The 45280-nt window shown below is 63.3% G+C and carries 45 protein-coding genes and 1 tRNA gene (1 of these 46 cut by a window edge); 25 read left to right on the plus strand and 21 right to left on the minus strand.

The window, feature by feature from the left end; all coding sequences use genetic code 11:
• Together hslU and NKJ64_RS23840 are read left to right on the plus strand one after the other, a co-directional pair.
• Window positions 1–182: the 3' portion of an ATP-dependent protease ATPase subunit HslU gene (gene hslU, locus NKJ64_RS23835; protein ID WP_023703756.1), read on the plus strand. Its footprint begins 1132 nt before the window's first position; the window shows 182 of its 1314 coding nt (coding positions 1133–1314); its start codon lies beyond the left edge, outside the window; the stop codon is at window positions 180–182.
• A 274-nt stretch (window positions 183–456) separates the two neighbouring features.
• On the plus strand, window positions 457–1413 hold the full coding sequence (locus NKJ64_RS23840; protein ID WP_352463452.1) for a DUF1402 family protein: 957 nt from the start codon (window positions 457–459) through the stop codon (window positions 1411–1413).
• Window positions 1414–1545: 132 nt separating this feature from the next.
• Here NKJ64_RS23840 and NKJ64_RS23845 read toward each other — a convergent pair whose 3' ends face one another.
• The 3 genes from NKJ64_RS23845 to NKJ64_RS23855 all read right to left on the minus strand — a co-directional run bounded on the left by NKJ64_RS23845 (window position 1546) and on the right by NKJ64_RS23855 (window position 4284).
• On the minus strand, window positions 1546–2763 hold the full coding sequence (locus tag NKJ64_RS23845; protein WP_352463453.1) for an NAD(P)/FAD-dependent oxidoreductase: 1218 nt from the start codon (window positions 2761–2763) through the stop codon (window positions 1546–1548).
• Window positions 2764–2779: 16 nt separating this feature from the next.
• The gene (locus tag NKJ64_RS23850; RefSeq protein ID WP_023732724.1) at window positions 2780–3094 is read right to left on the minus strand and encodes a MocE family 2Fe-2S type ferredoxin; all 315 of its coding nucleotides are present in this window, start codon (window positions 3092–3094) and stop codon (window positions 2780–2782) included.
• Window positions 3095–3180: 86 nt separating this feature from the next.
• Entirely contained in the window at window positions 3181–4284 is a 1104-nt protein-coding gene (locus NKJ64_RS23855) for a fatty acid desaturase family protein (protein ID WP_352463454.1), read from the minus strand.
• 174 nt (window positions 4285–4458) lie between these two features.
• On the opposite strand from NKJ64_RS23855, the gene NKJ64_RS23860 reads away from it, so the two are divergent.
• From NKJ64_RS23860 to NKJ64_RS23910, 11 genes are all read left to right on the plus strand, one after another.
• Window positions 4459–5490 (plus strand): LacI family DNA-binding transcriptional regulator, encoded by a 1032-nt coding sequence (locus tag NKJ64_RS23860; protein WP_023828813.1) that lies wholly within the window; start codon window positions 4459–4461, stop codon window positions 5488–5490.
• A gap of 372 nt (window positions 5491–5862) precedes the next feature.
• Window positions 5863–6804, plus strand: coding sequence for a sugar ABC transporter substrate-binding protein (locus tag NKJ64_RS23865; protein ID WP_023684065.1), 942 nt, complete (start codon window positions 5863–5865; stop codon window positions 6802–6804).
• Window positions 6805–6911: 107 nt separating this feature from the next.
• Window positions 6912–7988 carry an ABC transporter permease gene (locus NKJ64_RS23870; RefSeq protein WP_352459972.1) on the plus strand — a complete coding sequence of 359 codons (1077 nt, stop codon included), beginning with the start codon at window positions 6912–6914 and terminating at the stop codon, window positions 7986–7988.
• A 2-nt stretch (window positions 7989–7990) separates the two neighbouring features.
• The gene (locus NKJ64_RS23875; RefSeq protein ID WP_027049093.1) at window positions 7991–8773 is read left to right on the plus strand and encodes an ATP-binding cassette domain-containing protein; all 783 of its coding nucleotides are present in this window, start codon (window positions 7991–7993) and stop codon (window positions 8771–8773) included.
• Between the two features lie 113 nt (window positions 8774–8886).
• On the plus strand, window positions 8887–9882 hold the full coding sequence (iolG, locus tag NKJ64_RS23880) for an inositol 2-dehydrogenase (protein ID WP_023732721.1): 996 nt from the start codon (window positions 8887–8889) through the stop codon (window positions 9880–9882).
• A 30-nt stretch (window positions 9883–9912) separates the two neighbouring features.
• Window positions 9913–10707 carry an SDR family oxidoreductase gene (locus NKJ64_RS23885; RefSeq protein ID WP_023732720.1) on the plus strand — a complete coding sequence of 265 codons (795 nt, stop codon included), beginning with the start codon at window positions 9913–9915 and terminating at the stop codon, window positions 10705–10707.
• A gap of 71 nt (window positions 10708–10778) precedes the next feature.
• On the plus strand, window positions 10779–11042 hold the full coding sequence (locus NKJ64_RS23890; protein WP_023732719.1) for a type II toxin-antitoxin system Phd/YefM family antitoxin: 264 nt from the start codon (window positions 10779–10781) through the stop codon (window positions 11040–11042).
• On the plus strand, window positions 11039–11461 hold the full coding sequence (locus tag NKJ64_RS23895) for a type II toxin-antitoxin system VapC family toxin (protein ID WP_023732718.1): 423 nt from the start codon (window positions 11039–11041) through the stop codon (window positions 11459–11461). The genes NKJ64_RS23890 and NKJ64_RS23895 overlap by 4 nt, the downstream gene beginning before the upstream one ends.
• A 473-nt stretch (window positions 11462–11934) precedes the next feature.
• Window positions 11935–13026, plus strand: coding sequence for a 3-deoxy-7-phosphoheptulonate synthase (locus tag NKJ64_RS23900; protein WP_352463455.1), 1092 nt, complete (start codon window positions 11935–11937; stop codon window positions 13024–13026).
• A 75-nt stretch (window positions 13027–13101) separates the two neighbouring features.
• The gene (locus tag NKJ64_RS23905) at window positions 13102–13461 is read left to right on the plus strand and encodes an ArsR/SmtB family transcription factor (RefSeq protein WP_023672338.1); all 360 of its coding nucleotides are present in this window, start codon (window positions 13102–13104) and stop codon (window positions 13459–13461) included.
• Entirely contained in the window at window positions 13439–13954 is a 516-nt protein-coding gene (locus tag NKJ64_RS23910; protein ID WP_023755471.1) for an SRPBCC domain-containing protein, read from the plus strand. The genes NKJ64_RS23905 and NKJ64_RS23910 overlap by 23 nt, the downstream gene beginning before the upstream one ends.
• Window positions 13955–14069: 115 nt before the next feature.
• On the opposite strand, the gene NKJ64_RS23915 is transcribed toward NKJ64_RS23910, so the two are convergent.
• Window positions 14070–14705, minus strand: coding sequence for a LysE family translocator (locus NKJ64_RS23915; RefSeq protein WP_023672340.1), 636 nt, complete (start codon window positions 14703–14705; stop codon window positions 14070–14072).
• A 127-nt stretch (window positions 14706–14832) separates the two neighbouring features.
• Between NKJ64_RS23915 and NKJ64_RS23920 the strand changes: the two genes are divergently transcribed.
• On the plus strand, window positions 14833–15531 hold the full coding sequence (locus NKJ64_RS23920; protein ID WP_352463456.1) for a helix-turn-helix transcriptional regulator: 699 nt from the start codon (window positions 14833–14835) through the stop codon (window positions 15529–15531).
• An 8-nt stretch (window positions 15532–15539) separates the two neighbouring features.
• On the opposite strand, the gene NKJ64_RS23925 is transcribed toward NKJ64_RS23920, so the two are convergent.
• Complete coding sequence (locus NKJ64_RS23925) at window positions 15540–16649, minus strand: Gfo/Idh/MocA family protein (protein ID WP_352463457.1); 1110 nt, start codon at window positions 16647–16649, stop codon at window positions 15540–15542.
• A gap of 314 nt (window positions 16650–16963) precedes the next feature.
• On the opposite strand from NKJ64_RS23925, the gene NKJ64_RS23930 reads away from it, so the two are divergent.
• From NKJ64_RS23930 to phnN, 9 genes are all read left to right on the plus strand, one after another.
• Window positions 16964–17809 (plus strand): MurR/RpiR family transcriptional regulator, encoded by an 846-nt coding sequence (locus tag NKJ64_RS23930; protein ID WP_352463458.1) that lies wholly within the window; start codon window positions 16964–16966, stop codon window positions 17807–17809.
• 153 nt (window positions 17810–17962) lie between these two features.
• On the plus strand, window positions 17963–19897 hold the full coding sequence (locus NKJ64_RS23935) for a bifunctional 5-dehydro-2-deoxygluconokinase/5-dehydro-2-deoxyphosphogluconate aldolase (RefSeq protein ID WP_352463459.1): 1935 nt from the start codon (window positions 17963–17965) through the stop codon (window positions 19895–19897).
• 33 nt (window positions 19898–19930) lie between these two features.
• On the plus strand, window positions 19931–21781 hold the full coding sequence (gene iolD / locus NKJ64_RS23940; protein WP_286455401.1) for a 3D-(3,5/4)-trihydroxycyclohexane-1,2-dione acylhydrolase (decyclizing): 1851 nt from the start codon (window positions 19931–19933) through the stop codon (window positions 21779–21781).
• A 145-nt stretch (window positions 21782–21926) separates the two neighbouring features.
• Window positions 21927–22844: a myo-inosose-2 dehydratase gene (gene iolE, locus NKJ64_RS23945; protein ID WP_352463460.1), complete on the plus strand. Its 918-nt coding sequence runs from the start codon at window positions 21927–21929 to the stop codon at window positions 22842–22844.
• A 9-nt stretch (window positions 22845–22853) separates the two neighbouring features.
• Window positions 22854–23102: a hypothetical protein gene (locus tag NKJ64_RS23950; RefSeq protein WP_023672345.1), complete on the plus strand. Its 249-nt coding sequence runs from the start codon at window positions 22854–22856 to the stop codon at window positions 23100–23102.
• Between the two features lie 181 nt (window positions 23103–23283).
• Complete coding sequence (iolB, locus tag NKJ64_RS23955) at window positions 23284–24096, plus strand: 5-deoxy-glucuronate isomerase (RefSeq protein WP_352463461.1); 813 nt, start codon at window positions 23284–23286, stop codon at window positions 24094–24096.
• A 154-nt stretch (window positions 24097–24250) separates the two neighbouring features.
• Window positions 24251–24958, plus strand: coding sequence for a DUF1045 domain-containing protein (locus NKJ64_RS23960; RefSeq protein ID WP_023703742.1), 708 nt, complete (start codon window positions 24251–24253; stop codon window positions 24956–24958).
• Window positions 24959–24992: 34 nt separating this feature from the next.
• Entirely contained in the window at window positions 24993–26147 is a 1155-nt protein-coding gene (locus NKJ64_RS23965; RefSeq protein WP_023694645.1) for an alpha-D-ribose 1-methylphosphonate 5-triphosphate diphosphatase, read from the plus strand.
• Window positions 26144–26773: a phosphonate metabolism protein/1,5-bisphosphokinase (PRPP-forming) PhnN gene (phnN, locus tag NKJ64_RS23970; RefSeq protein WP_023744939.1), complete on the plus strand. Its 630-nt coding sequence runs from the start codon at window positions 26144–26146 to the stop codon at window positions 26771–26773. The genes NKJ64_RS23965 and phnN overlap by 4 nt, the downstream gene beginning before the upstream one ends.
• Before the next feature lie 2 nt (window positions 26774–26775).
• Here the strand turns inward: phnN and NKJ64_RS23975 are convergent, their stop codons facing one another.
• The 3 genes from NKJ64_RS23975 to NKJ64_RS23985 form a co-directional block, all read right to left on the minus strand.
• Complete coding sequence (locus NKJ64_RS23975; protein WP_023684050.1) at window positions 26776–27762, minus strand: ABC transporter permease; 987 nt, start codon at window positions 27760–27762, stop codon at window positions 26776–26778.
• A gap of 44 nt (window positions 27763–27806) precedes the next feature.
• Window positions 27807–29345 carry a sugar ABC transporter ATP-binding protein gene (locus NKJ64_RS23980; protein ID WP_023672351.1) on the minus strand — a complete coding sequence of 513 codons (1539 nt, stop codon included), beginning with the start codon at window positions 29343–29345 and terminating at the stop codon, window positions 27807–27809.
• 122 nt (window positions 29346–29467) lie between these two features.
• Window positions 29468–30430, minus strand: coding sequence for a sugar-binding protein (locus tag NKJ64_RS23985; protein WP_023672352.1), 963 nt, complete (start codon window positions 30428–30430; stop codon window positions 29468–29470).
• Between the two features lie 580 nt (window positions 30431–31010).
• On the opposite strand from NKJ64_RS23985, the gene NKJ64_RS23990 reads away from it, so the two are divergent.
• Both NKJ64_RS23990 and NKJ64_RS23995 read left to right on the plus strand, forming a co-directional pair.
• A complete protein-coding gene (locus tag NKJ64_RS23990) occupies window positions 31011–32114 on the plus strand; it encodes a LacI family DNA-binding transcriptional regulator (RefSeq protein ID WP_352463462.1) in 1104 nt (367 codons plus the stop codon).
• Between the two features lie 146 nt (window positions 32115–32260).
• The gene (locus NKJ64_RS23995) at window positions 32261–32515 is read left to right on the plus strand and encodes a hypothetical protein (RefSeq protein WP_198025848.1); all 255 of its coding nucleotides are present in this window, start codon (window positions 32261–32263) and stop codon (window positions 32513–32515) included.
• Between the two features lie 445 nt (window positions 32516–32960).
• On the opposite strand, the gene NKJ64_RS24000 is transcribed toward NKJ64_RS23995, so the two are convergent.
• The 13 genes from NKJ64_RS24000 to NKJ64_RS24060 all read right to left on the minus strand — a co-directional run.
• Window positions 32961–33548 carry a hypothetical protein gene (locus NKJ64_RS24000; RefSeq protein ID WP_352463463.1) on the minus strand — a complete coding sequence of 196 codons (588 nt, stop codon included), beginning with the start codon at window positions 33546–33548 and terminating at the stop codon, window positions 32961–32963.
• A 547-nt stretch (window positions 33549–34095) separates the two neighbouring features.
• The gene (locus NKJ64_RS24005; protein WP_023700481.1) at window positions 34096–35007 is read right to left on the minus strand and encodes an ABC transporter permease; all 912 of its coding nucleotides are present in this window, start codon (window positions 35005–35007) and stop codon (window positions 34096–34098) included.
• Window positions 35004–36104 carry an ABC transporter permease gene (locus tag NKJ64_RS24010; RefSeq protein ID WP_023695008.1) on the minus strand — a complete coding sequence of 367 codons (1101 nt, stop codon included), beginning with the start codon at window positions 36102–36104 and terminating at the stop codon, window positions 35004–35006. Before NKJ64_RS24010 ends, NKJ64_RS24005 begins: the two co-directional genes overlap by 4 nt.
• Entirely contained in the window at window positions 36101–37624 is a 1524-nt protein-coding gene (locus tag NKJ64_RS24015; RefSeq protein WP_023699370.1) for an ABC transporter ATP-binding protein, read from the minus strand. The genes NKJ64_RS24010 and NKJ64_RS24015 overlap by 4 nt, the downstream gene beginning before the upstream one ends.
• 3 nt (window positions 37625–37627) lie before the next feature.
• Window positions 37628–38725 carry a BMP family ABC transporter substrate-binding protein gene (locus NKJ64_RS24020; protein ID WP_352463464.1) on the minus strand — a complete coding sequence of 366 codons (1098 nt, stop codon included), beginning with the start codon at window positions 38723–38725 and terminating at the stop codon, window positions 37628–37630.
• Window positions 38726–38751: 26 nt separating this feature from the next.
• A complete protein-coding gene (locus tag NKJ64_RS24025) occupies window positions 38752–40131 on the minus strand; it encodes an amidohydrolase (protein WP_023689144.1) in 1380 nt (459 codons plus the stop codon).
• A gap of 1 nt (window position 40132) precedes the next feature.
• On the minus strand, window positions 40133–40792 hold the full coding sequence (locus NKJ64_RS24030) for a glutathione S-transferase family protein (RefSeq protein ID WP_023699368.1): 660 nt from the start codon (window positions 40790–40792) through the stop codon (window positions 40133–40135).
• On the minus strand, window positions 40789–41634 hold the full coding sequence (locus NKJ64_RS24035; RefSeq protein WP_023829329.1) for an aromatic ring-hydroxylating oxygenase subunit alpha: 846 nt from the start codon (window positions 41632–41634) through the stop codon (window positions 40789–40791). Before NKJ64_RS24035 ends, NKJ64_RS24030 begins: the two co-directional genes overlap by 4 nt.
• The gene (locus NKJ64_RS24040; RefSeq protein WP_023819712.1) at window positions 41631–42284 is read right to left on the minus strand and encodes a Rieske 2Fe-2S domain-containing protein; all 654 of its coding nucleotides are present in this window, start codon (window positions 42282–42284) and stop codon (window positions 41631–41633) included. Before NKJ64_RS24040 ends, NKJ64_RS24035 begins: the two co-directional genes overlap by 4 nt.
• A gap of 156 nt (window positions 42285–42440) precedes the next feature.
• Window positions 42441–42881, minus strand: coding sequence for an acylphosphatase (locus tag NKJ64_RS30545; protein ID WP_444849051.1), 441 nt, complete (start codon window positions 42879–42881; stop codon window positions 42441–42443).
• A 91-nt stretch (window positions 42882–42972) separates the two neighbouring features.
• Window positions 42973–43049 (minus strand) — tRNA-Arg (locus tag NKJ64_RS24050).
• A 163-nt stretch (window positions 43050–43212) separates the two neighbouring features.
• The gene (locus tag NKJ64_RS24055; RefSeq protein ID WP_023703727.1) at window positions 43213–44115 is read right to left on the minus strand and encodes a DUF1003 domain-containing protein; all 903 of its coding nucleotides are present in this window, start codon (window positions 44113–44115) and stop codon (window positions 43213–43215) included.
• A 458-nt stretch (window positions 44116–44573) separates the two neighbouring features.
• A partial coding sequence (locus NKJ64_RS24060) for a transposase (RefSeq protein WP_502902887.1) occupies window positions 44574–45280 on the minus strand: 707 nt, incomplete at its 5' end.

Raw genomic sequence — 45280 nt, forward strand, 5'->3', positions numbered from 1 at the left:
ACGCTAGCGTCGAAAACATCGGAGCGAGACGCCTGCAGACGGTGATGGAGCGCGTGCTGGACGAGATCTCCTACGACGCGCCCGACCGCAACGGCACCAGCGTCGCCATCGATGCCGCCTATGTGGAAAAGCATGTCGGCGACCTCTCGCGAAACACAGATTTGTCGCGATTCATCCTTTAAACGAGGGCGCCGGTTCATCCGGCGCCGGTATTAGAGCGCCGCGCGTCCTTTGGACGCGCAAAGGTCGCTCTAGCAGTATTGAATCGACGTATCGGACTTTCCAAAAATCGGTTTCGATCTTTGGGCCGATGCTTAGGCAACAATCCGGCTAACAGGTTGATGTGTGGCCGGATGGTATCATCGGACCACCTTTCGTCTTGCCGGCTGCAGGGGCGCTCTCGACTCGACCGGGAGCTTTACCTAGTTTGCGCGGCAATTCTCTAGGCGGCGGCGCATGAAAAAACTGATCCTGCTCATTCTCGGCTTGACGCTGGCGGCGACGCTGTTCGCGGCTGACGCGGCGACATTGGTGCCGGCGGGCAACCGCAATGCCGTGCAACCTGACATACCGGGCGCCTCGAGCCGCCGCACCCAGGCGACCAACACCACTTTCCAAGCCAAATACCGCAAGGTCTACGCCTTGCTTCAGAACGACGCCGAACTGCGCGCCAAGATCAGGAAGGCCGCCGCTGCCTACGGCATCAATCCTTTGCACATCGTCGGCGCCATCGTCGGCGAGCACACCTACAATGTCGACGCCTACGACCGGCTGCAGACCTACTACGTCAAGGCGATCTCCTACCTCTCCAGCAAGCTGTCCTTCGCCTATGACGGCGAGGACATCACCGATTTCGTGCAGCGGCCGGAATTCAAGAAATGCACGATGTCGGACAGCTACGACCTGTGGGAATGCCGCGAGCAGGTGTGGAACCGATCCTTCCGCGGCAAGACCGTCGACGGCACCAGCTTTCCCAACGACCGCTTCGGCGCCACCTTCTTCCAGCCCTATTATGCCGGCCAGACCTTTGGCCTCGGCCAGCTCAACCCGCTGACCGCGCTGCAGATGAGCGATCTGGTGCACAAGGTGTCGGGGCTGCCCGAACTCGATGTCGGCGATCCCAATGGGGTCTACAAGACCATCATGGATCCGGATCTGACATTGCCCTACGTCGCAGCGACGATCAGGAAGTCGATCGACGCCTACAAAAACATTGCCGGCTTCGACATCTCAGGCAATCCGGGGCTGACCGCCACGCTCTACAATGTCGGCAATCCCGAGCAGCGCGCCTATGCGCTGAAAGCAGAGAACGACAAGCGCCGCGCGGCGGGTGAGACGGTCAAACTGCCGGAAGAGAATTATTACGGCTGGCTGGTCAACGACAAGCTGGACGAGCTGAAGGCGCTGTTTTAGCGGGCTTAGCTCAGCCGTCTACCTCCCCCTTTGTGGGGAGGTCGGACCGCAGGTCGGGGTGGGGGCCGGTGCCGCACCCCACCCCGCTGCTTCGCAGCGACCCTCCCCACAAGGGGAGGGTAAGTCAGTCCTTCACGCTGCCAGCAACGACTTCAGCTTCACATCCGGCGACCCCAACGCCTCCGGCGCCGGCCTAGCCCGCTTGGCGATCAGCATCTCGGCCAGCCTGATGTCGCGCGCCACGGCATTGCCCGTACCGAGGCCGCTCGCCGCCACCAGCCTGCCATCCTCGGCCAGATGAAACAGAATAAAAGCACCGTCGCCGAGATCGCGGCGGACCGTGCTTTTGCCCTCGTCCGAAAGGCCGGCGATCTGCAGCGACAAACCATACTGATCCGACCAGAACCATGGCACCGCGGCATGCGCTTCGCGGGCGCCCAGCATGTTCTTCGCGGCCAGCGCACCCTGTTCCTGCGCATTGCGCCAGGCTTCCAGCCGCACCCGCCGGCCAGCATAGACAGCGAGCGGAAACGAGCAGCAATCGCCGGCGGCGAAGATGTCGGGATCGATTGTTTGGAGTTCGCCATTGACGGCGATGCCGTTATCGACGGTCAGGCCCGCTTCCGCGGCAAGCCCGGTCACCGGCACGGCGCCGATGCCGATGACGGCGAGATCGGCGACGATGTCCTGCCCATCGGCGAGCATGATGTGCACCTCAGCGCCGTCGTCGGCGATATCAGCGATGCCCTGACCGGTGAGCACGGTCACGCCTTCGGCCTCATGCGCCTGATGGATGATTTCAGCGATCTCCGCCGGCACCCCGCGCATGAGGATGCGCGGCTGCGCCTCAATGACCGTGACGCTGGCCCCGAGCTTGCGCGCCGAAGCGGCGAGCTCCAGGCCGATAAAGCCACCACCAATGATGGCGATGCGGTTTGCCGGGCTGAGGTGGGCGCGAATGGCCAGCGCGTCGGCAAAGGTGCGGAGGTAGACGCAGCGCGGCCCCAATCCCGGCATCGGCAGCTTGCGCGGTGTCGAGCCGGTCGCCAGCAACAGCTTGTCGTAGGGCAGGGCCGAACCGTCCGACAGCCGCACCGTATGCTCCGGCCGGTCGATCGCCACCGCTTGAACGGAATGGATATGCCGGATGGATTTCTCGGCCAGGATTTCGTCGCTGGCGATCGTCTTGATCTCGGGCGCGTCGCTCGTCATTGCGTCCTTGGACAGGGGCGGCCGCTCATAGGGCAGATGGGGTTCGTCACCCACCAGCGTCACCGGCCCGTCATAGCCCAGTTCGCGCAGAGCAAGGGCTGCCCGCCCGCCGCACTCGCCGGCGCCAATGATGACCATTCCCGCCTGCATGGTCCTACCCGATCTGGATCAGCACTTTGCCGGCCTCGACCTTTACCGGATGCGTGGCGAGATTGACGCAAACCGGCGCGCCGCGTGCCGCCCCCGTCTTGTAATTGAAGCGGCCATTGTGCTTGGGGCACTCGATAATGTCATCCATCACCAGCCCGTCGGCCAGATGCACCTTTTCGTGCGTGCACAGGCCATCGGTGGCGAAGTAGTCGTCATCGGGGCTGCGATAGATGGCGAAGGTGCGGCCGCCATGATCGAAGCGCATCACATCCTCTTCATCGATGTCGCCGGCAGCACAGGCCTCGACCCAGTCGCTCATTTTTTCTCTCCCAAAGCAATTCCAGGAAAAGTGCGTAGCGGTTTTCCGTCCGGAATTGCGTCAAAACAAACAGTCTAACAGGATCGTCATTCCGCCGCGGCGGCGACGGCGTCGTTGTGGAATTCCTCGCGATAGGGCCGCGCCGTCGGCGGCAGTTCGCGCTTGAGGAAATAGTCCTCGTTGCGCAGCTGGCGCAAAAAGGCCGGGATCATCTCGCGGTAGCCGGCCAGGATCGACGGCGTCGGCGCCGGCAGATCGTGCTTGATCAGCGCATGCAGTTTCGGCAGCGCATGATAGGGCACCATCGGGAACATGTGGTGTTCGACGTGATAGTTCATGTTCCAGTAGATGAAGCGGCTGACCGGGTTCATGTAGACGGTGCGGCTGTTCAGCCGGTGGTCGACGACATTTTCCGCCAGCCCGCCATGCTGCAGCAGGCCGACCATGACATGGTGCCAGGCGCCGTAGAGCCGGGGCAGCCCGACCAGCATCAGCGGCAGCCATGAACCGAAATACAGTGCGATCGCGATGGTGACGGCATAGATCGCCGTCCAGATTCGGGCGATGCGAATGGCTTTAGGCTGCTCCTGTTCGGGGATAAAAGTCTTTTCCGCCGCGCTGATATTGCCGGCGGCGTTGCGCAGCATGTCCGACATCGCCTTCCAGGCGTCGATCACGCCGACGAAAGCAAGCGCGACGCGCAACAGGTCCGGCGGCCGCATGACGGAGATTTCCGGGTCGCGGCCGACGATGATGGTGTCGGTGTGGTGGCGGGTGTGGCTCCAGCGCCAGGTCACCGGATTGCGCATGATCATGAAGCAGGCGATCTGGTAAACCGCATCGTTCATCCACTGGGTGCGGAAGGCGGTGCCGTGGCCGCATTCGTGCCAGCGTGAGTCGGTGGAGGAGCCGTAGAGCACGCCATAGACGAAGAAGAACGGCACGCACCACCAGCTGCCCCAGAACCAGGCGCCGCCGGCGGCACTCAGGATCAGCGCGGCCAGCCAGATCGCGGTGTCGCGGATCGCCGGCCCGTCGGAGCGCTGCATCAGCTCCTTCATCTGCTTGCGCGGAATATCGGTGTGATACCACTCGGCCGCCGCCAGCCCGGTCTCGACGGCGAGCTTGGAATCGCGGCCCATCAGGCTGTAGTCGCGCCGAAACGGTAGTGTGGATAGTGTCGCTTCCATAGGGGCTGCCTCCGTCGGCCACAGCATCCGTCAGGACGGATATGTCCATTACAGGCGCTTGTGTCCGAGCGCAAAATAGCGCCATGCGGTGATAGTCTCAATATCACAAAGATAGTTTCTATCATTTTCCATCAGAACGATGTAAGCAGTTGCAGGCACTCATGCGGGACAGTCATGGCAAAACGGCCAACCATCACCGATCTGGCGCGCATCTCCGGCGTTAGCGTCGCCACTGTCGACAGGGTGCTGAACAACCGGCTGCCGGTGCGCGAGGAAACCGCGCGCCGCGTCTATGAGGCGGCGACCGGCATCGGCTACCACGCCGCCGGGCTGATCAAGCGGCGCATGCGCCAGGAATTGCCGGAATACCGCCTCGGCTTTCTGCTGCTGCGGGGCAATGATGTTTTTTACGGCGATTTCGCGAGGGAGCTAGAAATGGCGGTCTCGCAATCGCAGCGCTTCCGCGGCGTCGCCACCATCGATTTCGCCAACTCGCTAGCCGCCGACGAGATCGCCGCCCAGATGCGCAAGCTGGCAGCGAAATCCAGAGCAATCGCCGTTGTCGGTCCGGACCATCCGACGCTGACGGCGGTCGTGGAGTCGCTGAAAGCGAGGGGGCAACCTGTCTTCTCGCTGCTGTCCGACTTTGCCGCTGGCATCCGTGAGGGATATGTCGGCCTCGACAATCGCAAGGTCGGTCGCACCGCGGCCTGGATGATCGCCAGGGCGGCAAAGAACCCCGGCAAGGTCGCCCTTTTCGTCGGCAGTCATCGCTTCCACGGTCATGAACTGCGCGAGATCGGATTTCGCTCCTTCTTCCGCGAACATGCGCCGGACTTCACGGTGATGGAAACGCTGGTCAATCTGGAAGCCAACCAGGTCACCCACGATGCGATGATCGATCTCCTGGTGCGGTATCCGGATCTTGCCGGCTGCTATGTCGCCGGCGGCGGCATGGAAGGCGCGGTCTCGGCGCTCCGCGCAGCGAAGCCCGCAAACATGCCGGTGGTCGTCTGCAACGAGATCAACGCCGAATCGCGCGCGGCACTCGCCGACAACATCCTGACCATGGTGATCTCGACGCCGCTCGCCGCCTTGTGCCGCGAGCTTGTCGACCTGATGGCGCATTCCATCGAGGCCGGCGCCGCCAACGCGCCGGGCCAGACCTTCCTGCCCTTCGACATCTATCTGCCGGAAAATATCTAACGCGTTGCCGCGCCGACCCATTCGGCGCGGGCTCTCCGGCGATGATAGAATCTATCAGATTCTGCCTTCAGACTCGGCCTGGGCCGCTGTCGGCCTTGATTCGACGTGAAATTGCGGCGCGGCGACCGAAAATCCGCTTTCCGACTTAGGAATCGCTCTTGACGTCTCGCGAAAAAATGGAATAAATATTTCATCAGATTGGTATTTTGGTTCTTTCGTTCCGGAACATCTGTTTCAAACTGGGAGCCTGGCGTTCCATCCCTTGGACAAAACGCCATACGGAACAGGAAGGCATCAGGGAGAGATTCCTCGGGCTATCGGGGATTCCGGGTAGATCGGTGCAGCCGGACACCAATGTGGAGGAGAAACACAATGAAGAAACTGATTTTGGGCGTCGCCTTTGCGGCGCTGATGAGTTCGTCCGCTTTTGCCGCCAAGGTCGGCGTGTCGATGGCCAAGTTCGACGACAACTTCCTCACCGTGCTGCGCAACGGCATGATCGAGCAGGCCAAGGGCATGAGCGGCGTGGAACTGCAGGTCGAGGACGCGCAGAACGACGTCGCCAAGCAGCTCGACCAGATCAAGAACTTCGCCGCCTCGGGCGTCGACGCCATTATCGTCAACCCGGTCGACACCTCGGCCACGCAGGCGATGTCGGACGCCGCCGCAGCCGCCAAGATCCCGTTGGTCTATGTCAACCGCCAGCCGGTCAATGTCGACACGCTGCCGGACAACCAGGCCTTCGTCGCGTCGAACGAGGCCGATTCCGGCACGCTCGAGACCAAGGAAGTCTGCCGCCTGTTCACCGAGGCCGGCAAGAAGGAAGCCAATGTCTATGTCATCATGGGCGAGCTTTCCAACCAGGCCGCCGTGCAGCGCACCAAGGACATCGAAGAGGTGATCGCCACGCCGGAGTGCAGCTTCATCAAGATCATCGACAAGCAGACTTCGAACTGGAACCGCGACGAAGCGCAGAACCTGATGACCAACTGGCTGTCGACCGGCAAGCCGTTCGACGGCGTCATCGCCAACAATGACGAAAGCGCCATCGGCGCCATCCAGGCGATGAAGGCCGCCAACATCGACATGAAGACGGTTGTCGTCGGTGGCGTCGACGCCACGCAGGACGCGCTTGCCGCCATGCAAGCGGGCGACCTCGATGCCACCGTGTTCCAGGACGCGGCCGGCCAGGGCGCTGGCGCGCTCGACGCGGCACTGAAGCTCGCCAAGGGCGAGAAGGTCGAGCACAAGGTCTACGTGCCCTTCCAGCTGGTTACGCCGGCCAACATCGACAAGTTCCTGAAGAAGAACTGAGCCGGCGACTCGTTCGACTAACGGAGCGGCGCATCAATCGCGCCGCTCCTGTTTCCCTCACCGCCCTTACGTGCGGGAGGGCAAATGCCGCCTCACGGAGGACAGACATGTCACAGACATCTCATGGCGTCGGCGGGGTCAGCTATGACGCGAAGAGGCGGACATGGCCGGCCGAATTCAACGTCTTCCTGGCGCTGGTCATTCTGGTCGTCATCTTCGAACTGATCGGCCGCATCTTTCTTGGCGACAGCTTCCTGTTCAACACGCGCGACAACGTCGCCGGGATCTTCAATGAGGCCCGCCTGCAGATCATCATCCTGCAGGTGTCGATCGTCGGCATCATCGCCATCGGCGTCACGCAGGTGATCATTTGCGGCGGCATCGACTTGTCCTCGGGCTCGATCGTCGGCGCCACCGCCATGATCGCCATGAGTTTTGCCCAGGTGGCGACGGTCAACGGCAATCCCAACCCCAAGGCGATGTTCCTGGCGCAGGGCTGGACCGACCTGCCGGTCATCGTGCCGGTGCTGGTCGCCATCGCCTGCGGTCTGTTCGCCGGCCTCGTCAACGGCTCCTTGATTGCATACACGCGCATTCCGCCGTTCATTGCCACACTCGGCATGATGGTGACCGCGCGCGGCATTGCCAAATGGTGGTCCAAGGGTCAGCCGATCTCGTTTCCGACCGAAAGTTTCGCTGGTATCGGCAAGGGGCTGATGCCGGTCATCATCTTCCTGTCGCTGGCGGTGCTGTTCCAGCTGATCATGACCTACACACGCTACGGCAAGCACTGCTACGCCATCGGCTCCAACGAGGATGCCGCGCGCATGTCCGGCATCAAGATCGCCAACCACAAGATCCTCGTCTATGTCATTGCCGGCATCCTCGCCGCGCTGGCCGCCGTCGTGCTCTCCTCCAAGAACCTGACAGCACAGTCCGGCATGGGCGTCATGTACGAGCTCGACGCCATCGCCATGGCGGTCATCGGCGGCGTCTCTTTGTCGGGCGGCCGCGGCTCGATCGTCGGCACCGTGATCGGCTCGCTGATCTTCGGCGTCATCATTTCCGGCTTCACCTTCCTGCGCCTCGACGCCTACTATCAGGAGATGGTCAAGGGCGTGATCATCGTCGGCGCGGTCGTTCTCGACCAATGGCGCCAGCGCATGCGGGCATTGAGGGCTTGACCATGCCAGATATCTCCACGACAGACATCGTCCTGAAGACCGAAAACCTGACCAAGCGTTATGGCGGCGTGCACGCGCTGGAAGGCGCGAATTTCGAGCTGCGCAAGGGCGAGCATGTCGCCATCATGGGCGACAATGGCGCCGGCAAATCGACCTTCGTGCGCCAGATCACCGCCGTCGAGCAACGCACCAGTGGCCAGATCTGGTTCGACGGCAGGGAAGTGAATTTTGCCGGGCCGATCGAAGCGCGCACGGCGGGCATCGAGACCGTGTTCCAGAACCTGGCGCTGGCCGACGATCTCGACGTGCCGTCGAACCTGTTCCTCGGCCGCGAAAAGGTGCTTTTCAATCTCGGGCCGTTCTCGATCCTCGACCGCAAATACATGCGCAAGGCGACCGAGGCGGCGCTGATCCGCACGGCAGTGAAAATCCCCAATTTGTCCAACACCATTCGCCACATGTCGGGCGGCCAGCGCCAGTGCGTTGCGATCGCCCGGACCGCGACCTTCGCCTCCAAGCTGATCATCATGGACGAGCCGACGGCAGCCCTTGGCGTGCAGGAGACGGCGCAGGTCGAGAACATCATCCGCACGCTGAAGGACAATGGCGAGCCGCTGATCCTGATCAGCCACAACATGCGCCAGGTGTTCGACCTGTGCGACCGCATCGTCGTCTTCCGGCGCGGCCGCATCGTCGCCAACCTGCGCAAGGAAAACACCGACGGCAACGACATCGTCTCCTACATCACCGGCGCCAAGACCGGGGAGGCGGAACTCGCGGCCTGAACAGGATGGTCATCCTGTTTTCTGGCGTGCTCGAAAAATTATCTTGCCACCTTTCTCAAAAGGAAGGTGGAGACACAACTCTCTCGAACCCATCCCCCTAGAGGAAATACCCCATGACTGTTCGTTTCGCCCTCCTCGGTGCCGGCCGCATCGGCAAGGTCCATGCCCGCGCCGTCGGCTCCAACCCGCAGGCCAGACTGGTGGCCGTTGCCGACGCTTTTGAAAAGGCGGCGACCGAGTTGGCAACCGCCTATGGCGCCGAAGTGCGCACCATCGACGCGATCGAGAAGGCCAAGGACATCGACGCCGTGGTCATCTGCACGCCGACCGACACCCATGCCGATCTGATCGAGCGTTTCGCCAAGGCCGGCAAGGCGATCTTCTGCGAGAAGCCGATCGACCTCGACGTCAAGCGCGTCGAGAAGTGCCTGGCCGTGGTCGACAAGGCCAAGGCGACGCTGATGGTCGGCTTCAACCGCCGCTTCGATCCGCACTTCGCCGCCGTGCGCAAGGCGATCGACGACGGCGCCATCGGTACTGTCGAGATGGTCACCATCACCTCGCGCGATCCGGGCGCGCCGCCGGTCGATTACATCAAGCGCTCGGGCGGCATTTTTCGCGACATGACCATCCACGATTTCGACATGGCGCGCTTCCTGCTCGGCGAAGAGGTGGCGGCGGTCAGCGCCCATGCCTCGGTTCTGGTCGACGAGAAGATCGGCGAAGCGGGCGATTTCGACTCTGTCAGCGTCATCCTCGAAACCGCGTCCGGCAAGCAGGCCGTCATCTCCAATTCGCGCCGCGCCACCTATGGCTACGACCAGCGCATCGAGGTGCATGGCTCCAAGGGCATGGTCGCCGCCGAGAACCAGCGGCCGGTGTCGATCGAGGTCGCCAATGAGAAGGGCTATACGCGCCCGCCGCTGCACGACTTCTTCATGACCCGCTATCTCGACGCCTACGCCATCGAGATTGCCGCTTTCATCACTGCTGCAACCTCGGGCAAGAAGGCATCGCCGAGCGGCGCCGACGGCCTCGTGGCGCTGAAGCTGGCCGATGCCGCGCTGAAGTCGGCGACATCAGGCAAGACCGTCCGTCTCGACAAGTAAGAACCGGAACCAAGGCACAGGAGCAGAGCGATGAGCACATCCGCCGATCGCAATTCGAAGACGCGCGCCATCGTCACCGGCGGCGCGCAAGGCATCGGCTTTGCCGTCGCCGAAGCGCTGGCCGACGAGGGCTGCAAAGCGCTGGCGCTCATCGGCCGCTCGCAGGAGAAGGGCGACAAGGCGGTCGCCCACTTCAAGAAGGCCGGCGTCGATGCGATCTTCATCAGCGCCGACGTCTCGAAAGTGGCGGACTGCAAGCGCGCGGTGGCAACCGCGATCTCGCATTTCGACACCATCAACGCGCTGGTCAACGCCGCAGCCACCTCCGCGCGCGGGTCGCTGGTCGAAACCTCCGAGGAGACCTTCGACCAGATTTTCCAGACCAACGTGCGCGGCCCGTTCTTCCTGATGCAGGGCGTGGTGGCCCATCTCCTGGACCAGAAGGCGCCGGGCTCGATCGTCAACGTGCTGTCTATGTCGGCGCATTGCGGCCAGTCCTTCCTGGCGCCCTATTCCTCGAGCAAGGGTGCGCTGGCGACGCTGACCAAGAACGTCGCCAACGCCTATCGTTTCAACCGCATCCGCTGCAACGCCGTGCTGCCGGGCTGGATGGACACCGAGGGCGAGGACATCGTGCAGAAGAAATGGCACGGTGCCTCCGACGACTGGCTGGCAAAGGCAGAGGCCGGCCAGCCCATGGGCCAACTGGTGAAGCCCGACCAACTGGCGCGGCTGATCAGCTACATGGCCAGCCCGCAATCCGGTGTCATGACCGGCTCGCTGGTTGACTACGACCAGAACGTCGCGGGGACCTCGCCGGAGTAGCCTCAAACCCTGTTGCAGCAACATCGCCATTCCCACATAGTCATGATAGTCAGGCTAGTCACGAGCATGCGATGCTAACGTCATCCAAAGACACCAACTGGACGGTTGCCGGGGCAAAAGCCCGGCTCTCCGAGGTCATCGAGCGCGCACAGTCCTCGCCGCAGACGATCACCAAGAACGGCAAACCAAGCGTGGTTGTCGTCTCGGCCGAGGAATGGCAGCGCAAGATCGCACGCAAGGGTACGCTTGCCGAGTTCCTGCTGGGCTCGCCGCTGCGCGGCGCCGATCTCGAGCTTGAACGTCAGCGCGACGAACCGCGTGACCTGCCGCTGTGAGACTGCTGCTCGACACGAATGTCCTGTCCGAGGTGACGAGGCCAGCGCCTGACGCAAGTGTCCTGGGCTGGCTGGACGAGCTTGATGAGGACCGCTCCTTCATCAGCGTAGTGTCGATCGCCGAGATCCGGCGCGGCGTCTCTCCGATGGATGAGGGCCGTAAACGCGAGGCGCTGGCCGAATGGCTCGCCCGGGACCTGCCCCAGCGCTTCGAACAGCGGGTTTTGCCGGTGGACGATGCAGTTGCCTTGGCCTGGGGCGACCTGATGGGTCTTGCCAAGCGCCGCGGTCGTGGTCTGTCGTCGATGGACGGCCTGATCGCAGCCACTGCGATTGCGCACGAGCTCACCTTGGCAACGTGCAATACGAAAGATTTCGAAGGCTTTGGGCTTGAACTCTTCGATCCCTGGACGGCATGAGCCGCTCCGCGTTATACGTGTTGGCGATTGGCGAAACCGCCGGCACTTCGTCATCCACGGGCGGAGCAAGGAGCGTAGCGACGCAGCGCAGACCCGAGGATCCATGCCGCGACTTCAGAGCGCTGCTACGGTCCAGAATTCTGCTCCGCCGCACTCCACGGCCCAGGTCACGGAATGGATCCCAGGGTCTCCGCGACGGGGCTTCGCTCCTGCTCCGCCCAGGGATGACGAAATCGCGAGGATTCGGCCCATCCCCAATTGTCTCCGCATACCCCACGTGACAAGCGCCTCCGCATCGACTATATGAGCCTCATGATCAACCTGACCGCCTCGTATTGGTACTTTAGCAGCTCGCTGGCGGCGGGAGGATTGCGCTCGATCTGAAGATTGCAGCAACAAGTCCGAACAGCCGCCAGACCTGGCGGCTTTTTTGTATCAGCCGGCAGGTCTCCTAAAAACAGGAGCAGAAAGCCGTGTTGACCACCACAGACGATCTTCGGGTCAAGGAAATCCGAGAATTGAGTACGCCGGACGAGGTGATGCGGGAGATCCCGCGCACGCTGACGGCAACGCGCACCGTGAGCGCATCACGCAACGCCACCCATGCCATCTTGAACGGCACCGACGACCGGCTGCTTGTCATCGTTGGCCCGTGTTCGATCCACGACCCGGTCGCGGCCGTTGACTATGCCAGCCGGCTAGTGGCGCTGCGCGAGACCCTGTCCGACCGGTTGGAGATCGTCATGCGGGTCTATTTCGAAAAGCCGCGCACGACTGTCGGCTGGAAGGGCCTTATCAACGATCCCGATCTCGACGGCAGCTTCAACATCGACAAGGGGCTGCGGATGGCGCGCAACGTGCTGTCGGCGGTCAACAATCTCGGCCTGCCCTCGGCCACCGAATTTCTCGACATGACGACGCCGCAATACATTGCCGACCTCGTCGCCTGGGGCGCCATCGGCGCGCGCACCACCGAGAGCCAGATCCACCGCGAACTGGCTTCCGGCCTGTCCTGCCCGGTCGGCTTCAAGAACGGCACCGACGGCAATCTCAGGATCGCCGCCGAGGCGGTGAAATCCGCCGCCCAGCCGCATCATTTCATGGCGGTGACCAAGGGCGGACGCAGCGGCATTGCGACTACTACCGGCAATGAGGACTGCCACGTCATCCTGCGCGGCGGCGTTCAGCCGAATTACGATGCGGCGAGCGTCGAGGCGGCCTCGGTCGAACTTGCCCGCATCGGCGTCGCCCCCCGTCTGATGATCGATGTCAGCCACGCCAACTCGAGCAAGAAGCCGGAGAACCAGCCGAAGGTGGCGGCCGATGTCGCCGGCCAGGTGGCAGCAGGGGACGAGCGTATCATCGGCGTCATGATCGAGAGCAATCTCGTCGCCGGCCGGCAGGACGTGGTATCAGGCAAGCCGCTCGTCTATGGCAAGAGCATCACAGATGGCTGCATCGACTGGGCGACCACAGAGACTGTGCTGCACGGCCTCGCCGGCGCCGTAGAATGGCGCCGCTCAGCCCGCCGCGCCATGATGGAGAACCGGCCGGGCGCCGCCTGATACGAGGCGATGCGCGGGAAGGACGCTGCGGCTCCCCTTGCACCCCGGCAACCGGTCTGCTAAATACTGAACCGTATGGTTCAGTATACCGACTTGGATTCCTCGTTCGCCGCGCTCTCGGACGCCACCCGGCGTGGCGTTCTGGAGCAGCTCGGACGCGCAGACGCTTCGATCACCGAGCTTGCCGGAAAATTCCACATGACCCTCACGGGCATGAAGAAGCACGTCGGCGTCCTGGAGCAGGCGGGGCTCGTCACCACGCAGAAGGTTGGCCGCGTGCGGACCTGCAAGCTCGGCCTGCGCGGACTGGAGGAAGAGGCGGCCTGGATCGAGCGGCACCGCCTGCTCTGGGACGCACGCTTCAACGAGTTGGACAAGGTTGTCGAGGAATTGAAACGGAAGGAGAAAGCCGATGCGCCAAAGAACCGAGAGTGAGCCCACGAACAACCGCACGACGGTCGAACGGACGTCCGAGCGCGAGCTGGTCGTCACGCGAACAGTCAACGGTCCGGCGCGCATCGTGTTCGAGGCGTGGACCAAGCCCGAGCTGTTCAAGCAGTGGTGGGTGCCGAAGTCGATGGGCATGTTCCTGCGTTCCTGCGAGATGGATGCTCGTACCGGAGGCACGTACCGCCTAGTGTTCGGCCACGACGCCTCGGACCTTCACGAATTCTTCGGCAGGTATATCGAAGTGACACCCCACTCACGCCTCGTCTGGACCAATGAGGAAGGTGGTGACGGTGGACCCGTCACCACGCTGACCTTCGAGGAAAAGGGTGGCAAGACGCTGCTGGTCATGCACGAACTCTATCCCTCGAAGGAGGCTCTCGACGCGGCCGGTACCGGGGCGGCGGATGCGATGGGCGAGACGTTCGAGCAATTGGACGAGCTTCTCGTCGTCTTGGGCGAGGGCGTGAGGCGGTCATGACGTCATCGGTCTCGCGGACGGGGTAGCTGCCGCCCTCGACGTCGAAAAGACCGGGACAGTGATCCGCAAGCGCCGCGCCGAGGCGAAGAAACGCGGCGTCATCGCTTGATCGGGATCACGCTGCCCTCAACCCTTCCCATGCCGTAAACACCGAGACCGCAAACAGCAGCAGTCCGGCCGCCCGGCCCGCAAAAGCGGTCGCCCGCGGATTGGCCACCAGCAGATTGCGGCTGCGGCCGGCGGTGATGGCGAGCCCGCCATAGATGGCGGCCTGCGTCAGCATCGTCAGCAAGCCCATGACCGTCGCCTGCATCCAGATCGGGCCGTAATCCGGCTTCAGGAACTGCGGATAGACGGCAAATATGAAGAGATAGGCCTTCGGGTTGATCAGGCAGGTCACCAGTCCCTGGCGAAAGGCCTTCCAGGCCGTACGGCTGCCGGCGGGCCCGTCATGGCCGACGGTGATGGAACTGCGCATCAGCGAGATGCCGATGAAGGCCATGTAGGCGGCGCCGGCTATCAGCAGCGGCTTGTACAGGATTGGTACGAAATGCATCAGCAGGCCGACGCCGATGGCGCCGTTCAGCGTGTGCACGATGCCGCCGACCATGATGCCGCCCGTGGCGGCGAGGCCCCGGTCGCGGCCGCCGGTGAGCGCATTGGCCAGCACGAACAGCATGTCCATGCCGGGCACGATGATGATGCCGGACAGCAGGATAAAGAACAGCCAGAGATTTTCCGCGTAACTCATGTCAGTTGCTTGTCGCTTCCTGCTGGGGTGCCGTTAAGGAATTTGTTGATTTTCAAGCTGATAGGCAGTCCAATAAATCACCCCAACTGACGGGGATGTGTCAGTAGCGTTTCATCAGGGAGAGGAAATGCGCAAGGCGTCGCGCCTGTTCGAGATCATCCAGATCCTGCGGCTGGCGCGGCAGCCGGTGACGGCGGCGATGATCGCCGGGCAGCTGGAAGTCACGGTGCGTTCGATCTATCGCGACATCGCCGCACTGCAGGCGATGCGCGTGCCGATCGAAGGCGGGCGTGGCATCGGCTATATATTGCGGCCCGGCTTCGACCTGCCACCGCTGATGTTCTCAATCGAGGAGATGGAGGCGATCGTCCTGTCGCTCGCCCTGCTGGAGCGCACGGGAGACAGCGAACTCAAGCAGGCGGCCAAGCGCGTCAGCGCCAAGATCGCCGGCGCCGTGCCGCCGCCACTACGCCAGGCGTTCGACGCCAACGCACTGCATGTCTGGGGGTTCGCTGCACCGGCAATCGGCACCATCGATCTGGCGCTTGTGCGCCGCGCCATCCGCGACGAGGAAAAGCTCGACCTGTCCTATCGCGACGAAATCGGCCGCGCCTCCGAGCGGCTGATCCGTCCAATCGCGCTGATCTACTATTCAGAGACCGCCAACATCGTCGCCTGGTGCGAATTGCGCCAGGCCATCCGCAATTTCCGCAGCGACCGCATCGCGAATTGCCGGGCGACCGGGCTGCGCTTCAAGGGCGAAGGCGATCGCCTGCGGCAGGTCTGGGTCAGTGGCTGGGAGGCGAACGCTGTCGCTGGCGGCTGAAGCGGATCTTACCGCACATCCACCCAGCGCTTCTCCTCGAACGACCTCGCCATCGCGTGCACGGTGCGCTCGATCTCCAGCCCTTCGGCAAATTCGATGACCCGTGCCGGCTTGCCGGCAAGCCGCGTCAGCAATTCGTGGCACTCGATGATCTTGAGGTCGTTGAAACCGAGCCCATGGCCCGGCGCCGGGAGGAAGGCGTCGTAAGGCTTGTGGTGCGGCGCCACCAATATGGTGCGGTAGCCCTGTTCGGTCGGGCGATCGGCGGTGACGTAGAGCTGGATTTCGTTCATCCGCTCCTGGTCGAACAGGATCGATCCCTTGGAGCCGAAAATCTGTATGGCGATGCGGCCCTTGCGGCCCCAGGCCGAGCGGTTGACCAGCAGCGTGCCGGCAATGCCGTTTTCCAGATGCATCAAAACGCTGGCGATGTCGTAGGTCTCCACCGCACGGCGGCCGCCGCTGGCCAGCTTGCGGTCGACATAGGGTTTGGCCATGTCGCAGATGACTTTTGCGACGCGGCCGAACAGCGTCGAGACCAGCGACAGCGGATGCACGGCGAAATCGTCGAGCGCGCCATAGCCGGATGCGGCCTCATGCTTCCAGAAGAACAGCGCTTCGGGGTCGGCCATGAAGTCCTCGTCCATCTCGATGCGCAGATGGTTGACCTCGCCGATGATCTTTTCCTCGAGCAACGCGCCGATGTGGCGGGTGGCCGGGCTCTGTATGTAGTTGTAGCCAAGCGCTGCGACCTTGCCGGACTTCTTCGCCGCGGCCGCCATCGCCGCTGCTTCGGCAAAGCTCGGCGCCATCGGCTTCTCGCACCACAGATGCTTGCCGGCTTCGAGAATAGCGATGGCCATCTCCGGATGGAACTGGTTGGGCGTGGTCAGCGAGACGATATCGACCTCGGGGTCGTTGACGACGGCACGCCAGTCGCCCGACGCCTTGGCGAAGCCGAACTCACCGGCCTTGCGCTTGGCCAGCTCCTCGTTGACCTCGCCGAGATGGACCAGCTTCGGCTTGGCGACATCGGGAAAGACGGCGCCGACGGCGCTCCACGCAATGGCGTGGCATTTGCCCATGAAACCCGTGCCAATAAGACCAACGCCGACCATTTCTTTCTCCCAATAACTGAAGCGATCGATGGATGAATTAGTCCATTTCTTCTCCGAATGGAATGTCTGCCTCATTTTTTATGGCCTTCTTGCGCAGGCTCGCTATGATGGGGCAGAGAGGACGTCACTTGGGTTAAAGAGAGCATGATGTCGTCCGAAAACCGCTGCACACTTTTCGGCATCATGCTCTAATGCATGTCGCCCAGAAGTGTGCCGCGGTTCTGGGACAACGGCATGCATCAAACAAAGACTTAAAGCGCATCGCACATCCGTTTCACCGCGACGCGCTTTAGGTGAGCTTGGACGGGGCGACGATGGACGAACGGGTACCTCGCGACTTCGAGACGCTGCGCGCCACGATCCTCGATCGCCGTGAAACCTTGCCCAAGCGCATCGCCCAGATCGCCGCCTACGCGCTCGACAACCCTGATGACATCGCCTTCGGCACCGCCGCCAGCATCGCTGCTTCGGCGGGCGTGCAGCCGTCCACCCTGATCCGCTTTGCCCAGCAACTAGGCTTTGACGGCTTCACCAGCTTGCAGCAGGTGTTTCGCGAGCGGCTGCGCGAGCGCAATTCCTCTTATGACGAACGCCTTCAGGCGCTGCGCGCCAAGGCCGATGCGGGTGCTGGACACCGAGCCATCTTCGACGGCTTCGTCGCCGCCGCCAGCACTTCGCTCAACGATATTTCGCGAACGCTCGACGAGGCGCATCTGGAAGACGCGATCTCGCTGCTGGCCAAGGCCGAGACCATCTATGTCCTGGCCAAGCGGCGCTCCTACCCGGTGGCAAGCTATATCGCCTATGCCTTGGGCAAACTGAAGATCCGCAACCAGCTGATCGAATCCGCCGCCGGCCTCAATGCCGAAATGGTCGCCTTCGCCACCCCGGCCGACGCCGTCATCGCCATCAGCTTCTCGCCCTACGCACCGGCCACCATCGAGGAAGCCCGCACCATTTCCGAACAGGGCGTGCCGATCGTCGCCATCACCGACAGTTCGTTTTCGCCACTAGCGCAGTTCGCCAAGGTCTGGTTCGAAGTCGCCGAGGCCGATTTCGCAGGCTTCCGCTCGCTGTCGGCCACCATGGCGCTGGCCATGGCGCTCACCGTCGGCGTCGGCGAGAAGCGGCGCAGCACGGGCAAGAAGCGCAAAGCCTAGGCCGGCGCCGGGCGCTCGAATTCCCGGAAGGAATGCTCATTCCATATTGACTATGGATTGGAATTATTATTTCATATTCCCGGCGCCACGCTGCCGCTCGCGCGTGTCCCCCAACTACGTTGCTCAAGACAACAAGACCGACGGGAGGTTCCAATGAGCGAAGCCGTGGACGCCAAACAGGCGACGCTCGATGTCATCACCATCGGTCGCGCTTCCGTCGACCTTTACGGCCAGCAGATCGGCTCGCGGCTGGAGGACATCACCTCCTTTGCCAAATCGGTCGGCGGCTGCCCGGCCAACATCTCGGTTGGCACGGCGAGACTAGGCCTGCGCTCGGCGCTGCTCACCCGCGTCGGCGACGAGCAGATGGGCCGCTTCATCCGCGAGCAGCTGCGGCGCGAAGGCGTCAATGTCGATGGGCTCAAGACCGACCAGGAACGGCTGACGGCCCTGGTGCTGCTTTCGGTCGAGAGCGAAGGCGTCTCGCCAATGATCTTTTATCGCAGCGACTGCGCCGACATGGCGCTCGCCGAAGAAGATATCAATGAAGCCTTCATCGCCTCGGCCCGCTCGATCGTCGTCACCGGCACGCATTTTTCCCGGCCCAACAGCGACGCCGCCCAGCGCAAGGCGATCCGCATCATCAAGGCCAAGGGCGGCAAGGTGGTGTTCGACATCGACTACCGCCCCAACCTCTGGGGGCTCGCCGGCCATGCCGAAGGTTTTGAGCGCTATGTCAAATCCGACCGCGTCTCGGCCCAGCTGAAGACGGTGCTGCCCGATTGCGATCTCATCGTCGGCACCGAGGAAGAGATCATGATCGCCTCGGGCGCCGACGATTGCCTGAGTGCGTTGAAGACCATCCGCGCTCTGTCCTCGGCGACCATCGTCTTGAAGCGCGGCGCCATGGGTTGCATCGTCTATGACGGGCCGATCAGCGACGATCTGGAAGACGGTGTCGTCGGCAAGGGCTTTCCGATCGAGATCTATAATGTGCTGGGCGCGGGCGATGCCTTCATGTCCGGTTTCCTGCGCGGCTGGCTGGGTGGGGAAGATCATGCGACAGCGGCGACCTGGGCCAATGCCTGCGGCGCCTTCGCCGTGTCGCGGCTGCTCTGCGCGCCGGAATATCCGACCTTCGAGGAATTGCAGTTCTTCCTCAAGAACGGCAGCAAGCACTTAGCGTTGCGCAAGGACGAGGCGATCAACCACATCCATTGGGCGACGACCCGCCGCCGCGATATCCCCTCGATGATGGCGCTCGCCTGCGACCACCGTGTGCAGCTTGAGGACGTCGCGGCAAAGACCGGCGCCGATCCGGCGCGCATCCGCGATTTCAAGGTGCTGGCGGTCAAGGCTGCGGCGAAAGTCGCCGCCGGCCGCGACGGCTATGGCATGCTGATCGACGAGAAGCATGGCCGCGAAGCGATGTTCGAATTCGCCCGCCACCCCTTTGCCTGGCTCGGCCGTCCCGTCGAACTGCCGGGCTCGCGGCCGCTGCGCTTCGAGTTCTCGCAGGACATCGGCTCGCAACTGGTGGAATGGCCGGTCGACCACTGCATCAAATGCCTGTGCTTCTATCACCCCGACGATCCGGCAGCGCTCAAGGAAGAGCAGCAGCAGAAGCTGCGCTCGCTGTTCGAAGCCGCGCGGAAGGTCGGCCGGGAGCTTCTGGTCGAGATCATCGCCGGCAAGCACGGCAAGCTCGATGACACGACGATCCCGCGCGCCCTGGAAGAACTCTATGCGCTTGGCATCAAGCCGGACTGGTGGAAGCTCGAACCGCAGGCGTCGGCCGGCGCCTGGGCCAAGATCGAAGCGGTGATCCTGAAGCATGATCCGTGGTGCCGCGGCGTCGTGCTGCTGGGTCTCGAAGCGCCGCAGGACGAACTGGAAGCGGCCTTTGCCGCCACCGCCAAGGCGCCGATCGTCAAGGGCTTTGCCGTCGGCCGCACCATCTTCGTCCACGCCGCCGAACAATGGCTGGCAGGCAAGATGACGGATGACGAGGCTATCGCCGACATGGCCGCGCGCTTCGAACAGTTGACCGAAGCGTGGCTTGCCGCGCGTGGCCGTAAAGCAGCATAAAGGCGCGGCAAGAGGACTGCGGAGGAAAACACCATGAGCAAGACAATCCGCCTGACGATGGCGCAGGCGCTGACCCGCTTTCTGAGCAAGCAGATGACCGAGATCGACGGCAGACGAGTGCCCATCTTCGGCGGTGTGTGGGCGATCTTCGGTCACGGCAATGTCGCCGGCATCGGCGAGGCGCTGTACCAGCTGCGCGACGAATTGCCGACCTTCCGCGCCCACAATGAGCAGGCGATGGCGCATGCGGCGATCGCCTATGGCAAGGCCAATTTCCGCCGCCGCTTCATGGCCGCGACCTCTTCGATCGGCCCCGGTGCGCTCAACATGGTGACGGCGGCGGCGCTCGCCCACGTAAACAGGTTGCCCGTCCTGTTTTTGCCGGGCGATGTCTTCGCCAACCGCATCCCCGATCCGGTGCTGCAGCAGGCCGAGGACTTTTCCGACGGCACCGCGACGGTCAATGACTGCTTCCGTCCGGTGTCGCGCTATTTCGACCGCATCACCCGTCCCGAGCAGATCATCCCGGCATTGGCGCGGACCATGCAGGTGCTGACCGATCCGGCGGAATGCGGCCCGGTGACGCTGTCGCTCTGCCAGGACGTGCAGGCCGAGGCCTATGACTATCCCGAGAGCTTTTTCGCCGAGCGCGTCTGGCACCAGCGCCGGCCGCGTCCGGACCGGCATGAATTGGCGGCGGCGGTCACCGCGCTGAAGGGTGCGAAAAAACCGCTGATCATCGCCGGCGGCGGCGTGCTGTATGCGCAGGCTTCGGACGAACTGGCGAAATTCGCCGAGAGCGCCGGCATTCCGGTCTGCGAGACGCAAGGCGGCAAGTCCTCGCTGCCCGACACACATCCGCTCAACATGGCGGCGGTTGGCGTCACCGGCACGTCCGCGGCCAACCGGCTGGCCGAGGAAGCCGATGTCGTGCTCGCCATCGGCACCCGCCTGCAGGATTTCACCACCGGCTCGTGGGCGCTGTTCAAGAACTCCGGCAAGACCATCATCGGCCTCAACGTGCAGCCTTTCGACGCCGGCAAGCACCGCGCGCTGCCGCTGGTCGCCGATGCGGCCGAAGGGCTCGCCGAACTCGGTGCTGCGCTGGGGAACTGGAAAGCACCGGCGACATGGACCGACAATGCGACCCAAGGCAAGAAGGCTTGGCAGGCCGAAGCCTCCAAGGTGACGGCGTCGACCAACGCCGCCTTCCCGTCGGACGCGCAGGTGATCGGCGCCGTGCAGCGCGCGCTGGGATCCGGCGTGACCTTGCTGAACGCGTCGGGCGGCCTGCCGGGCGAGTTGCACAAGCTCTGGCAGGCAGGCGCGCCCGGCTCGTACCATGGCGAATATGGCTTCTCGACCATGGGCTACGAGATTGCCGGCGGGCTCGGCGCCAAGATGGCCAAGCCCGACCAGGAGGTCGTCGTCATGGTCGGGGACGGCTCATACCTCATGATGAATTCCGAAATCGCCACGTCGGTGATGCTCGGCCTGAAGCTGACCATAGTGGTGCTCGACAACAGGGGTTATGGCTGCATCAACCGGCTGCAGATGGCCACCGGCGGCGCCAACTTCAACAACCTCCTGAAGGACGCGCGCCACGAGATCCTGCCCGACATCGACTTCGCCGCGCATGCGGCGAGCATGGGCGCTATTGCCGAGAAGGTGCCGTCGATCACCGGCCTGGAGACCGCGCTGCAAAAGTCGAAAACCAACGACCGCACCACCGTGCTGGTCATCGACACCGACCCGCTGATTTCCACCGATGCCGGCGGCCATTGGTGGGATGTCGCGGTGCCGGAAGTCTCCGCACGGCCGCAGGTCAACGCAGCCCGCAAGGCCTACGACGAAAAGCGGCAGATGCAGACAATCGGCGATTGATGTACATGCACCCGGCCCCTACCTCCCCCTTGTGGGGAGGTCGGACCGAAGGTCCGGGTGGGGGTCTGGCGCCGCACCCCACCTCGCTGCTTCGCAGCGACCCTCCCCACAAGGGGGAGGGTGAACAAGAAACCGGAGCTAAAACTTGAAAGCCAAACTGGGCATGTCCCCCATTGCGTGGTGGAACGATGATCTTGCCGAACTCAGCGACGACGTCTCGCTGGAAGAGTGCCTGCGCCAGTCGCGCTCGGCCGGCTTCACCGGCATGGAAATGGGCCGCCGCTTTCCCAATGACCCCGAAATCATGCTGCCTATCCTGAAAAAGGCCGACGTGACGCTGTGCGGCGGCTGGTTCTCCGGCACGCTGGTCGATGAGGACATGGGCAAGAACAAGGATCGCATCCAGCCGATGATCGACCTGTTCAAGGCGGTGAATGCGCCTTGCATCATCTATGGCGAGGTCGGCCGCTCGATCCAGGGTGATCGCTCCAGGCCTCTCGCCACGAAGCCGAAATTGTCCAACGACGAGATGAGGGCCTATGCCAGGCGCCTCACCGAATTCGGCGAATGGTGCGCCGAGCAAGGCATGCCGCTGTCCTATCACCATCACATGGCGGCGGTGGTCGAGACCGAGCCGGAGCTCGATGCCTTCATGCGCCATTCCGGCGAAGGCATTCCGTTGCTGCTCGATGCAGGGCATCTCGCCTTTGCCGGTGGCGACGTGCTGCGCGCCATCGACAACCACCACAAGCGCATCAGCCATGTCCATGTGAAGGATGTGCGCATGGGCGTGATCGACGGGCTCGACCGCACAAAGCAGTCCTTTCTCGACGCCGTGGCGCTCGGTGCCTTCACGGTGCCTGGCGACGGTTCGCTCGATTTCGGCGCCATCGTGCAGCGCTTCGCCGACCATGGCTATGAAGGCTGGTTCGTCGTCGAGGCCGAGCAGGACCCGAAAAAGAACCCGCCGCTGAAGATGGCCCACGTGGGTTACAAGGAGCTGATGCGGGTGATGACGGCGGCCGGCTACACGGTCGAGACGCAAGGCTTTCCCAATGCGTAAGCCGGTCCGATGAAGGATTACGAGCACCCGTTCTTCCGGCCGCTGTGGCGGCGCGTTGCCGTCGTCGCCGTCTGCGTGATCTGGGCCGGAATAGAATTCGCCTCCGGCACCCCATTCTGGGGCATCATTGCGCTCGGCTTTGCCGCCTACGCGGTGTGGCAGTTCTTCTATCTTTACAAGCCGGTGGAGGAGAGCAAGGCTGCGCCTGATCGACCGAAGACCGGCGAAGCGAAGGCGGACGCCGAACCGAAGGAATGAAGCGGCCGTGGCTCGGAAGGGCTTGCGGGTCGGACACTCGACACCTGGCGTATCGCCTACGTCGGTGATTGGCCGGAACGTCCCTCGCTTCGTCATCCTAGGGTCTTCGCGACGGAGCTTCGCTCTAGGATGACGAAGTTGAGAGGCCGACCTCGAAGACTTGCGATAGGAGAGACAAAACATGTCGAAACTGCTCGTCAAAGCCGACAAGGGCCATGGCCGCGTCGCCCATGTCACGCCCAAAAGCGCCGGATGGACCTATGTCGGCTTCGACCTGCACCGCCTGAAGCCGGGCGAGACCGCATCCGGCAAGACGCAGGATCGCGAAGTCTGCCTGGTGTTCGTCACCGGCAAGGGCACGGCAAGGGCCGGCGGCCAGGAACTCGGCCTGCTCGGCGAGCGCATGTCGCCCTTCGAGGGCAAGCCGTGGTCGGTCTATATTCCGGAGGGTTCGGACTGGTCGGTCACCGCCGACACCGATCTCGAACTCGCGGTCTGCTCGGCGCCGGGCCTGGGCGGCGGCTTGCCCGTTCGCGTCATCGCACCCGACGACCTCGGCCAGGAGACTCGGGGCAAAGGCACCAACACGCGCTACGTCACCAACATATTGCCCGAGGGCAAGCCCGCCGACTCGCTGCTGGTGGTCGAGGTCATCACGCCCGGTGGCCACACATCGAGCTACCCGCCGCACAAGCACGATCAGGACAATCTGCCGGCCGAATCCTATCTTGAGGAAACCTATTACCACCGCCTCAACCCGCCGCAGGGCTTTGCCTTCCAGCGCGTCTACACCGACGCCGACAAGACCGGCGCCCGCGAGCTGGACGAAGCCATGGCGATCGAGGACGGCGATGTCGTGCTGGTGCCCAAGGGCTATCACCCCTGCGCCGCCTGCCACGGCTACGACCTCTATTACCTCAACGTCATGGCCGGGCCGAAGCGGACGTGGAAGTTCCACAATGCGCCCGAGCACGAGTGGCTGATGAAGGCCTGATCGGCCTTCGCTTGCGGCGGATGCTGTTGGTCCAGCAGGAAAAAATCGTCGGCTAACGATCCATGGGGTCGATTTGCCTTCGAAAACCCGCATAAGCTTCGTCAATCCGTCATGGAAATCACCTATGTCAGCGGGCTGACGAGGATTTTTTTCGATGCGCTACGCCATCTATTTCACCCCAAGGCAGGACGAGCCGTTGGCGCGGATCGCCGCCAACTGGCTGGGCCGCGACCCCTTTGGCGCCGCCACCAGGCCGGTCGAGGCGGTGGGCGAGCTGTCGGCGGCCGAAGTCGCCTTTCACACCGCATCGGCGCGGCGCTACGGTTTTCATGCGACGCTGAAAGCGCCCTTCCGGTTGGCCGCCAACGAAACCGAAAGCTCGTTGCGCGCGGCGCTGGACGCCTTTGCCGAAGCAACGCCGACGGTCACCATCCCGCGCCTGGTCGTCAGCCAGATCGATGGTTTCTTCGCTTTGCTGCCGGAAGGCCCGCTGCCGCCGCTCAACCGTTTCGCCGATGATGTCGTGCTTAGCTTCGACCGTTTTCGCGCGCCGCTCACCGAGGCCGAGATCGAGCGGCGCAGCCCGGATTCGCTGAAGCCGGCCGAGTTCCGCAATCTCTGCCAGTGGGGCTATCCCTATGTGTTTGAGACCTTTCGCTTCCACATGACACTGTCCGGCCGGGCCGGGCCGCAGGAAAGCCAACGTCTGCGCGCGGCAATTGACAGCCTGTTCGCCGATGTGCTGCAGCAGCCGGTGCTGGTGGATGCGCTGACGCTGTTCGTCGAAACCGAACCGGGCGCTCCGTTCATGGTGCTTTCGCATCATGCGCTCGGCCGCCGCGCTGCCCGAAAAACCGCCTGACCGCAATTCGTCCCAGTAAGCAAGGACTGCCTGAATGACCGCCGAAACTGTTCTCCACAACGCCCGCATCGTGCTTGCCGACGAGATCGTCGAAGGGTCGCTCGTGCTGCGCGACGGTTTTATCTCCGGCGTCGACGCCGGCACCGGCCACACCGGCGGGAGCATGGGCGGCGAGGACATGGGCGGCGACTACATCATTCCCGGCCTGGTCGAGCTGCACACTGACCATCTCGAAGGCCACTATGCGCCGCGCCCGAAAGTGCGCTGGAACCCGATCGCCGCCGTCCTTGCCCATGACGCGCAGGTGGCCACCGCCGGCATCACCACCGTCCTCGACGCTTTGCGTGTCGGCATGGACGAGGACGCGGATATTACCTCCGACGACATCCGCAAGCTCGCCGGCGCGATCGAGGACAGCGTCGCGAAAGACCGGTTGCGGGCCGACCATTTCCTGCACCTGCGCTGTGAGGTCTCGGCGCCGGATTGCTTGCGGGCTTTCGCCAATTTCGATGGCGACGAGCGGGTCAAGCTGGCCTCGCTGATGGACCATGCGCCGGGACAGCGTCAGTTCGTCAATCTCGAGACCTACGCCCATTACTATCAGCGCAAGCTGAAATTGACCGATCGCGACTTCCAATTGTTCTGCGAAAAGCGGATGTCGGAATCGGCGAAGAATTCGGGACCGAACCGGGTGGCGATATCAGCCGCCTGCAACGAGCGGGGCATTGTGCTGGCGAGCCATGACGACGCCACATCAGGCCATGTCGACGAGGCGATCGAGCAGGGCGTGCGCGTCGCGGAATTCCCGACCACGCTGGAAGCCGCCAAGGCCTCGAAGGATGCCGGGCTCGGCGTACTGATGGGCGCGCCCAACGTCATGCGCGGCTCCTCGCATTCGGGCAATGTCTCGGCCCGCACGCTGGCCGGCGACGGCCTGCTCGACATATTGTCGTCCGACTACATTCCCTTCAGCCTGATCCAGTCGGCCTTCTTCCTCGGCGACGTCGTCGAGGGCATTTCCCTGCCGCAGGCGGTTGCGATGGTGTCGAAGAATCCGGCGGAGGCGATCGGCCTCAACGACCGCGGCGTCATCGAACAGGGCCGCCGCGCCGATCTGGTGCGTGTGCGCGTCGACGACCATGTGCCGGTCGTGCGCACTGTCTGGCGCCAAGGGCGCCGGGTCGCCTGATGGTCTCGGCGTCGATCGAGCGCGAACTCAGCAGCGAGGCCTTTCCGCTCCGCAACGGCGTGTTTGTCGCCGTCGTCGGCCCGAGCGGCGCCGGCAAGGATACGGTAATCGGCTATGCCCGCACCTTGTTTGCCGACGAGACGAGGCTGGAGTTCGTCCGCCGGGTCATCACCAGGCCGAGCGACGCCGCAAGCGAGGATCACGACACGCTGGCCGACGCCGCCTTTGCCGAGGCCCAGGCCGACGGCGCTTTCGCCATTTCCTGGGAGGCGCACGGCCTGCGCTATGGCATCCCGGCCGATGTCGACTGGTCGATAGCCAATGGCCATGTCGCCGTGGCCAATGTCTCGCGCGCAGTCATCCCGGTGCTGCGGGAGCGCTATGCCAATCTGGCTGTCGTCGAGATCACCGCTTCGCCGGAAATCCTCGCCGAGCGTCTCGCCCAGCGCGGCCGCGAATCGCGCGGCGAAGTGCTGGCTCGGCTCGCCCGCAGCGCCAATGTCGCTTTGTCCGGACCCGGTGTCACCTCCATCGACAACGGCGGCCAGCGCGAAGCCGCCGGAGAACGCTTCGCCGAGGTGCTGCGCAAGGCGATGGCCTTCTCGGATATCTCCGGCGTGATGTAGCGCTACTCGGCCGCGACAGTCTTGCGGCTGGCATCGAGCATCAGCCGCCTTGCGCGGAACACGCCCCATTGCTGGTCGACCAGCACGCCGATCAGGATCACGCCGCCCATCACCGCGAAGTTGAGCGAGGACGGGATGCCGAGCAGATTGACCAGGTTCTGCAACTCCTGCAGCAGCACGGTGCCCAGGATGACGCCAACCAGCGAGCCTTCGCCGCCGCGCAGCGAGAAGCCGCCGAGCACGGCGGCGGCAATGGCGTAGAGTTCGTAGAACTGGCCGTGGCTGGCCGGCGAGATCGAGCGCGTGTACATGGCGAAATAGATCGCCGACAGCGCCGTCAGAACGCCGCAGATGACATAGGCGGCCATCACGACGCGGCCGGTGCGGATGCCCGAATATTTAGCCGCCTCTTCGTTCTTGCCGATGGCATAGAGGTAGCGTCCGAACACCGAGCGGTGCAGCACCACCCACATGACGATCGAAATGACGATCAGTGCGATGAAACTGTTGGGCACGCCATAGCTGCGGCCCGCGGTGAGGAATTCGAGCTCGGGAAAATTCTGGCCGAAGGCGAAGCCGGCGGTGCCGTCGGCGGTATAGAAACGGGCGACCCCGCGATAGATCAAAAGGCCGCACAGCGTCACCACGAAGGGCTGCAATTTCAGCCTTGTGATCAGCCAGCCATGCGCCAGCCCGATGATGCCGCCCAGCACCAGGATCAGCGGCAGCGCCACCGGCCATGGCATGTCGCGCACAGCGATGAAATCGATGAACAGCGTGCCGAGCAGCGCCACCAGCGATCCCACAGACAATTCGATGCCGCCGGTGATGATGACGAAGGCCTGGCCGATGGCGAGAATCCCGAACAGGCCGATCAGGTTCGAGGTGTTGGCGAGGTTGATCGGCAAAAGGAAGCGCGGGTTGATGGCGGTCACCACGGCGCCGACCACCAGGATCAGGATCAGCAGGCCGAGATCTTTTTTGCTCATCGTCTTCTCCCCAATGCGCCGGACCGGCAATCGCCTGAAGCCCGCTAGTTTGCCGGCTTGCCGACCGCCAGCAACAGCACGTTTTCCTGGCTGAATTGTTCCTTGTCGAGAATGCCCGAGATCTGGCCCTCATGCATGACGGCGATGCGGTCGGACACGCCGATCACCTCTTCCATGTCGCTGGAGATCATCAGCACGGCCACGCCGGCATCGGCCAAGGCTCGCATCAGCCCGTAAATCTCGGCCTTGGCGCCGATATCGATGCCGCGCGTAGGCTCATCGAGGATCATCACCTTCGGGTTCATCGCCAGCCATTTGCCCAGCACCACCTTCTGCTGGTTGCCGCCCGACAGCGTGCCGGTTCGCGTCTGCACCGACGGCGCCTTGATGCCGAGATTGCTCTTCTGCTTCTCGGCGGTGGCGGTCTCGGCGCTTGCCGACACCAGTCGACGCTTCGCATGCGCCGGCAGGTTGGGCAGCGAGATGTTCTGCGCGATCGACAGGTCAAGCAAAATGCCGGTCAGCTTGCGGTCTTCCGGAACCAGGAAAATGCCATGCGCGACCGCATCGGCCGCCGAACCCAGTACAAGCGGCTTGCCGTCGAGTTCGAGCCCACCGCCAAGCGTGCTGTCGATGCCGAAGAACACCCGCGCCAGTTCGGTGCGGCCGGAGCCGACAAGACCGGCAAGGCCGAGGATTTCACCGCGCCTGATGTCGAGGTCGACCGGCCGGGCAGGGTAGGCGGGGGTGCGGATGGCTTTGGCCGAGAGAGCCGTGGCGCCCGGCGCCCGCGCCGCCTCGGAGGCCTTCTCGCGCTCCTTCAGCATGCGGCCGATCATCAGCTTGACCATCTGGTCGTGGTTGATGGCGCTCTTCGGCAAGGTGCCGGCCAGCATGCCGTCGCGCAGCACCACGACGCGGTCGGCGACGCGCTCGACCTCATGCAGCCGGTGCGAAATGAAGATGACGCTGATGCCATCGGCCTTCAGCGCCTTGATGACGTCGAGCAGCTTGTCGGTTTCGGCAAGCGGCAGGCTCGATGTCGGCTCGTCGAGGATGACCAGCCGGGCCTTGATCGACAGCGCCTTGGCGATCTCGACCATCTGCTGCTGGGCAAGCGACAGCGAGGCAACCGGCGTATCGGCGGAAAAGTTGGCGCCGACACGCTTCAGCAGCGGCGCCACCATTTCGCGCAGCTTGGCGCGGTCGACCAATCTCAGCGGCCCGCCGCGCAACGGCTCGCGGCCGAAGAAGATATTGGCGGCAACATCGAGGTTTTCGAACAGATTGAGTTCCTGGTGGACGAAGGCGATGCCCGACCCCAGGCTGCCTTCGACGGTGAGCCCGTCATGCGCAACGCCGTCGACGGTGATGGCGCCGCTGTCCGGCCTGGTGACGCCGCCGAGGATCTTCATCAAGGTCGACTTGCCGGCGCCGTTTTCGCCGACCAGGCCGATCACCTCGCCCGGCCTGACTTCCATGGAAAAGCCGTCCAGCGCCACCACGCCCGGATAGGTCTTGCGCACGTTCTCGAGGCCGAGGAACGGGGTGGTTGCGACGATGGATGGGTCGGAATAATTCATCACGCCATATTTGATCAGGCTTGCCAGCAGCCGGTGGGCTACAGACTGACGGGCCTTGGCCGGCCCGTCAACACGATCGCCGGCTCAAGGCGAACCCTGAGCCGGCGCAACTGCTCGTGGTCTCAGTTTCCGGACATCGCCTTCAGATTGGCGGCATAGGTGTCGACATCGTCCTTACCGATGATCTTGGTCGGGATGATGATCAGGCCGCCTTCCGGAATGCCTGATTTGTCGCCCTTGAGATAGGCGGCCATCAGCTTCATGCCCTGATAGGCCCATTCGAAGGGCTGCTGCACGACGGTCGCCGCCACGGTGCCTTCCTTGACGCCGCCCAGCGTGATCGGATCGTCATCGAAGCCGACGACCGTGATCGAGCCGAGCTTCCCGGCGTCGCGCAGCGCTTCATAGATGCGCGGCGTGTTGTAGGAATAGAAGCCGACCATGCAGGTGATGTCGGGGCTGGCGACCAGCGCGTCCTCGACATTCTTCTTGGCGCGCGCCTGGTCGATGTCGTCGCCGCGCACGTCCACCAGTTCGATCTTGCTGCCGGCGAGGCCGTCCTTCATGCCCTGGATGCGTTCCTTGGCATTGTCGGCGCCGAGCAGGCCGACGAAGCCGAGGCACTTGCCGCCGTCCGGCATCGCCTTCTTGGCGATCTCGGCCGCCTGCTTGCCGGCGTCGACATTGGACGAGCCGATATAGGCGACGCGCTTGGTCTGCGGGGCATCGGAGTCGGTGGTGAACAGCGCCGTTTCCGACGCGATCTTGTTCAGACCGTCGGTCGAGGTCTTGGGGTCGACGGCCGAGACCATGATGCCCTTGACGCCGGCGGTCACCAGATCGTCCATCAGCCGCTGCTGGATGGCGACCGAGGACTGCTCGGGATACTTGAGTTCGAGATTGTAGTCGGGCAATTCGGCCTGCGCCTTCTTGACGCCGGCTTCGGCGGCCTTCCAGAAATCGGAAGCGCCGTTGACGACGAAGGCAAGCGTCGGCTTGTCGTCGGCGCGCGCAATGGCTGTCGCGGTCAGGCCAAGCAGCAGGGCTGCGGTGGCCACGGATGCATGTCGTATCAAGGATTTCATGTTCAACCTCCCGTTTTGGCTCAGTCGTCGGACTGAACCGATCTGAATTCACTGACTTGCCGCTCGCGATTTGGACGCCCTCCTCCTCAGGGGTTCCCGGCGCTGAAGAATGGCGTCGTCGGTCGCGATCACGGACTTTAGAGACTCATCCCGTGCTCGTAAATAGTCTGATTTGTCTGACATATCACATGTCCGAAACCAGGCTTGCGGAGGCAAACCCCGCTCGCCATCGGGCCATTCACGTGCACTTCTCGCCGCACGGGGTCCCACCTGACCGGACACGGCGGATTGACGTTACAGCGTCGTTTTGTATTAGTAAACACTATTAGCAGAGGTCTCGCGCGGACACTCGGCGGTGGCCCTAGGTCTAGTTTGCCCGAACAGGTGCAGCACGGCTTCGCGCAAGCAGATGCCTTGCAGTCCTCGAATTTCACGCGGCCCGAAGCGGCATGGCGGCGAACTTCAAAGCTGCTAATAAAGATAAACGCCTTCGACTATTTCCATTGGTCGACGGCGCGACACCATCTTGTCGGTGTGGCAGGCTTGCGACTAGACAGGCTGGGGATTGGGACGCAATGCCATGAGCGAGACGAGGGATCCGGACGACACGGCGAAGCGGCGCAAGGCGCCGGCGAGAGCTGCCAAGGGCGGCCGCGTCACCATGACCGACATTGCCAGGGCAGCCGGTTGCTCGCAGGCGACCGTCTCTTTCGTGCTCAACGATTCGCCCGGCATCCGGCTGTCGCAGCAGACGCGCGAGCGGGTGATCGACGCCGCGCGTGCGCTCGGCTACGCAGCACCCGCCTTCTCGGCGCTGCGCAAACCTGTTGCCGCCTTCGATGGACTTGACGGTGTCATCGGTTTCGCTGTCGACCAGCTGGCGACAAGCCCGGAAGCCGTTGTCGCCATCGAGGGTGCGCGCCAGGCGTCGTGGAACGCCGGCAATGTGTTGCTCGTCGCGCAGACCATGGGCGACGCCGTCATGGAGCCGCGCGCCGTTGCGGCGCTCACCAGGCGCGGCATCTCGGCGCTGATCTATATGACCATCTTCACCCGGGAGATCACGGCGCCGGACTTCCTCTACGGCCTCGACATACCGGTCATCCTGCTCAACTGCTACACGGCCGATTATGCCTTCCCGGCCGTGGTGCCGTCCGAGATCGCCGGCGGCCAGAACTCGACCCGGCATCTGATCGGCCACGGCCACCGCCGCATCGCCACCATCACCGGCGAGCCGTGGATGCAGGCCGCGCAGGACCGGCTGAAAGGCTACCGCAGGGCGCTCGCCACCGCCGACATCCCGTTCGATCCCGAACTGGTGGTCGAGGGCGACTGGTCGGCGAGCGCCGGCTATGCCGCGACCGTGAAGCTTTTGGCGCTGAAAGAGCGCCCGACCGCCATCTTCTGCCAGAACGACCGCACGGCCATCGGCTGCTACGAAGCGCTGAAGGAGGCGGGCCTGCACATCCCGCAGGACATCTCCGTCGTCGGCTATGACGACGAGGAGATCGCCCGCCATCTGTTCCCGCCGCTGACGACATCGATCCTGCCGCACATGGCGATGGGCCAATGGGCGATCGAACAGCTCGAAGTGCCGCCGCCTGCCGGCCGCGGCCGCTATCCCATCACCAAGCTGGAATGCCCGCTGGTCGAGCGGGAGTCGGTGGCAGCTGTGGCTGGATAAAGTTGAACCAGCCCATCCCGATGCAAATCGGGATGGGTCTGTTTGGTGTTTGCGCCTCAGGGCAGGGTCTATCCGGGAACGTGCCGCGGTTAGAACCGCAAGACGACAAAGGAGCGCCTGCGATAGCAGCGCCGGCGCAACCGGCCATGCCGCCAGAACGTGCGGCAGTGCCGTCTCCAGACATGCCGCCTGTGGTGGCGACGATGGTGCCATCGCCGATGCGAGATCTGCTCGACATCGCCCGGGCCTTCGTCGTCATCAAACAAATTGGCATCCTGCTTGTCGAGTTCATCGAGAATGCCGTTACCGATATTGGGAACCCCGGCCACGGCCTCGAGAGGCCGAACCGCGGTAGCAAGCGCCGCGGCCCCCGCAACGCCGAACAATGCTGTCAAGAATGATCGCCGATCCATCAAAACCTCCATCAGCAAGACAAGGCTAACATGACGAGCCTAACACAAAGCAGCTAGAGCGGGTGATACAAAAGGCCAGAGGTGAATCTTTGAGCCGGCCCAAACGGGTGACCGGACGGACGGCAGAGGCTAGCGCAATCCAGGAAAAGTGTGCGCGCTTTCCTTGGGAATTTCGTAAAAACAAACAGATAGAGCGGTTCGCCGTTTCGGCGAAATGCTCTAGCGCAAGGCCGCTACCGGGCGGCGCGCTTCCTTCGGCTCGGCGACCAAGCCATGCGAAATGCCGCCGATGAAAGCGCACAGCCTGAGCGGTTCCGCCTTTCCGCGAAAATCTGAACCGCTTGGCAAAGCTACCCCCTAAGAATGCCCGCCACCTTGCGGCAGTGGCTGGCTGAGAGACTGACGCCCCACGGCAGATGCGATGTTGCGGTACTCAGCGCCGCGCCAATATCCGGCAGAGCTCCTTCAGGTCCCGGTCGTAGGTGCCCTTGCCGCTGAGCACGCTGGCGCAGCGTTTTTTCATCTTGGCGATCTGGCCGGCCGACATGGCGCTGATGGCAACCACCGCCGGCCGCGCCGGCACCGCCGGCGTGTTGGGATCCCTAGGGCTGGTGGACGTTGTCTGTGTGCCAATGCCGACGCCGACCCCGGCCGTCACTCCACTGCCCACCCCGACCCCGGCGCCGACCCCGACACTGCTGCCGACGGTTGCGCCGACCCCGACCCCGACGCCCGTGCCGACCGATACGCCGGCGCCGGCGGTAACGCCGCTGCCAACCGAGGCGCCGACACTGGCGGTGGTGCCGCTGGTGCCTCCGACCGTCGCTCCGGCATTGACGCCCTTGCTCCCGCCGACCGAGACACCGACGCCAAGCCCGCCGCCACTGCCGCCGACCGAAACACCCACCCCACCGCTGCCGCCGATGCCCACACTGAGCCCGCCCGCGCCAGCCGGAAAGCACAAAGCCACGGTAACCGCGCCACCGGCCAAGGCCTTTGTTAAACTTTTAAAGAAATCCATAATGACGCTCCCCGTGTTGGTTGCCTGTACGCAGGTTGAACAGCATCCGTTACCGATATGATTACGCGAGTGTAGCGTTTTTAGTTTCTGCAAGAATAGGTAGTATTGGAAATCGTTGTTATGGCTTCTTGCGGCGACCGGAATATATATGTTGGAATTGGCGGAAAAAATCGAGGATTTGCGGTTAGACTCGGAACCTTAGACAGGCAGGACGAGTGCTCGCATGCGGGAATTTACCGGGCGCATGCCTCAGGCCGTCTTGCGACGCCGCTTCCCTAGGCTGCGGTGGAGAATGGACCCTCGAGAATGGGGCTCGTACTGCAGAAAAGGGGACGATCCAAGAAACCCGCGACGATCTCCACCGATGTCGGGCGCGTTGTGCGCCACATCGTTCCGCTGCTCGCAGTCGACGGCGTCAGCGCTACCCTTGCGGGCATACCTTCGCCCCGTTTGGCGTTTCTGCCCTTTGGATCGGATGCCGATCGTCCGCTGGCGTTTCGAATCTCTTCAACTTACGCCGAGTTTCGCAAATCCACTTTAATCCCGGCTAACGTTCGAAGGGTTCGCCAAGCGAGGCGACACCGTTCAGCCTGAGCAAGCGGCGGTCCGCCGAGATGACACCGAGCACGACGATCGTAACGAGATAGGGAAGGCTGGAAAGCAGTTGCGATGGCAAGTCCAGACCGGTCGCCTGGGCGGCGAGGCTCATCAGCGAAACCGCACCGAAGAGGCAGGCACCCAGGAAGATGCGGCCAGCGAGCCACGTACCAAAGACAACGAGTGCGATCGCGATCCAGCCACGTCCGGCAATCATACCGTCCGCCCAAAGGGGCGTGTACACCGCCGCCGCATAGGCGCCGGCAAAACCCGCCATCATGCCACCAAAAGCTATGGCCGCGATACGGATAGCGATGACCGGATAGCCGATGGCATGGGCTGCCTTGGGATTCTCGCCGATTGCCCTCACGACAAGGCCGACTCTCGTATAGGCAAACATCGCCCAGATCGCAAACGTCACGGCAAGGGAAAGCCATACGACGATGTCCTGGACAAACAGCCTGCCGACTACCGGGATTTCCGAGAGGCCGGGAAAGGCAAGTTTCGGGAGCCCCTTCACCGTCAAGCTCTCGTAGCTTTTGCCGAACAGCGCCGAAAGGCCTTGGCCGAGAATGCCGATCGCAAGGCCTGTCGCGACCTGGTTTGCCCGGAATCCGAGTGCCAGCACTGCAAAGACGAGGGACAGGACGGCGCTACCGAGGCCGGCGGCAACGAACCCCAGCAGGTGTCCACCGCCGTGGTAGACGACGATGAACGCGAGCACCGCGCCGAGGGCCATCAGGCCCTCTACGCCGAGGTTAAGAACACCGGCGCGCTCGACCACCAACTCGCCGAGTGCGGCAAGGAGAAAGGGGGTTGCCGCTGCGAGCATGCCCGAAATAATGAACTCGACGGCGTTCATGGCTGGCTCAGGTGATGGGGGCGGCGCCACTCGATGCGGTAGCGCACGAAGGCCACAGCGCCGAGATAGGCGAGCAGCAAGCTGCCTTGGAAGACGCGGACGGCGGCGATCGGCAGGTTTGCCGACACCATCGCATTGTCGCCGCCGATATAGAGGACAGCCATGAAGAGCGCGGAAAAGATGATGCCGACTGGATGCAAGCCGCCGAGATAGGCGACAATGATGGCCGCATAACCGTAGCCGGTCGAGATCGAGCGCTGCAGCTGGCCGAGCGGACCCGCGACTTCCGCCGCGCCTGCCAGTCCCGCCGCCATGCCACCGATCAGAAGCGATAGCCAAATCGCACGCCCTTCGCTGAAGCCGGCGTAACCGGCCGCGCGCGGGGCAAGGCCGCCGACCTTGAGCTTATACCCCATGAAGCTTCGCTGCATGAAAACCCAGGCCACCAGCGAGAGCGCAAGTGTGATGAGCAGCGAGACGTTGACGCGGGTACCGGTGATCAGGGTCGGCACCATCGCGTCGTTCTGAAACATGACGGATTGTGGGAAATTGAAGCCGGCCGGGTCCTTCCATGGGCCGAGCAGCAGGTAGTTGAGGACTTGCGCCGCAACGAGGCTCAGCATCAGGGAGACCAGGATCTCGTTCGCATTGAGCCTGACGCGCCAGAAGGCGGTGATAGATGCCCAAAGTGCACCGCCGAGGGCACCGAGAAGCAGCATCAGCGGCCAGATCCACTGCCCGGTCGCCTGCGGAAACCAGACGGGGATCGCCGAGGCGAAAATAGCGCCCAGGATAAACTGGCCCTCCGCGCCGATGTTGAACACTTTTGCGCGGAAACCGATCGCCAGCCCCTGAGCAATGAGGAGAAGGGGCCCCGCCTTCAGCAGCACCTCCGCAAACGATGCCCAGGAGAGGAACGGCTCGAGAAGCATCGCGTACAGGACGGCCGCCGGATCTCGGCCTATCAGCACATAAAGGCCCAGATTGAGGATGATCGCCATGCCAAGCGCGACAGCCGGGGCCAGCATGGCCGCGACGAGCGAGGCATGCTCCCGGCGGACGAGCGCGGGGAGGAACGTCGCGGCCCAAACGCTCATGCAGGAACCTTCTCTGGCGAGGCATGTGCTCCGATCATGTATCTGCCGATGTCTTCGGGGCGCGTGTCCCGCGTGACCAGAGGCGGACTCAGCATTCCATGATGGAGCACCTGGATGAAATCGCAGAGTTCGAAAAGTTCCTCGAGTTCCTCGGAAATCACGAGGATCGCCACGCCCAGGTTGCGCAACGCGATGAGCCGCCTTCTGATGGCGGATGCAGCGCCAATGTCTACACCCCAGGTCGGCTGCGCCACGAAAAGCAGTTTTGGTGACAGCATCATCTCGCGACCGACGATGAATTTCTGCAAGTTGCCGCCGGACAGCGAGCCCGCTTCGGCATCCGGGCCGGAGGCGCGGACGTCGTACCGACGGATGCATTCGCTGGTGAAAGCCGTCGCTCCGGCGCTGTTGATGAGGCCGCGCCTCACGAGATCGAAAGGATGGGCGGTAAGAACGGTGTTGAGCACGAGCGACATTTCAGGGACCGCGCCGCGTCCCAGCCGGTCTTCGGGCACGAAGGCGAAGCCAAATCTCCTGCGCGCGGCCGCATCGAGTGTGCCTACGTCGCGGCCCATCATGTAGATCCGGTCGCGTTGTTCCTTCAGCAGCATCGCTTCGCCCGAGATGAGCGCGGCAAGCTCGCCTTGGCCATTGCCCGATATTCCGGCTATGCCAAGGATCTCGCCTGATCGTACCGTGAGGCTGATGCCGGAGAGCGGCGTGGCAAAGGGGTCGTCCGGCGTGTAGTCCATGTCGATTATTTCCAGCCGCTTCTCCCCCTCGGGCATGGCCAACGCGGGCATCACCTCGGGCATGTCGCGGCCGATCATCATCCGGGCGAGGTCGTGCGCATCATAGTCGCGCGGGTCGACGGTGCCGATAACGCGCCCTCCACGCAAGACCGTCGCCTGGTCACAGATCGTGCGAATTTCCTCCAGTTTGTGGGAGATGAACAGGATGGACACGCCGCGGTCGCGAAGGCGCCTGAGCGTGTCGAACAGCTTCTTCACCGCCTGCGGCGGCAAGACCGAGGTCGGCTCGTCGAGAATGAGCAGCTTCGGGTCCGTCATCAGGCAGCGGATGATCTCCACCCGCTGCCGTTCGCCGACCGAGAGCGCGTGCACATCGGCGAGAGGATCTACTTCAAGGCCAAAATCCTGGCCGAGGCTGCGGATGCGCCCGGCCAGCTCCGCCTTGCCGCCGGGGACGACGAGCTGGATGTTCTCGACGACAGTCAGCGTCTCGAACAGCGAGAAATGCTGAAAGACCATGCCGATGCCCCTGCGCCGTGCCTCAGCCGGCGAGGCAAGGCGCAGAGGCTCTCCGTTCCAGACGACGGTGCCTTCGTCCGGCTGTTCAACGCCATAGATGAGCTTCATCAGCGTCGATTTGCCCGCCCCATTCTCCCCGAGGATCGCATGGATCGATTGGGGCGCCACGTCCAGATCGATGGCTTCGTTAGCCCGGATCTGGCCGTAGCTCTTCGAGATGCCGCGGAGCGACAGAAGGGGCGGGGTCATGACTTACCTCGGCAGTGGTGTGGTGACACCCTTGACGTGCCAGTCCATCGCGACGATCTCGGGATCCGCTATCGTCGCACCGGCGGCGGCGGCTTCGCTGCCGTCGGCCTTGGTGATTGGACCTGTGAAGGGCGAGAAGCTGCCGTCGGCGATCCTCGCCGCCACTTCCTTGATCTTCGTCATCGTGTCGGCTGGGATATCTGAGTTCCAGTCCACGACCTCCACCACCTTTTCCGCGACGCCGAGGAAGGTGTTGGCGCCCTTGAAAGTTCCGGCGAGATGGGCATCCACGGAAGCCTTGAAGAAGGGCGACCAGTCCGTCGCGATGCAGCCGAGATATTTCTTCGGTGCATATTTCTTCATCGACGAATTGAGGTTGAACGCATAGACGCCAGCCTCCTCGCAGGCCGAGATCACGGAGGGTGTGTCCTGCGCGTTCGAGAAGATCACGTCGCAGTTCTGTGCCATCAGCGCCTTGGCGGCTTCCTGTTCCTTGGCCGGGTCGAACCAGGAGTTCACCCAGACGACCGATACCTCGACATCGGGATTTACAGTCTGTGCGCCGAGCGTGAATGCGTTGATCGAGGTGATCAGCTCCGGAATGGCGAAGGCCGAGACGGAGCCGAGCTTGCCGGTCTTGGAAAGAGCTGCGGCGGCTATGCCGAGCAGGTAAGTGCCCTGGAAATACTTCGCCGCGAAGGGCGAGAAATTCGGCGCGGTCTGGAAGCCGGAGGCATGCAGCACGGTGACCCCAGGATCGCGGCGGGCGATCTGTAGTGCACCATTCTGGTAGCCGAATGAGCCGGCGATCAGGAACTTGTTACCGTCGGCGACGGTCTTGTTCATGATCCGGTCGGCGTCCGGCCCTTCGGCGATGTTCTCGATGACGGTGATCTTCACCTTGTCGCCGTAGGCGGCCTTGACCGGCTCGAGGCCGGCGGCGAGCGCATGGCCCCAGCCGACATCGCCGACCGGCGACGGGAGCACGAGCGTGATACCGAGCGGCTCGTCGGCCGCAAAGGCGGGACGGCTGCCAAGCGCGCCGGCAAGCCCTGTCGCGGCAAGGCCCTTCATCAGAGTTCTGCGGGTCAGATAGTTCAGCATGTCAGTTCCCCTGTCTTAAGTTGTTAGAATTCCACCGCGGCAAAGGCGGCTTCCGCGTCCGCAGCAAGCCGGGCCTCGTTCAGCCCGGTAAACGCACCCTTCTCCCAGACGATGCGGCCGTTGATCATGGTCATGTCGGTGGGCATGCCGATACCGACCTTGGCGATCAGGCTCAATGGATCGTGGCGCGTGCCGACATAATCCATGCGGCGCGTGTCGATCGCGAAGAGGTCGGCGGCCATGCCGGGCGACAGTCGGCCGATGTCATTGCGGCCCAGAAGCGCGGCCCCGCCCGTTGTCGCATAGCCGAGGAAATCGACCGGCGCAGGCACGGGATGAGCGCGCGTCGAGGCCGCCAGGCATTGCAGCATGTAGGCGGAATGGATGCAGTGCATGAGGTTGGAATTGTCGTTCGAGGCAGCACCGTCGCAGCCGAGACCGACGCGCAGGCCAAAGGCGGACATGGCGGGAATATCAGTCACCTCCGCGCCCACCAGATAGACCGGCTCAGGGCAATGCGAGACACCGGTGCCGCTCGCCGCCATCAGCCGCAGTTCGTCATGCGTCAGCTCCCAGCAATGGGCATAGAAAGTGTCTCGGCCGGCAAATCCGAGGTCCTCGAGATAGTCCACCGTACGCATGCCATGGCGGGCCTCGATGATCGGGCTTTCGCCCTCGCCGACATGGGTGTGCATCCGCACCCCGCGATCACGCGCCAGCGAAACCGATTCCACGAAGGTCTCGCGGTAGCAGTTGACCGGCTGGCAGGGAGCGACCACGACCTGACGCATGCTGAAGGGACTGGTGTCGTGATAAGTGTCGATGAGGCGTGCGCAGTCGGCAATGAATTCGTCCGTGGTCTCCAGCATCTCGTCTGGAATGGTCGAGCCTTCCGATTTTGGCAGCGTGTTGCCGCCGCGGCCGGCATGGAAACGCATGCCGAGAAGATCGGCCGCTTCGAACTGCCGGTCGATGAGCCGTTTTCCGGCATGGCGCGGAAAATTGTACTGGTGGTCGAAGGCCGTCGTGCAACCGTGCTTTATCATCTCTGCCATCGCCGTGATCGAGGCGTGGTAGAAACAATCCTCGTTGAGCCGGGAGAAGATCGGATAGATCCGGTCGAGCCATTCGATGACCGACAGCTTCGTCCAGTCGAGTTCGGCACGGTTGCGCACAAAGCACTGAAAGAAGTGATGGTGCGTGTTGACGAGGCCGGGATAGACGAACCAGCCGTCGGCGTCCTGCACGATAGTACCGGCCGGCAACTCGCTTCTGTGCAGGCCTTGCCCGATTGCCTCGATCTGCGGGCCATTCGTCAGCACATCGACATTGCGCCGGACGCTCGGACCCCTGCCCTCGTCGGTGATGACCGCTGCGCAATTCTTCAGGAGATAGCCGGTCACCTCACGCCTCGTCCAGCATGGGTCGCGGTTCGGGCTTCAACTCGTGCAGCCGGTGGATACCGGGCATTTCGATGAAATTGTCGAGGCTGCGGAGCGCTCGCGACCAGAGCCGGATCGTGGGATACGGATCGAGGGAAACGCCGCCGTCGGGCGCGAGCGCGACGTAGGGAAAGCAAGCAATGTCGGCAATCGTCGGCCGGTCGGATGCGAGAAACCGATCGCCACGCATTTTTTGTTCGAAGAGGCCGGCTTCCAGCTCACGTAGTGCCGCTATGCCATTGGCCTGAAGCGCACCGATGTCACCGGGACGCAGCAGCATCTCATGCAGGCGCGCGCCGCCGAGGTTGGCGGTCAGCCTGTGCGAGAAGGAAAGCCATTGCTGGATGCGCGCCGTCTCCTCGGGGGCGCCGCTGCCGAGCCAGGCCGGTGCTGCCTTCGCGGCGAGATAGCCAAGCATGGCGGAAGACTCGGTCAGGATCAGGTCGCCGTCTTCAAGGATCGGGATGGAGCCTCCCGGATTAAGCGCCATAAGCTCGGGGCCACGATGCTCGGCGCCGGGATGGAAGTCGACCGGGCGGATTTCGAGCTTCACACCTGACAGCGTGGCCATCAGGCGCACCTTGTAGCAACTTGGGGAGAGGATGTAGTCGTAAAGCTTCATTGTGCCACCAATTGCGCGCCGTAGGTATAATTGTGGCGCTTCAGCCAGCGGCGATAGGCGACCGAGGTCAGGTCGGCGCGCGTGGGGATTTCCATGCCGGGATCGAGCGGCAGAAGACGCGGGATCTGGTTTTCGAGGATCGAGCGGTCCTGCAGGAAAATCGTCTGCTGGAAATGGATGAGATCGGTCAGTGGCGTCTCGTCATCGAAAAGCGCCATCCATGGCCAGACGTCGCAGAGATCCTCGGCAAGCGGCTGGACGAATAGCGTAATGACATCCCATTCGCCCGGGCGCGGCGGGCAGGTCTTGTAGAGGACTGAGCAGGTCGGAGCCGGCACGCGGTACATGTATTCCGTCGTGATACCTCCGCTCGCGGATTTCGCCGCCTGCGGCTGGTAGAACTTCACCTGGGTCGCCCAGACCTCGTCCTCTTCCTCGCGGATCTCGACCTTGTAGTTTTCGACCTCGGTATGCGGCTCCGAGCCGAGGATGTCGGTATGGACGAAGGGGAAGTGTGCGATGTCGAGGAAGTTCTCGACGGCGCGGAGCGGCGAGCAGCGCACCCGCACCACGCCGACATCGACGAAGCGGCGCCCGGGCTGGTCTGCCTCGGGAATCGGAAAGACCGGTTTCTTCGGTTCGCCGAGCGACGACCAGATATGGCCATAGCGCACCGAAACCGGCAGCACGCGCCCGTTTTCGCCTGTCACTTTCGCCGCGCCATTGGCGTCGAGCGCAACCTTGATCGGCTCGTCCATCAGGGTGGTCTCGCGCCCATAGCGGTCGAGCCGGCTGAAAAGCCCGACCGGATACCATTCGTGGCGCATCGCATCGTCGATCATGGCACAGTCCCTTTCGCCTCGATCCCTTCGGCCATGCGCCGAAGGCTCTCGGCGGCTCGCGAGGCCGCGATGCGCTCGGACGCATCGCAATCGGCTGGAACAAGGACGTGGATCAGCGTCTCGCCGGCTTCCTGCGGGATAGGCAGCAGGCGGATTGCCGGCGCGCCGGGTGCCTGCCAGACGCATCCTTCAACGGTGGCCTTCGTACCGGCAGCGACAAAGAGCGCCGAACTTCCGGCGCGGGCCGTCAATGAACGGAGCGGGACGTAACCCTCAAAAAGGGGTGGCTTGCCGTCAGGCTCTCCATCCGCGACCCAGATGATCCCGCCTGCCTCTTCGACCAACCGGGTCGCAACTCGAATCGTCTCCGGCGGCGTGAGGCTGGGATGGGCAGGAATGCGCAGGCACTGACCGGCCTGCGAATAGGTCCAGCCGTGATAGATGCAGGAGAGCGCCTCGCCGCGCACGAAGCCATGGGAGAGGCGCATGCCGCGATGCGGACAACGATCCGCCGATGCCGCCAAGCGCCCCGATTGGCTTCGCCAGAGGGCAATGGGACCGGCGGGCGTCCGCGCCGGCATTACCTGTCCTGTTGGCAGATCCTGGGTAAGGGCGACCGGCACCCAGGTGTCCGTCTTGTCGGACAGCATGACCTTACTTTCCGTACTGATACTACTGTTTCCCGACCAGAGAGATGCCGGCGCAAGGAGTTGGCGAACCGCTCGATGCGGCTGACGTATGCATAATAATTTCGCAATTGCAATATTGGTTAAATTAAGTGCAAACCGAGGTAACCACACGCAAAGCTATATGTTTTTTTGCTCGACAGGCGCGCGGTCGATCGTCTCGACCCAGACCTCAATGGGCCCAAGCGAACATCCCATCTCCATCATGTCGATCAGCTCCGCCGCACCGGCAATATCGAGTTCGATGCGATCGGTGCTTGCATGAGCGATGTGGTGCGCGAGACCGAGCTTGGCCGCATGGCGCATGATCCAGGGCACGAAGGACGCGGGTTCGAGGTGGCCGCGAATGGTCATCCGCTCATGCAAGCGGTGTTGACTTTGCTTCATCACGAACGGAACGCGCGCCTTGGTGTCACGGTCAGCAGCATAGCGTCTGACTGAACGGGCGGAAGTGGTAATCGACGCGCCAATAACACCGAATATCGACTGATCGCCCGTGCCTAGACCCGGGCACTCATGCATGTCGCCCAGAAGTGAGCCGCGGTCCTGGGACAACGACATGCATTAAAACAAAGACTTCAAGCGCGTCGCATGAATCCGTTCAGCGTGACGGGCTTTAGGGTTATCTGAGCTATTGTAATACATCGGTAAGTGGCGCACCCGACAGGATTCGAACCTGTGACCTCTGCCTTCGGAGGGCAGCGCTCTATCCAGCTGAGCTACGGGTGCCTTCAAGGAACCTGAAAACGAACCAGCCGATAGGCCGGCCAGCCACGGCTTCTTAGCGGAAGCCGCGCCGGGCTTCAACGGGCAATTGGCGTGGCGATATTTTTCGAAGCCACGTCGCTCGGCTTGGCAACTTCGCGTCCGCCCTGCAGCCTCAGCCCGGGACTCACCCCGCCACCTCCACCTTCGCCACCCGCCTGCGCACCCTGCGCGGCGCCCGCTTCGCCTTCTTCGCGCCGGTCAGTTCGTGCATCGCATCCAGCTGCATCTGCTGCATTTCGGCCAGCCGCGTCCATTGGCGCGAGATCAGATAGTCGAGCTTTTCGTGCAAATGGCGCACTTCCAGCTCGGCTTTCAGGTTGACCCGGTAGTCGTTGAACGAGCGCAGGCGATCCTTGGCCTCCGTCCGTCTCTGGCTCATCATGATGATCGGCGCCTGGATGGCGGCGATGCAGGAGAGCAGCAGGTTGAGCAGGATGAAGGGGTAGGGGTCGAAGGCGCTGCTCACGCCCGCGATCAAATTGATGCCGATCCACACCGCAAGCACGCTGCCGAACGAGATCAGGAACCACCAGCTGCCGCCGAAAGCCGCCATGTTGTCGGAGACGCGGTCGGCGAACGAGCGGTGCTCCTCGAACTCCTCTTCCGAGTTTTCCGAAATCGTGTCCTGCCTGGCGATCGATTCGACCACCTGGCGGTCGAGCTCGGAGAATTCGCCATGCTCCTGCTGCAGTAGCTCCTCCATGTAGCGCATGCGGTAGCGGCCGAGCTCCTCGCGGCTGATGCGGGCGCCGCGCGGCAGGTCGGGATGATCGGAGCGGATGCGGTCGGCCAGGCTCGGCCTGAGGTCGTCGATGCGCACCAGGTCACGCTTGCGGAATTTGCGGCCCGATATCGCCGATGGTTTCCGCTTCGGCTTCAGGCGGCCATGGGGTTCGGAGTCCGGCACATCGGGCGCTTCCAGCGCCTCGTCGGCAACCAGTTCGGCGTCGTGGGCGGGCGGCGCCTCGAAATACTCGCCGCCGCTGTCGTTTTCATTGTCGGCCTGTTCGGATGGTTTTGGGCTCATGATGCCGGCTCCTGCTGTCGCGCCCACGATACGCCAAGGCGAGGCGGCATAGCCACTGTGGCGGTGAAGATTGGGGGCTTGTGCATGCTTGTGATGAATGCCTGCTGCAATTGCCTGTGGCAGCGCAGCCCCCCGGGGCCTCGCTCGCCTGCTGCTCGGCAACCAGACCGCCGAAGTGCTGTTGCCGACGGAGGTCGCGCCTGCTGCAGAGTTAAGATGAGGCAGCGATCCTTCACGACCCCCTCTGTCCTGCCGGACATCTCCCCCTCAAGGGCATAGGCGCTAAGATAGCTTTGGCATGGACTGAAATTTGCGCTTTCGTGGTGGTTCGCGCCAGCGATATCGCAAGGCATGGAGATTTTGGCGCAGGGCCGCCAAGGAAGGTTGAGTAAAGATGGTCGCGATCAGAGAGGCGACGATCTGGCGGGTGGCGCGCCACAGTAGCGGGCGCCCGTCGCTCAAGGGGGAGAGACACCCAACTCCTGCGAGAGGGGTTCGGTCACAAGCGCGATGAGGAAGTGTGCAAGGATCCAAGACCTTGCGATCCTTGGGTCTTTGGCGGGAGGAGAGCGCAGCCCGATCAGGCTCTTCAGGCGCTTGAAGGCGAGCTCGATGCGCCAGCGCATGCGGTAGAGCTTGAGGACCGTATCGGCGGGAAACTCCTCCCGGTCAAGCGAGGTCACAAGCAGGACGAAGCCGGCCGCAATCAGCGTCTGCGGTTGAACCTTGTTGCCCTTGGCCCTGGCTTCCTTGTTGATTTTGCGCCGCGCTTCTTGTGCCGCGGCCTCGGATTTGCGCAAGGCGATCAGGCGCATCTTCACAGGCTCGCCCTTCTTGAGTGCCAGCCGGGCAGGCGTTTCGCAGACTTCCTCCCGGCAGCTCTCCAGGAAGCCGATGAGATCGAACGCCCTGCCGTTGGCGTCGAGCCATCGCGCGTTTTTCCACGACGCGCGCACAACAACATCGCCGCCTTGCGCCATCACCTTGGCGATCCGCTCGGCCTGCAGATAGGCGCGGTCACCGATGCGGATCTCGCCCGGCACCACCGGCACGCGGTCGATCAGCTCGGCCTCGCTCTGGTCGGTGATCTCGATGAAGTCGAACTGCTCGCGCTCAAGCTCGAAGGCGCAGTGCATGCGCCAAAGACCATTGTTCTTCTTCTCAT

It is taken from the genome of Mesorhizobium sp. M0062, from assembly GCF_040323125.1.
Lineage (GTDB): Bacteria > Pseudomonadota > Alphaproteobacteria > Rhizobiales > Rhizobiaceae > Mesorhizobium.

Excerpts from the sequence above, each read along its gene's own strand:
- NKJ64_RS23840 (WP_352463452.1), top strand. The coding sequence starts at position 457 with ATGAAAAAACTGATCCTGCTCATTCTCGGCTTGACGCTGGCGGCGACG.
- NKJ64_RS23845 (WP_352463453.1), bottom strand. The coding sequence starts at position 2,763 with ATGGTCATCATTGGCGCCGGCGAGTGCGGCGGGCGGGCAGCCCTTGCT.
- NKJ64_RS23850 (WP_023732724.1), bottom strand. The coding sequence starts at position 3,094 with ATGAGCGACTGGGTCGAGGCCTGTGCTGCCGGCGACATCGATGAAGAG.
- NKJ64_RS23855 (WP_352463454.1), bottom strand. The coding sequence starts at position 4,284 with ATGGAAGCGACACTATCCACACTACCGTTTCGGCGCGACTACAGCCTG.
- NKJ64_RS23860 (WP_023828813.1), top strand. The coding sequence starts at position 4,459 with ATGGCAAAACGGCCAACCATCACCGATCTGGCGCGCATCTCCGGCGTT.
- NKJ64_RS23865 (WP_023684065.1), top strand. The coding sequence starts at position 5,863 with ATGAAGAAACTGATTTTGGGCGTCGCCTTTGCGGCGCTGATGAGTTCG.
- NKJ64_RS23870 (WP_352459972.1), top strand. The coding sequence starts at position 6,912 with ATGTCACAGACATCTCATGGCGTCGGCGGGGTCAGCTATGACGCGAAG.
- NKJ64_RS23875 (WP_027049093.1), top strand. The coding sequence starts at position 7,991 with ATGCCAGATATCTCCACGACAGACATCGTCCTGAAGACCGAAAACCTG.
- iolG (WP_023732721.1), top strand. The coding sequence starts at position 8,887 with ATGACTGTTCGTTTCGCCCTCCTCGGTGCCGGCCGCATCGGCAAGGTC.
- NKJ64_RS23885 (WP_023732720.1), top strand. The coding sequence starts at position 9,913 with ATGAGCACATCCGCCGATCGCAATTCGAAGACGCGCGCCATCGTCACC.
- NKJ64_RS23890 (WP_023732719.1), top strand. The coding sequence starts at position 10,779 with ATGCTAACGTCATCCAAAGACACCAACTGGACGGTTGCCGGGGCAAAA.
- NKJ64_RS23905 (WP_023672338.1), top strand. The coding sequence starts at position 13,102 with ATGGTTCAGTATACCGACTTGGATTCCTCGTTCGCCGCGCTCTCGGAC.
- NKJ64_RS23910 (WP_023755471.1), top strand. The coding sequence starts at position 13,439 with ATGCGCCAAAGAACCGAGAGTGAGCCCACGAACAACCGCACGACGGTC.
- NKJ64_RS23915 (WP_023672340.1), bottom strand. The coding sequence starts at position 14,705 with ATGAGTTACGCGGAAAATCTCTGGCTGTTCTTTATCCTGCTGTCCGGC.
- NKJ64_RS23920 (WP_352463456.1), top strand. The coding sequence starts at position 14,833 with ATGCGCAAGGCGTCGCGCCTGTTCGAGATCATCCAGATCCTGCGGCTG.
- NKJ64_RS23925 (WP_352463457.1), bottom strand. The coding sequence starts at position 16,649 with ATGGTCGGCGTTGGTCTTATTGGCACGGGTTTCATGGGCAAATGCCAC.
- NKJ64_RS23930 (WP_352463458.1), top strand. The coding sequence starts at position 16,964 with ATGGACGAACGGGTACCTCGCGACTTCGAGACGCTGCGCGCCACGATC.
- NKJ64_RS23935 (WP_352463459.1), top strand. The coding sequence starts at position 17,963 with ATGAGCGAAGCCGTGGACGCCAAACAGGCGACGCTCGATGTCATCACC.
- iolD (WP_286455401.1), top strand. The coding sequence starts at position 19,931 with ATGAGCAAGACAATCCGCCTGACGATGGCGCAGGCGCTGACCCGCTTT.
- NKJ64_RS23950 (WP_023672345.1), top strand. The coding sequence starts at position 22,854 with ATGAAGGATTACGAGCACCCGTTCTTCCGGCCGCTGTGGCGGCGCGTT.
- iolB (WP_352463461.1), top strand. The coding sequence starts at position 23,284 with ATGTCGAAACTGCTCGTCAAAGCCGACAAGGGCCATGGCCGCGTCGCC.
- NKJ64_RS23960 (WP_023703742.1), top strand. The coding sequence starts at position 24,251 with ATGCGCTACGCCATCTATTTCACCCCAAGGCAGGACGAGCCGTTGGCG.
- NKJ64_RS23965 (WP_023694645.1), top strand. The coding sequence starts at position 24,993 with ATGACCGCCGAAACTGTTCTCCACAACGCCCGCATCGTGCTTGCCGAC.
- NKJ64_RS23975 (WP_023684050.1), bottom strand. The coding sequence starts at position 27,762 with ATGAGCAAAAAAGATCTCGGCCTGCTGATCCTGATCCTGGTGGTCGGC.
- NKJ64_RS23980 (WP_023672351.1), bottom strand. The coding sequence starts at position 29,345 with ATGAATTATTCCGACCCATCCATCGTCGCAACCACCCCGTTCCTCGGC.
- NKJ64_RS23985 (WP_023672352.1), bottom strand. The coding sequence starts at position 30,430 with ATGAAATCCTTGATACGACATGCATCCGTGGCCACCGCAGCCCTGCTG.
- NKJ64_RS23990 (WP_352463462.1), top strand. The coding sequence starts at position 31,011 with ATGAGCGAGACGAGGGATCCGGACGACACGGCGAAGCGGCGCAAGGCG.
- NKJ64_RS23995 (WP_198025848.1), top strand. The coding sequence starts at position 32,261 with ATGCCGCCAGAACGTGCGGCAGTGCCGTCTCCAGACATGCCGCCTGTG.
- NKJ64_RS24000 (WP_352463463.1), bottom strand. The coding sequence starts at position 33,548 with ATGGATTTCTTTAAAAGTTTAACAAAGGCCTTGGCCGGTGGCGCGGTT.
- NKJ64_RS24005 (WP_023700481.1), bottom strand. The coding sequence starts at position 35,007 with ATGAACGCCGTCGAGTTCATTATTTCGGGCATGCTCGCAGCGGCAACC.
- NKJ64_RS24010 (WP_023695008.1), bottom strand. The coding sequence starts at position 36,104 with ATGAGCGTTTGGGCCGCGACGTTCCTCCCCGCGCTCGTCCGCCGGGAG.
- NKJ64_RS24015 (WP_023699370.1), bottom strand. The coding sequence starts at position 37,624 with ATGACCCCGCCCCTTCTGTCGCTCCGCGGCATCTCGAAGAGCTACGGC.
- NKJ64_RS24030 (WP_023699368.1), bottom strand. The coding sequence starts at position 40,792 with ATGAAGCTTTACGACTACATCCTCTCCCCAAGTTGCTACAAGGTGCGC.
- NKJ64_RS24035 (WP_023829329.1), bottom strand. The coding sequence starts at position 41,634 with ATGATCGACGATGCGATGCGCCACGAATGGTATCCGGTCGGGCTTTTC.
- NKJ64_RS24040 (WP_023819712.1), bottom strand. The coding sequence starts at position 42,284 with ATGCTGTCCGACAAGACGGACACCTGGGTGCCGGTCGCCCTTACCCAG.
- NKJ64_RS30545 (WP_444849051.1), bottom strand. The coding sequence starts at position 42,881 with ATGTCGTTGTCCCAGGACCGCGGCTCACTTCTGGGCGACATGCATGAG.
- NKJ64_RS24055 (WP_023703727.1), bottom strand. The coding sequence starts at position 44,115 with ATGAGCCCAAAACCATCCGAACAGGCCGACAATGAAAACGACAGCGGC.